The 57,671-nt window shown below is 57.0% G+C and carries 44 protein-coding genes, 1 tRNA gene and 1 riboswitch (2 of these 46 only partly in view); of the genes, 21 read left to right on the top strand and 24 right to left on the bottom strand.

Annotated elements, in window-relative coordinates; all coding sequences use genetic code 11:
* The 11 genes from SB719_RS01020 to udk form a co-directional block, all read right to left on the bottom strand.
* Nucleotides 1-467 carry the beginning of a phage tailspike protein gene (locus SB719_RS01020; protein WP_065648918.1) on the bottom strand. It extends 1,744 nt beyond the left edge of the window, so the window shows 467 of its 2,211 coding nt (coding positions 1-467); it begins with the start codon at nucleotides 465-467; its stop codon lies beyond the left edge, outside the window.
* Between the two features lie 58 nt (nucleotides 468-525).
* Nucleotides 526-1,560 (bottom strand): glycosyltransferase, encoded by a 1,035-nt coding sequence (locus tag SB719_RS01015; RefSeq protein ID WP_313066522.1) that lies wholly within the window; start codon nucleotides 1,558-1,560, stop codon nucleotides 526-528.
* Nucleotides 1,561-1,635: 75 nt separating this feature from the next.
* Nucleotides 1,636-2,388 (bottom strand): glycosyltransferase family 2 protein, encoded by a 753-nt coding sequence (locus tag SB719_RS01010; protein WP_412158766.1) that lies wholly within the window; start codon nucleotides 2,386-2,388, stop codon nucleotides 1,636-1,638.
* A gap of 65 nt (nucleotides 2,389-2,453) precedes the next feature.
* Nucleotides 2,454-3,371, bottom strand: coding sequence for a glycosyltransferase family 2 protein (locus tag SB719_RS01005; protein WP_412158765.1), 918 nt, complete (start codon nucleotides 3,369-3,371; stop codon nucleotides 2,454-2,456).
* A 276-nt stretch (nucleotides 3,372-3,647) separates the two neighbouring features.
* Nucleotides 3,648-5,825: a tyrosine-protein kinase Wzc gene (wzc, locus tag SB719_RS01000; protein WP_292976473.1), complete on the bottom strand. Its 2,178-nt coding sequence runs from the start codon at nucleotides 5,823-5,825 to the stop codon at nucleotides 3,648-3,650.
* Between the two features lie 12 nt (nucleotides 5,826-5,837).
* The gene (locus SB719_RS00995; RefSeq protein ID WP_039385385.1) at nucleotides 5,838-6,272 is read right to left on the bottom strand and encodes a protein-tyrosine-phosphatase; all 435 of its coding nucleotides are present in this window, start codon (nucleotides 6,270-6,272) and stop codon (nucleotides 5,838-5,840) included.
* Nucleotides 6,273-6,281: 9 nt separating this feature from the next.
* Nucleotides 6,282-7,412, bottom strand: a complete 1,131-nt coding sequence (locus tag SB719_RS00990) for a polysaccharide export protein (protein WP_175540437.1) — start codon at nucleotides 7,410-7,412, stop codon at nucleotides 6,282-6,284.
* A 299-nt stretch (nucleotides 7,413-7,711) separates the two neighbouring features.
* Nucleotides 7,712-9,145, bottom strand: coding sequence for an undecaprenyl-phosphate galactose phosphotransferase WbaP (gene wbaP / locus SB719_RS00985; protein ID WP_065648913.1), 1,434 nt, complete (start codon nucleotides 9,143-9,145; stop codon nucleotides 7,712-7,714).
* Nucleotides 9,146-10,519: 1,374 nt separating this feature from the next.
* Nucleotides 10,520-12,319 (bottom strand): outer membrane assembly protein AsmA, encoded by a 1,800-nt coding sequence (gene asmA / locus SB719_RS00980; protein WP_304233161.1) that lies wholly within the window; start codon nucleotides 12,317-12,319, stop codon nucleotides 10,520-10,522.
* 59 nt (nucleotides 12,320-12,378) lie between these two features.
* Entirely contained in the window at nucleotides 12,379-12,960 is a 582-nt protein-coding gene (gene dcd / locus SB719_RS00975) for a dCTP deaminase (RefSeq protein WP_065648909.1), read from the bottom strand.
* A gap of 85 nt (nucleotides 12,961-13,045) precedes the next feature.
* Nucleotides 13,046-13,684 (bottom strand): uridine kinase, encoded by a 639-nt coding sequence (udk, locus tag SB719_RS00970; protein WP_039385396.1) that lies wholly within the window; start codon nucleotides 13,682-13,684, stop codon nucleotides 13,046-13,048.
* A gap of 233 nt (nucleotides 13,685-13,917) precedes the next feature.
* Here udk and SB719_RS00965 point away from each other — a divergent pair, with 233 nt between their 5' ends.
* The 3 genes from SB719_RS00965 (at nucleotide 13,918) to yegD (ending at nucleotide 18,641) form a co-directional block, all read left to right on the top strand.
* Nucleotides 13,918-14,529, top strand: coding sequence for a phosphatase PAP2 family protein (locus SB719_RS00965; protein WP_065648908.1), 612 nt, complete (start codon nucleotides 13,918-13,920; stop codon nucleotides 14,527-14,529).
* Nucleotides 14,530-14,647: 118 nt separating this feature from the next.
* The gene (locus SB719_RS00960; protein ID WP_412158764.1) at nucleotides 14,648-17,212 is read left to right on the top strand and encodes a diguanylate cyclase; all 2,565 of its coding nucleotides are present in this window, start codon (nucleotides 14,648-14,650) and stop codon (nucleotides 17,210-17,212) included.
* Nucleotides 17,213-17,288: 76 nt separating this feature from the next.
* The gene (yegD, locus tag SB719_RS00955) at nucleotides 17,289-18,641 is read left to right on the top strand and encodes a molecular chaperone (protein WP_412158763.1); all 1,353 of its coding nucleotides are present in this window, start codon (nucleotides 17,289-17,291) and stop codon (nucleotides 18,639-18,641) included.
* A gap of 45 nt (nucleotides 18,642-18,686) precedes the next feature.
* On the opposite strand, the gene SB719_RS00950 is transcribed toward yegD, so the two are convergent.
* The gene (locus SB719_RS00950) at nucleotides 18,687-20,021 is read right to left on the bottom strand and encodes a carbohydrate porin (RefSeq protein WP_412158762.1); all 1,335 of its coding nucleotides are present in this window, start codon (nucleotides 20,019-20,021) and stop codon (nucleotides 18,687-18,689) included.
* Between the two features lie 213 nt (nucleotides 20,022-20,234).
* Entirely contained in the window at nucleotides 20,235-21,197 is a 963-nt protein-coding gene (locus SB719_RS00945; protein ID WP_412158761.1) for an aldo/keto reductase, read from the bottom strand.
* A gap of 244 nt (nucleotides 21,198-21,441) precedes the next feature.
* Between SB719_RS00945 and SB719_RS00940 the strand changes: the two genes are divergently transcribed.
* The 8 genes from SB719_RS00940 to yegS all read left to right on the top strand — a co-directional run bounded on the left by SB719_RS00940 (nucleotide 21,442) and on the right by yegS (nucleotide 35,273).
* Nucleotides 21,442-22,647 (top strand): MdtA/MuxA family multidrug efflux RND transporter periplasmic adaptor subunit, encoded by a 1,206-nt coding sequence (locus SB719_RS00940; protein WP_304233181.1) that lies wholly within the window; start codon nucleotides 21,442-21,444, stop codon nucleotides 22,645-22,647.
* Nucleotides 22,647-25,769 carry an MdtB/MuxB family multidrug efflux RND transporter permease subunit gene (locus SB719_RS00935; protein ID WP_412158760.1) on the top strand — a complete coding sequence of 1,041 codons (3,123 nt, stop codon included), beginning with the start codon at nucleotides 22,647-22,649 and terminating at the stop codon, nucleotides 25,767-25,769. The genes SB719_RS00940 and SB719_RS00935 overlap by 1 nt, the downstream gene beginning before the upstream one ends.
* Nucleotides 25,766-28,843: a multidrug efflux RND transporter permease subunit MdtC gene (mdtC, locus tag SB719_RS00930; RefSeq protein WP_412158759.1), complete on the top strand. Its 3,078-nt coding sequence runs from the start codon at nucleotides 25,766-25,768 to the stop codon at nucleotides 28,841-28,843. Before SB719_RS00935 ends, mdtC begins: the two co-directional genes overlap by 4 nt.
* A gap of 298 nt (nucleotides 28,844-29,141) precedes the next feature.
* On the top strand, nucleotides 29,142-30,539 hold the full coding sequence (mdtD, locus tag SB719_RS00925) for a multidrug transporter subunit MdtD (RefSeq protein ID WP_065648900.1): 1,398 nt from the start codon (nucleotides 29,142-29,144) through the stop codon (nucleotides 30,537-30,539).
* A 38-nt stretch (nucleotides 30,540-30,577) separates the two neighbouring features.
* Nucleotides 30,578-31,921, top strand: coding sequence for a two-component system sensor histidine kinase BaeS (baeS, locus tag SB719_RS00920; RefSeq protein ID WP_412158908.1), 1,344 nt, complete (start codon nucleotides 30,578-30,580; stop codon nucleotides 31,919-31,921).
* Between the two features lie 9 nt (nucleotides 31,922-31,930).
* Complete coding sequence (gene baeR, locus SB719_RS00915) at nucleotides 31,931-32,638, top strand: two-component system response regulator BaeR (RefSeq protein ID WP_412158758.1); 708 nt, start codon at nucleotides 31,931-31,933, stop codon at nucleotides 32,636-32,638.
* 136 nt (nucleotides 32,639-32,774) lie between these two features.
* Complete coding sequence (yegQ, locus tag SB719_RS00910; protein ID WP_304233197.1) at nucleotides 32,775-34,145, top strand: tRNA 5-hydroxyuridine modification protein YegQ; 1,371 nt, start codon at nucleotides 32,775-32,777, stop codon at nucleotides 34,143-34,145.
* Nucleotides 34,146-34,373: 228 nt separating this feature from the next.
* A complete protein-coding gene (gene yegS / locus SB719_RS00905; RefSeq protein WP_293004804.1) occupies nucleotides 34,374-35,273 on the top strand; it encodes a lipid kinase YegS in 900 nt (299 codons plus the stop codon).
* A gap of 122 nt (nucleotides 35,274-35,395) precedes the next feature.
* On the opposite strand, the gene SB719_RS00900 is transcribed toward yegS, so the two are convergent.
* Entirely contained in the window at nucleotides 35,396-36,517 is a 1,122-nt protein-coding gene (locus SB719_RS00900; protein ID WP_065648896.1) for a Gfo/Idh/MocA family protein, read from the bottom strand.
* Nucleotides 36,518-36,781: 264 nt separating this feature from the next.
* Between SB719_RS00900 and SB719_RS00895 the strand changes: the two genes are divergently transcribed.
* A tRNA-Asn gene (locus SB719_RS00895) sits at nucleotides 36,782-36,857 on the top strand.
* Nucleotides 36,858-36,921: 64 nt separating this feature from the next.
* Here SB719_RS00895 and thiD read toward each other — a convergent pair.
* Nucleotides 36,922-37,722 carry a bifunctional hydroxymethylpyrimidine kinase/phosphomethylpyrimidine kinase gene (gene thiD / locus SB719_RS00890; protein WP_065650444.1) on the bottom strand — a complete coding sequence of 267 codons (801 nt, stop codon included), beginning with the start codon at nucleotides 37,720-37,722 and terminating at the stop codon, nucleotides 36,922-36,924.
* Nucleotides 37,723-37,791: 69 nt separating this feature from the next.
* Nucleotides 37,792-37,888, bottom strand: a riboswitch (TPP riboswitch).
* A gap of 190 nt (nucleotides 37,889-38,078) precedes the next feature.
* On the opposite strand from thiD, the gene SB719_RS00885 reads away from it, so the two are divergent.
* Nucleotides 38,079-38,282, top strand: coding sequence for a hypothetical protein (locus tag SB719_RS00885; protein ID WP_314686243.1), 204 nt, complete (start codon nucleotides 38,079-38,081; stop codon nucleotides 38,280-38,282).
* 62 nt (nucleotides 38,283-38,344) lie between these two features.
* Here SB719_RS00885 and ahpF read toward each other — a convergent pair whose 3' ends face one another.
* Together ahpF and ahpC are read right to left on the bottom strand one after the other, a co-directional pair.
* Nucleotides 38,345-39,913 carry an alkyl hydroperoxide reductase subunit F gene (gene ahpF / locus SB719_RS00880; protein ID WP_065648895.1) on the bottom strand — a complete coding sequence of 523 codons (1,569 nt, stop codon included), beginning with the start codon at nucleotides 39,911-39,913 and terminating at the stop codon, nucleotides 38,345-38,347.
* A 71-nt stretch (nucleotides 39,914-39,984) separates the two neighbouring features.
* Nucleotides 39,985-40,548, bottom strand: a complete 564-nt coding sequence (ahpC, locus tag SB719_RS00875) for an alkyl hydroperoxide reductase subunit C (protein ID WP_065648894.1) — start codon at nucleotides 40,546-40,548, stop codon at nucleotides 39,985-39,987.
* Nucleotides 40,549-40,809: 261 nt separating this feature from the next.
* Between ahpC and SB719_RS00870 the strand changes: the two genes are divergently transcribed.
* On the top strand, nucleotides 40,810-41,256 hold the full coding sequence (locus SB719_RS00870) for a GNAT family N-acetyltransferase (RefSeq protein WP_065650442.1): 447 nt from the start codon (nucleotides 40,810-40,812) through the stop codon (nucleotides 41,254-41,256).
* 1 nt (nucleotide 41,257) lies between these two features.
* On the opposite strand, the gene apbC is transcribed toward SB719_RS00870, so the two are convergent.
* Nucleotides 41,258-42,370, bottom strand: a complete 1,113-nt coding sequence (gene apbC, locus SB719_RS00865; RefSeq protein WP_065648893.1) for an iron-sulfur cluster carrier protein ApbC — start codon at nucleotides 42,368-42,370, stop codon at nucleotides 41,258-41,260.
* 163 nt (nucleotides 42,371-42,533) lie between these two features.
* On the opposite strand from apbC, the gene metG reads away from it, so the two are divergent.
* From metG to sanA, 6 genes are all read left to right on the top strand, one after another.
* Complete coding sequence (gene metG / locus SB719_RS00860) at nucleotides 42,534-44,567, top strand: methionine--tRNA ligase (RefSeq protein WP_304233204.1); 2,034 nt, start codon at nucleotides 42,534-42,536, stop codon at nucleotides 44,565-44,567.
* 177 nt (nucleotides 44,568-44,744) lie between these two features.
* Nucleotides 44,745-45,131, top strand: a complete 387-nt coding sequence (locus tag SB719_RS00855) for a CidA/LrgA family protein (RefSeq protein ID WP_039385425.1) — start codon at nucleotides 44,745-44,747, stop codon at nucleotides 45,129-45,131.
* A complete protein-coding gene (locus SB719_RS00850) occupies nucleotides 45,124-45,816 on the top strand; it encodes a CidB/LrgB family autolysis modulator (protein WP_065648890.1) in 693 nt (230 codons plus the stop codon). Before SB719_RS00855 ends, SB719_RS00850 begins: the two co-directional genes overlap by 8 nt.
* 124 nt (nucleotides 45,817-45,940) lie before the next feature.
* Nucleotides 45,941-46,837, top strand: a complete 897-nt coding sequence (cdd, locus tag SB719_RS00845; RefSeq protein ID WP_304233209.1) for a cytidine deaminase — start codon at nucleotides 45,941-45,943, stop codon at nucleotides 46,835-46,837.
* A gap of 157 nt (nucleotides 46,838-46,994) precedes the next feature.
* Nucleotides 46,995-48,692 carry an NAD-dependent malic enzyme gene (locus SB719_RS00840; RefSeq protein WP_065648888.1) on the top strand — a complete coding sequence of 566 codons (1,698 nt, stop codon included), beginning with the start codon at nucleotides 46,995-46,997 and terminating at the stop codon, nucleotides 48,690-48,692.
* A gap of 131 nt (nucleotides 48,693-48,823) precedes the next feature.
* Nucleotides 48,824-49,543: an outer membrane permeability protein SanA gene (sanA, locus tag SB719_RS00835; protein WP_065648887.1), complete on the top strand. Its 720-nt coding sequence runs from the start codon at nucleotides 48,824-48,826 to the stop codon at nucleotides 49,541-49,543.
* A gap of 78 nt (nucleotides 49,544-49,621) precedes the next feature.
* Here the strand turns inward: sanA and mglC are convergent, their stop codons facing one another.
* The 6 genes from mglC to folE form a co-directional block, all read right to left on the bottom strand.
* Nucleotides 49,622-50,632 carry a galactose/methyl galactoside ABC transporter permease MglC gene (gene mglC, locus SB719_RS00830; RefSeq protein WP_039385433.1) on the bottom strand — a complete coding sequence of 337 codons (1,011 nt, stop codon included), beginning with the start codon at nucleotides 50,630-50,632 and terminating at the stop codon, nucleotides 49,622-49,624.
* Between the two features lie 18 nt (nucleotides 50,633-50,650).
* Nucleotides 50,651-52,171, bottom strand: a complete 1,521-nt coding sequence (gene mglA, locus SB719_RS00825) for a galactose/methyl galactoside ABC transporter ATP-binding protein MglA (protein ID WP_071668024.1) — start codon at nucleotides 52,169-52,171, stop codon at nucleotides 50,651-50,653.
* Nucleotides 52,172-52,240: 69 nt separating this feature from the next.
* Complete coding sequence (gene mglB, locus SB719_RS00820) at nucleotides 52,241-53,236, bottom strand: galactose/glucose ABC transporter substrate-binding protein MglB (RefSeq protein ID WP_065648885.1); 996 nt, start codon at nucleotides 53,234-53,236, stop codon at nucleotides 52,241-52,243.
* Between the two features lie 306 nt (nucleotides 53,237-53,542).
* Nucleotides 53,543-54,583: an HTH-type transcriptional regulator GalS gene (gene galS, locus SB719_RS00815; protein WP_065648884.1), complete on the bottom strand. Its 1,041-nt coding sequence runs from the start codon at nucleotides 54,581-54,583 to the stop codon at nucleotides 53,543-53,545.
* 141 nt (nucleotides 54,584-54,724) lie between these two features.
* Nucleotides 54,725-55,885 (bottom strand): DUF418 domain-containing protein YeiB, encoded by a 1,161-nt coding sequence (gene yeiB / locus SB719_RS00810; protein WP_293004794.1) that lies wholly within the window; start codon nucleotides 55,883-55,885, stop codon nucleotides 54,725-54,727.
* 47 nt (nucleotides 55,886-55,932) lie between these two features.
* On the bottom strand, nucleotides 55,933-56,598 hold the full coding sequence (gene folE, locus SB719_RS00805; protein WP_039385439.1) for a GTP cyclohydrolase I FolE: 666 nt from the start codon (nucleotides 56,596-56,598) through the stop codon (nucleotides 55,933-55,935).
* Nucleotides 56,599-56,906: 308 nt separating this feature from the next.
* Between folE and ptrR the strand changes: the two genes are divergently transcribed.
* Nucleotides 56,907-57,671, top strand: the 5' portion of a protein-coding gene (gene ptrR, locus SB719_RS00800; protein ID WP_292976394.1) for a putrescine utilization regulator PtrR. The gene runs 162 nt beyond the window's last position; only the first 765 of its 927 coding nucleotides appear in the window; it begins with the start codon at nucleotides 56,907-56,909; the stop codon falls past the right edge of the window.

Genomic DNA, 57,671 nt, shown 5'->3' with positions numbered 1-57,671 from the left:
TGGCTGAAATTATTCTGGCCGGGGCGTGAGACATCGGTAATGGAGAAGAGCGTGTTTCCCTCGCTGTCTTCCACCGCCATGGAGTGCGCCGGATTAGCGATCAGCGCAGCGTTATCATGGATAAATTGCGCAAAGTTACCTTTGTTCAGCGCAATCGGCTGGCTGATTTGCGCCACTTTGCCGCTGGCGTCGCGCAGGTAAACCGGGATCTGATTGCCTTTTTGACTGGCGTCGCTGCCCGCTTTACCGATCCACAGCCTGCCTTCAAAGTTCTGCCAGAACTGCGGCGGCATGGTATAGACATTTTCCGGCGTGAGGATCGGCACATCGCCCTGCGGGACGCTGGCCGGATCGACCGGTTTCAGCGCGGGCTGGCCGCTTTTCGCTGCGTAGCTGGAAAATGCGCTTACGGAAAGCGCGGTCACAATGGAGGAGGCGGCTGCCTGCAACACTTCTCTTCTTTTCATGCGTTCAATCCCGTGGTCAAAGTCAGTGTGTCCCGGCAGGCATCAAAAAGCATGGCGCTTATACCAGCGCCAGCCAGCTCTGTTTGATCTGATTACCGTCAAACTTGAGTGCGGTCTCTTTTGTCTTATCGCTCATGGCAAAGAACAGCGCATCATCGCTGGCAAGCTGTTCCATCCGCGCCAGAAACGTGGCTTTATCATTCATTGGCACCAGGAAACCATCTTCGCCGTGATTGATGATCTCCTGCGGGCCGGTCGGGCAGTCATAGGCCACCACCGGCAGGGACCAGGATTTCGCTTCCAGCAGCACCAGCGGCAACCCTTCATAGCGTGACGTCATCAGCGCCATATCGCTGTCGCGGTAGTAGTCGTTAATGTTGCTGACCTTGCCGACAAAGTTCACGCTGTTGGTAATACCGAGTGCAGCAGCCTGCTCATGCAGCTGCTGGCGCAGCTCGCCATCGCCGGCAATCGCCAGCGTCCACTCCGGATGCTTTTTGCTGAAATCTGCCCAGATATCCAGCAGCAGATCGAACCCTTTCTGGTTATCAAGCCGCCCGACCGCCAGCGCCTGGCGACTGCGCTGACGCCGTTCAAAGCCTTTGTACACTACCGGGTTGGGGATCTGCTGGCTGCGGATATGCCAGCGGCTGAAGACCTGCTGATCTTTATCCGTCAGGACAATGATGCGGTCGTAGTAGCGCAGCAGCAGCCATTTCATGAGTTTGATCGGCTTGCTGAAAGAGTTGATGGCGATATGCTCGCAGGCGTAGGCTTTAAAGGTTTTTTTCTTCAGCATCATCAGGTTCCAGAACGCAAACATCACGCTCAGGCGGCCCATACTGATGAGAAAAACGCAGTCAAAACCTTCCTGGTGAACGCGCGCTACGACACTTTTAATCGGGTTGCTGTGGCCTTCAAAACTGACGATCTCTTTTACACGCGTAAAGGGATAAAAGGTTTCGCCATGGCCCTCAAGGGAGTAAATAGTGATGGCGTGCTCTTCACCAAGGCACTCTGACATGAAGTTACAGATGTTCTCGGTGCCCGCATAGGAGTGGGCATCTTTGATCACCAAAACGACTTTTTTCATTTAACGCTTTCCACCTCAAAAATACAGAACGTAAAACCCATACTGGCTGCATGACTGCACGCAAACATGCGGATTTCAGCGATGCTTCAGGGCGAAAAGAACGCCATTCACCATATACCAGGTGTAATAGTAATAGACTTTTAATGGGTTGTTTTTATAGATAATTCTTAATAATTCCAGATGCCATTTCGCCGCCTTGTTTTTGTTCCGCGACAGCGAATCACCCAGCTCGTAATAGTTCACCAGCGTCTTGCGGATCACCCGCGCCTGTTTGTAGCGGGAAAAGAGCTCGTAGAGGAAAAGAAAGTCTTCATGCCCTTTACGCTGAAAGAAGATCCCCTGCGGTGGACGACGGAAACAGACTGATGAGAAGCAGACGCGATACTGCTTCTTCACAAAGTTATCCTGCTGCAGATACGGTTTGCCCCAGGTGATATCGTGTCCGGCGCTCTGCGTTTTATAGTGGTAATGCGTGATAACAAAGTCATCGCCGGCGGCGATGGCGGCAGCCTGCTCAGCCAGTTTCTCTGGATGCCACTCATCATCGCTGTCGAGAAACGCGATGATCTCTTCACTCGCAGCACGCAGCCCGACGTTGCGCGTTTCTGCTGCGCCCTGATTAACCTCATTGCTGAGAATAGTAATACGCGCATCCTGGCAGTGCTCACGCACCAGGGCCAGAGAGTCGTCGGTGGAGGTGTCATTAACCAGATAGAGATGCCAGTCGCTGTAGGTCTGTTTAACAATCGACTCAACCGCGCGCAGTACGGTTTTACGTGCGTTATACATCGGCATCACAATACCGATGGTGCCAACATGATTTGTCATTTTTATTGCCCGGAGTGTCAGGAACCAAAAAAATTGCTCCCGCGCGGGGAGCAAGTGGATGCGTGTCAGGAGACCGCTTTTCTGCCGCCAAACCGTGATTTCACCTTATCCATCAGGCGATTCATAAAGTAGGCGCGGTTGTCGCGGTTGGTCAGGAAAAAGTAGCGGGCAAAGCTCAGGCTCGCCTGCAGCGATTTACCGTCCATCTTGTAGCGCAGCGGCAGTTTGAATGCCTTATAGGTATGGACGTCACGCGTCGTCAGGTGCGGCTTCATGCTATCCAGCCAGAAGTAGGAGTACTTTACCGACTCCCCTTTGTGCTTAGAGCCAAATTTGGTCACCAGGTGATAGGTCGCCAGCGGTTTGGCAATCATCACAAACTCATAGCCCAGGCGATCGGCGCGGATACAGAAATCGTAGTCCTGATGGCGGATATAGCGCGTATCAAACTGGATTTTCAGCGCATCCTCGCGCTTCAGCACGATGGTACTGGTCTGGATAAAGCCGTAGCAGCCAAACAGATATTCAGCGACGGTCTCATTTTTGCCCGGCGCCTGCATCGGCATCACTTTCAGAAAACGGCCATCCTGATGAATATTGACCTGGCTGAAAATGACATAACGTAACTTCCCCTGCGCTTCCAGACGCGTAATGGTGTCGCGTACCTCTGAAAGTTTATCCGGGTGCCACTCGTCATCCGCATCAAGGAAGCTGATAAAGTCACCTTCAGCCAGTTCAATACCTTTGTTACGGGCGCCGGCGCCGTTGAGTTTGACCTCAGAAAGCTCCAGCTTAATTGTCAGCTCCTGATAGCGTTCATCCCGTACCACCTGCGCCAGCTCTGCCGCGTCAGCCGATTTGTCATCCACAATGATGACTTCAAAATTACGATAGCTTTGCGCTTTAACGCAGTCGAGCGTGGTGATAATCGATTTCGACGCGTTATACGCCGGAATGACGATTGAGAAGCGAATGTCCTGCATTGCCAGCACCTCTTAAACAGCTGTTCCAGATCCAACGGTAGCGCGAGCAGGCCCCGGAAAGAAATCGGTTTTATTCCGAAAAATCATACCGTTATTACTCTTTCTTCTGAGGATGCCGCGTACCATTACGGAAATACCAAAGATTGTGCTGTGTGTATATTTGGGTGCAAAACGCACCGAAAAAATGGCGTCGGCCTGAAAAGGCGTTGCCCGGCTGTGAGCCGCTGTGCTTCACCATAAAAACGGGGCGGATAAACCGCCCCGTGAAGGTGTTATTTAGCTTTTAGCTTCTTTGCCGTATTCGTAGTTGTAGTAGTCGTAACCATAACCGTAGGCGTTTGACGCTTTGCGTACCACGGCGTTGAGGATCACGCCCTTGATCTCAATGCCGTTCTGCGCGAAGCGCTTGTAGCTGACATCCAGTTCTTTCGTGGTGTTGGTTTCAAAGCGTGCAACCATCAGCGACGTTCCTGCCAGCTTACCAATGATAGAGGCATCGGTAACCGCCAGGATTGGTGGGGTATCGATCAGCACCAGGTCATAGTTTTTGCTCGCCCACTCCAGCAGCTCACTCATGCGACGATGCATCAGCAGCTCAGACGGGTTAGGTGGCACCTGACCACGTGGCAGGAAATCAAAGCCGTAGACGCCGCGCTGAATCATCGCCGGAGAGAACTCAGTCTTGCCGGAAAGGACGTTAGAGAGGCCCTGCTTGTTATCCGCACCCAGCAGCTCATGGGTGTAGCCGCGACGCATATCACCATCGATAAACAGCACGCGCTGACCCGCTTTGGCGACCAGAGTTGCCAGGTTGGCACAGACAAAGGTTTTACCAATGCCCGGGCTGGCGCCGGTGATCATCAGGATGTTGTTCTTCGCTTCCATCATCGCAAAGTGCAGGCTGGTACGCAGGCTGCGAATCGCTTCGATAGAGAGGTCAGTCGGGTTACCCAGCGCCAGCAGCGTATTGTGCGGATCGCTTTTCTCTTTGTGACCACGACGCGCCAGTGCTTCAGTATCTTTCTTGCGCTGCCACTCAGAGAGCGGGACGCTGGCGTAGACGTTCATGCCCAGCTCTTCCAGCTGCTCAGGATTGTCAATACCGTGATGGAACAGCGCTTTCAGCAGCACCAGACCGACCGACAGCAGCAGACCCAGAATCAGGCCAGCCAGTACAATCAGGGTTTTCTTCGGTGCAACCGGGCTACCGGCCGTTTCAGCGTTATCGATGATGCGGACATCACCTACGGTGCTTGCCTTGCTGATCCCCAGCTCCTGCTGACGGTTCAGCAGCTGCATGTAGATCTCCTGGCCCGACTGTACGTCACGCGTCAGTCGCAGGATCTCCTGCTGCGTCTGCGGCATAGAGGAGATGCGCTTGTTCAGCTGAGCCTGCTCCGCTTCCAGCGTTTTGCGTTTATCCAGCAGCGCGCGGTAGGTCGGGTGATCTTTGGTGAACAGCTGCGACACTTCTGCTTCACGGAAGGTCAGCTCGTTCAGCTGGCTCTGCACGCTGACAGAGGTATCCAGAGCGGACTTCGCTTCCAGCGACATATCAACAGACGCGTTCTCGCGGCGGAAGGTGTTCAGCTTATCTTCCGCATCATCCAGCTTGGCACGCACCTGAGGCAGCTGATTACGCAGGAACTGCAGGCTCTTTTCCGCCTGTTCAGACTTGCGCTCAACGTTCTGCAGCAGGTAGTTGTTGACGATCTGGTTCAGGACACGGCTCGCCTGCTCCGGATCTTCATCACGGTACTCAAGACCCAGTACGCCGGTGCTTTTGCCTTTATCGGCCACGGTCAGCGCACCCAGTACGGTTTTAATCGCCTGCAGGTCGGTCAGTTTGGTGACGCTGAAGGTCGTGCCTTCATCTGCCTGAATACCGCTGACCAGCATGGTGACTTCGCCATGCTGCTCCAGCTGACCCACGCGGCCTTTGAACAGTTCGTCGCCGTCGCTGCTCACGGTATAGGTATCTGCACCGGTCACTTCCAGCTCAACGGTACGCTTGTCGATGCTGCGCGGGATCTCCAGACGGGAAATAGCGATCTGTCCCGGCTTGTTACCCATCAGGCGCGACAGGCCTTTACCAATGACCGGGAAGTAGTGCTGCTGCACTACGCTGTCCAGACCCAGATCCTGAACGGTTTTGCCGATGACCATACGGGATTCAAGGATCTGAATCTCGGTATCAGAGGCTGGCATGGCTGGCAGAACGTCGGTCAGATCGTTCAGCACCGAAGCGGTGTTTTTCTGCTCAACCTGTACCATGGCGTCTGCGCTATAGATTGGCGTCGCAAACAGTGTGTAGAGCGTTGCCACCAGCATAAAGAAGGCGGTAACGGCAACAATGATCCAGCGGTGATCAACCAGCTGTCCCACAAGATGCGCCAGATCCCATCCATTCGAATCTTCTTTTGGCGCGGTCATGACCTTGTTTTTAATATTCATGGATAATCCCAACTATCGGCTTAATACGTTGACCCATTTCTGGGTTGCGTTGTCCAGTAACCCGTACACAGCGTCGAAGGCCTCGCGGCTCTTTCGGTACGGGTCCGCAATTTCCTGTTGATTAAGCCAGTGCCCCAGCAGCATCGTTTTTCCGCGCGCGGCGGGATCGATGCGGTTGACCTGCTCAATATGGCGCTTCTCCATCACCAGAATCAGGTCGAAGTCACGGCACATTTCTGCCGTTAACTGCTGTGCCTGATGTCCGTCGAGTGAGAGGCCATGCTCAGCGGCAACCTCACTGGCCATCTTATCGGCCGGATACCCTTCCAGGGCACCCAGGCCGGCCGAGGCCACGCGCGTTTGCGGCAGTGCCCGTTTCAGCAGCCGCTCGGCGGTTGGCGAACGGCAGATGTTACCTACACAAACCACTAACACTGACTTAATCATGGTAAAACCTTAGTTCGACCAGTTGCGGAAGCGCAGCGCTGACGAGCTTGCATCGTCGATACCTACGATGGTCGGCAGCAGTCCGGAGATAACGCGGTTCCAGCGGGTAATCGGCGTGGCGGTGACGTAGACGATGTCATACGGTTCCAGCTGGAACTCCGTACCCATCACCATTGACGCCGCATCCTTGGTATTCAACTGATAGATGTTGGCGATTTTCGTGCGGTTAGCGCCGCGAATCGGACGGATAACGAACACGCCGGTTGCATCAGAGGTGGTCTGATCCATGCCCTGTGCGTTGCCCAGCGCTTCTGCCAGCGTCATGCCGCTGCGATCCATCTTCAGGGTAGCCTGCTGACGCACTTCACCCATTACAAAGACTTTGAGATCGTCATTACGCGGTACGTACAGAATATCGCCCGGATAGAGGAGATGGTTCTGGCTCAGGTCGCCATTTTGCATCAGGGCCTGCAGCGAAATACGCTGTTCGCGGCCGTTATGCGTCAGCACGACGTTGCGCCAGTCAGCATCAGCGGCCAGGCCGCCCGCGGCGTTGACTGCATCCAGTACGGTAAGCGGCACGTTGGTAATCGGCTGCTGACCAGATGTGGTCACCGACCCGGTGATATACGCTTTCTGCGAGCGGAAAGCCGCCAGGTTAACATCTACCTGCGGGCTTTCAATGTACTGCGCCAGACGACGCGCAATCTCCGCACGCACTTCCGTTACGGTGCGACCCGCGACGCGTACTTTACCGATGTACGGATAGAAAATTGTGCCGTCAGCCTGCACCCAGTTGCCGGTGTCGCTGGCGCTGCGGTACTGGCCGGCTGGGGTCGTCAGCTCCGGGTGATCCCAGACGGTGACATTCAGCACGTCGCCCACACCGATGCGATATTCGTAGCTCTGAATCTCGTTCTGCAGCTGTGGGTTAGCCTGTGCAACCAGCGGCTTAGGACGCATCTGCTCAACCAGACGAGGTGTCATCGGGAAGACGTTTACGTATTTATCGATGTCAAAGTTGCTATCCTGTTGCTCAATGACATCTTTTCCACTGGTGGTAAGGTGCGAACCTGGTTCAATGGTGCACCCGGAGAGAAAAGTTGCGGATACCAGTAAAGGTATCAATTTAGTTTTCATTATCATCTGGTTATTCGCTATCAGTTAATGATTGATAGAGGCGAAAACGCCGCTGTGTAAGCGTCTTACAAAAATTTAATTTAACGGGTTAAACACTGAAACTGTGGGTCATTATCATTGCTCCCTTGGTTTTTATGTTGTCACCGTGCCCCCGGACGACATCAATTAAAGCGGAATAGTGCCACTCAACAACCTATTCGCTTTAATCAGGCTCGATAATGGCAGTGTTCAGATAACAAGACTCCCAGCACCGGCAGTTATTCAGCGAGAGAGGCACCCTCTCCCGCCTTCGCTGTCTATCAATACGCGCCGTCGCGCTTAAGCACTACGCCGACTGTCTTAAACAGGATCGCAATATCATTCCACAGCGACCAGTTTTTGACATACCACGAGTCGAAATAGACGCGTGTTTCGTAGTCAACGTCGTTACGACCGCTGACCTGCCACAATCCCGTCATGCCTGGCTTGGCCATCAGGTAGTAATCTACATCCCCGGCATAACGGCAGAGTTCATCTTCAATCACCGGACGTGGCCCCACAAGGCTCATGTCGCCACGTACCACGTTCCACAGCTGCGGCAGCTCATCCAGACTGGTTTTACGGATGAAATGGCCAACTTTGGTAATACGCGGATCGTTCTTCAGTTTGAAATCTTTATCCCACTCCGCTCGCGCAACCGGATCGGTGCGCAGCACCTCTTCCAGCACTTCTTTGGAGTTGATCACCATTGAGCGAAACTTCAGGCATTTAAATTTACGTCCGTTCATACCGACACGTTCGTGACCGTAAATCGGCGGTCCGCCATCGCGGCCAACCATAAAACCGAGTACCAGCAGCGCCGGCGACAGCGCCACAATAATGCCGAGTGCACCGACGATGTCGAACGTGCGCTTGAGGAAACGCGAGGTGCGCTTCGCCAGGTTGTTGTTCACGCGCAGGATCATGACTTCGTGGCTGAAGATATAGGCCATGTCCGTTCCGTAGAGCGGTACACCACGCAGCGTCGGAATAACGGATACCGAACGGCAATTGTGCATAGCCAGGTTTTTCAGCCAGAGGTCGCGATACTGACTCTGTTCAGACTCAACCGCAACGATAAACTGCGTTTCGCTGTTGGTTAACTGCCAGAGCTCAGCTTCGTTATGCAGTACCGGTACGCCGGAAATGCTGGCCTGCGGGCAGCTGCCATCAACATCAAAGAAGGCGATAACGTCAAAGCCCATCACCTCTTCACTCTGCAGCGCCTGCCAGGCTTCCTGTGCGTTACGGCTGCTGCCAATGATGATGGTCTGCTTTTTCCACATACCGAAATGGTTCAGTACACGCTTGGAGACGGCACGCGCAACCGGGATCAGGATCAGCGCCAGAATCCAGGTCAGTACCCAGACAAAACGCGACATCTGCCACTGCGATAATGCAGAAATAGACAAATCGATGACCGAGAAAATAAACACGGTACGAAATATCTCTTTCAGCTCAAACCAGAATGGCTTGCGGTAAGTGTAATGGCGCAGACGCACCCAGAACCAGCCCGTACAGATAATTGACAGACAGATGTGAGTAGCAATTTTTAAATTGAGATCTTTTTCAGAGATATCAGCCAGTGGCGAGTCAGATAATGAATTAATCAGGGCGAGTGCAATAAACAACGCCGCGTTAAAACAAATTAAATCCGAGCACGCCAGTAAAAATTTGGTCAGAAGACTTTTATATGTAAATTCGTTATCGCGCATATTTAACTCTTTTATTTTATTTCCCTAATCCCTAACGCTACAGGCCTGTGTAATAAATGAGCGATACTCAGTCGGAGCCTGTTGAGCAAACTGCGGCGAACTCCCCGGTATTTAGGTCAATTCTCTATTGATTTTCGACAGAAAATTGTGATAAATACCAACGGATTAGTCTGAGTTCCATTGCCGCTACACCAGACAGTTCATTTCCTGTTTACGCCAGTTCAGGCACGCTACCGCCCCTGGCTGTCGCTGCCAATACCGCCTGCTCATCCTGTTTTGCGCTTTTTTAACCATTTTCCCAGGATAACTCCTGGCCGGATCGCGCAGGTTCACAATTCACAACTTTAAAATGCATAACCCTGCGCTATTAACCAGATTGGCGCGGACATTTACTGACACGTTGCTATACTAGTTATTACTGGCTTGTTTACAAGTAGGGCCCGTGCCCCCTGTGCTATTTTAGGAAAAAGACTACCAGCCATTAGTAATGACGCCACATCTGCCGCGCAATCAGCGGTGAAAATTCAGAATTATTCGGATATACGATTGATAAAATGTAAGCGGTAATCCTGCTCAATCGGCATAACAATTAATTGTGCGTAGCATCCCTTCTCCTGCATTCTTAATCCATACAGTTTGCTTATTTGGTCTGCTGCGGCCTGAGCATTTCCCTGGCCAGCGTGCAAAACCTTATACCAGCAGGCCCGGCAGCGTTTTTCCGGTTTCCGGCCATTCACTGTCATCAGATAAACCCCATTTTAAGACATTACGCTGACACGAGTATGCGGGCGTGGATCGGCGATCCGCCGATCCGGGAGAGGTTAGTCACGCTAATCATTCAGCAGCGGACACCGGACATTAATCGCCTGTGTTTATTGCCATTCTGGTTGAAAAGCTGCCGCGACCGGACGCGTGTGACGTCTCTGATGCTGGCGCTACCGATCCGCGCCGGGCTGCTGGCCTCGCTCTCGTGGCCAGTGACGCTGATACCGCCCCTGCTGACGGTCTGACCGCGCACGCGACCTGCTGCGCTTACCGGACGGTACTGTCCTGCTCTGCAAAGCAACCACTGAACTGATTGTGCGGCGGGAAGGTGGTGATAACGAGAGCGGTCAAAATAAGAACGGCGCTAAATTCTGGCCGGTGATGCAGGTGGTCGATCTGCTGTATCAGTCGCCGCACGGTGATTCAGCTGGTCTGCGCACATCGATCCGTCAGGCGCGCACGCGTTTTGCCTTTATTATGAATGAGTCTGGATCAGCTTAAGGGATCGTGACGCTGAGCGACGGAGTAAAGGCTAACGTGCCCTCCGGGCGCCCTCCAATGGCGCCCCTGCGGTGTTCTGCAGGGGCGCATTTCTGTCACCGGTCAGCCTCAGGGCTTTTTCGTGGACGGATGGCGATCAAGCCACTGGTTAAGGCGCGACTTTGCCTCGCTCTGCAGCTGCTGACGCACAACATCATCTATCGGCAACGAATACTGCAGCTTATCCCAGCGGCCATACATACGCAGCGGAACAGGCTGCTGATTGAGCACTTTCGCCAGACGCTCATCCCCTTTCCAGCCGCGCAACATCATATTGATGGTGACATCCAGCTGCTGCTGCACAATATCGACCGTTCCGTGCGTCTGTAGCGCCAGCTGGTTGCCGCCACCCTGCAGATCGGTAAACGCAACGTTGCCCTGCTGCAGACTGATACGCCCTGACAGCTGCTGGATGCCCTGATTATCAGGCTGATCGTTCGTTACCTGATTACTGGCGCGCGCAACGGCCCGGCGTACCATCTGTTGCAGATTAAGCTGCGTGAGCTGCAGATTGGTGGCCTCAATATCCGCACTACCCTGCCAGTTCTGCTTCGCCTCTTTTACGCTCAGCCCTGCCCCGCTCACCTTACCCTGCAGTGATAACGTTCCCTCAAGTGCAGCAGGCAGCGCCAGCGCTTTCAGCAGAGGGGCGATGGCGATATTTTCCAGTTCAGGCTGAAACGCAGCCCGGGTAACCGGCTGACGAATATCAATTTGCCCCGGCAGCGAAAAATGTCCGTCACCCAGCCTGCCCTGCAGCCGGGTGAGCGTCATCAGCCCCTGCTGGTTGCTGGCGTCGATCTGCAGGTTACTCAGCGTCAGCCCGCGCCACTGGCTCTGGTCCGCTTTCAGGGCAAGCTGCAGATCGAGCGTATTGAGCGGTGAATCGGCGTTATTGCGGAGGAGAGGTTCCGCAATCACCGGCGGCTGCACCGGCGCAGCCTGCGCGGTCCCGCTATCGCTGCTGACGGGCGCGCTAACGGCAAGGTTATCGATATTCAGCGAGGTTGCATGCAGCGCAAGGCGCAGCTGCTGCGGCATCGCAATACGTCCTTCGGCACTGCCCTGCAGCGTACTGTCGTTCGCGGTAAGCTGCATATCGGCCAGGGAGAACCGCTGTTTATCGGCGTTCCAGATCGCTTTTCCGCTCAGCGCGCCCTTGATCCCCTGCACCGGCAGATTCGCGCCGTCCAGCGCATAATCAAGCTGCGCCAGCGTGCCGCTGAGCTGATGCGGATAACGTGAGACATCCATCTCGCCCTGCAGCGCGACGCTGAGGTTGCGCTGATTACGTGACAGGCGCGTGCTCAGTTCAATGTGATTCTGTTTGCGGCTGTCCTGATCCAGACTCAGATTAAGATTGCGGAAGTTATACTCATCCCCGCCCGGCTGCTGCCAGATAAGCAGGCTGTCGGCCACGCGCAGTTTCGCTATCGCCAGGCTCCAGCTCTGTGAGGCGGCTAATGCCGGTTCGCTGTCGCCGGGACCGACGGGAGCCCCGCCGGGTTTCTGCGGCGCACTCTCCGGCGTGGCGCGAATAATCGCGTTTTTCAGCATCACCTGGCTGACACTGAGCTGATGCGTGAGCAGCGGCCAGAGATCGACATCCAGCCGCATGTTTTCGGCGGTCACCAGCGGCTGGCTGGCACCGGGTGCGGTGAGGCTCATGCGCCCGGAAAGAATGCTGAGCTGAGGCCAGACGTGCCAACGCAAATCGCTGCCTGTGACCAGCTGATAACCACTGCGCTGCTCTACCTGTTTTACCATGTAGGCACGAAAATCGTTGGGATTAACCAGTAGCACCAGTGCGGCCATCCCTGCCACCACTACCACTAACAGGATGGCCAGCGTGGTTATCAATCTTCTCATTGCATCCTCAATGTGATGACCCGCGCCTCGTCAGCCCTGCCCGGGCGCGGGTACAGCGATTAATCTTTATCAATACGGCTGGCGTCAGCACCCTGCTGACCGCGATATTTTGCATCTTCACGCCGGTTATAAGGACGTGCGGCCGGACCCGATAGCGGCTCAAAGCTCAGCGCCCCAATCAGCATACCGGGACGCAGCGCCAGCGGCAGCTTGCCGGAGTTATAAAACTCCAGCACGATACGCCCCTGCCAGCCAGGATCGATGCGGTGCGCCGTAACGTGAACCATTAACCCTAGTCGCGCCAGGGAAGAACGTCCATCCAGCCAGCCAACCAGATCGTCCGGAATGGTCACCGACTCCAGCGTGACCGCCAGCGCCAGCTCACCCGGATGCAGGAAAAACGCTTCACCTTCCGGTAACACAATCTCGTCACTCATTACCCGATCCAGCGCGGCGCTGACCGCGTGCTTGGGTCCGCTCAGGTCGATAAAGGCGGCTGTGTGACCGCTGAACGTACGAAATCCGTTACCCAGCCGTACATCTACCGTGGCGCCGTTAATGCGTTCCACCGGGGGACGCGGCTCAATGGCCAGCTTGCCGCTGTCGAGCCAGGCTTCAATATCGCGATCGCATAATCTCATCGCAGGAACTCCCTAATTAAGTGTAGCGAAAGGCCGTCAGCACGGTGACAGCCCTGACGCATTCGATCCATGCCGAAGCAGCGTATCAAAGATACTGATTAATTTTCGCTTTGAGAATATCGATAGCGATACGGTTTTTACCGCCGCGCGGCACAATAATGTCGGCGTACTGTTTGGAAGGCTCAATAAACTGCAGGAACATCGGACGGACCGTTTTCTGATACTGATTCATGACGGAATCCATGGAGCGACCACGTTCATTCACGTCGCGCTTCATGCGGCGCATCAGACAGATATCCAGTGGCGTGTCGACAAAAATAGAGAAGTTCATCTCCTGACGCAGACGCGCGTCAGTCAGCAGCAGAATGCCCTCAAGGATAATCACCTTTTTGGGCTTCAGATGAATGCTTTCGCTGGTACGGGTATGTTCAACATAGCTGTAAACCGGCAGATCGATATCCTGTCCTGACTTGATCGCACGCAGATGCTGCAGCAGCAGATCGTGATCCATCGCGCTCGGATGGTCATAGTTGGTTTTTACCCTCTCTTCCATGGTGAGGTGGCTTTGATCTTTATAGTAGGCATCTTCGGGGATCACACCGATATGCTCGTCACCGACCTGGTCACGGATTTCACGAAAGAGCGTGCTGGCAATAAGGCTTTTTCCGGATGCAGATGCACCTGCGATGCCAACGATCACGCACTGATGGGACTTGTCAGTCATACTTTTTTAAGACCTGATAACTGGGAGCACGCCTCTGCCGAAGCAGCAACGGGCCAAATGAGAGGGTTTGGTGGCGGCAATTATAGGTATTTCGCTGGTTTGACGCCAGAGTAAATGCGGCATCGCCTTTTTTCAGAAAATCTCCTTTTGGCAGGCAGCCGCTGAACCGATAGACTGTCAGGCTGCCCGCACCCGGTTGGTGCGGGTCGCCCGTTAGCCCTGCAAGGAAAAATATGAGCTGGAGAACACTGACCTATTTTGGCGACAGTATGCTGTTGATCCCCACCGCGGTGATCATCGCCCTGGTGCTGCCGTGGAAAAGCAACAGCCGGCGTACCGTCTGGTACTGGCTGCTGGCGTTTGGTCTCGCCGGTCTGCTGGTCAGCCTGTCTAAAATTATGTTTCTCGGCTTTGGCATTGGCAGCGCACGCTTTAATTTCACCGGCTTTAGCGGGCACAGCGCAATGTCATCCACGCTCTGGCCGGTGATGATGTGGCTGATTTCCGGGCGCTGGTCCACCTTCTGGCGCGCCGTAACCATCGCCATCGGCTACGCCATCCCGCTGATGGTCGGTTTCTCCCGCCTGGTTATTCACGCACACTCCGTCAGCGAAGTGCTGGCAGGCCTGCTGCTTGGCTTTACCCTGAGCAGCGCGTTTCTCATCAGCCAGCGCCGCACCGTACTCAAAGGCTTCAGCGCGCTTCAGGTCGGTGTCGCCTTTCTGGTACCGCTGCTGCTGATGGGGCACGGGCGCGTCGCCACCACGCAGCAGTTCCTTGAGCGCCTGTCGGTAAAGCTCGCCGGACTGGAAAAACCGTTTAAGCGTGCAGACCTTTTTCGCTGACAGCATCGTGACTTAAACCAATTCGGCGTAAAGATCCTGTCTGAATGTGCTAGCATGCTGAGCAGAAATTGACTGGCGTATTTTCCCCATACCGGGTTGCGCGCTGCTGGACTGGTACATGATTGTTAAGATAGTCACCGCGCAGGATACATCGCCAGGCCGCTGGCTGACTGCCGTCAGACTGAGCATACTGGCTTTTCTGCTTACGCTGTTTTGTCTGGAACTGATTGTGGTCAGCGGGCGTATTTCGCCGCTGTGGTATTCAACGGCGCTGATGACCGGCGTTATTTTCCGCGCGCCGCTGAAGCATATTCCGCTGCTGCTGGCTGGCTGTGTCGCGGGCACGACGCTGGCGAATCTGCTCATTATTGGCCCTGCGCTCAGCAATGTTAAATTTGCCATTCTGAACCTGATACAAGCGCTGCTGGCAGGCGGGATGCTGCGTCTGCTGCTGAATCGGCGTGCGCCACTTAATGCCCTGCCCGACTGGATCCGCTTTGCCCTGTGCGCCGGTGTGCTGGCCCCTCTGCTGGGCGGACTGATTGCGCTCTGGCTGCTGCAGGTGGATAAGCAGGCGCTGCTGCCCTTTTTAACGACCTGGGTGATTTCGGAAGTGATCGGCGTGCTGGCTTTTGGTCCGGTGGTACTGCTGTGGCCCGATAAGCCGCTGCGAGAGCTGATCGCCCCGGGCCGTCAGCTGGAGACCCTGCTGACGCTGCTGGTTACCCTGCTCGCCAGCTATCTCTCTCTGCGCTTTCTGCCGTGGCCGTTTACCTTTATCGTGGTGATCCTGTTTTGGTGCGCGGTCCGGCTGCCAAAATTTGAAGCGTTCCTGCTCTGTTTTATTAATGCCAGTTTCATCTCGCTGCTGCTGGCGCTGGACTGGGTCAATCCGGTACAAACCGGCGCGTCACCCGGCCTGGTTTCAGCCTGGCTGCCCTTTCTGCTGGTGCTGCTGCCCAGCCATATCATGGCGCTGGTGATGGACGCATTCCGGCGCGAGAAAAATCATATTACCGAAAGCGAAACGCGCTTCCGCAACGCGATGGAGTACTCTGCTATCGGTATGGCGCTGGTCGGCATCAACGGTAAATGGCAGCAGGTTAACCAGTCCCTTTGCCGTACGCTGGGTTATCGCGCGTATGAACTGACGCAGCTGACCTTTCAGGAGATCACTCATCCGGACGATCTGCACAGCGATCTGCAGCTAATGGAGCGTCTGCTGGCGGGCGATCTGATGTCCTACACCTTTGAAAAACGCTATTTCCGCAAAGATGGCGAGATTGTCTGGTCGCGTCTGACCGTCTCTATGGTGCGTGACGCGCAGCAGCAGCCGCTCTATTTTATCGCGCAGATTGTCGATATCTCCGAACTGCGTCAGAGCGAACAGCGGAACCGCCAGCTAATGGAGCGCATTACGCTGGCCAACGAAGCGGGCGGCATCGGCGTGTGGGAGTGGAACCTGAGAACCGGGGAGATGCTCTGGGACAAGCGCATGTATGAGCTGTTTGCGCTGGAGCCGGAGCAGAAACCCACGTATGACCTCTGGCTGCATCTGGTCGATCCGGCCGAGCGGGAAAGCCTGGCGCTGACTGTGCAGCAGGCCATTGAGCGCCGCTCGGCGTTTCATCTTGAGTATCGTCTCAACCTGCCGCACGGCGTACAGTTTATCCGCTCAGAAGCCAATCGTATTCTGAGTCAGGATGGGCAGATCGAGCGCATGCTCGGTATCTGTCAGGATATCACCTCACTGCGTACGCTTAACGAAGCGCTGTTCCAGGAAAAAGAGCGTATGGCGATCACCCTGGATTCGATTGGCGAAGCGGTGATCAGCACCGATGATGAGATGTGCGTGACCTTCATGAACCCGGTCGCTGAGAGCCTGAGCGGCTGGCCGCAGGAACAGGCGGCGGGCATGCCGCTCAGCGAGCTGCTGAATATTACGCGCGGCGCTGATGGCCCGCGTATTGAGAATCTGCTGCTCTGCACGTTACCGGATGAAAAAGTTTCTCCGACGCTGGATGAAGGGCTGGTGCTGCATACGCTGGCAGGCGCGCAGATTGAGATCCACTACAGCATTACCCCGCTGAAAACCCTGGCGGGCAGCACCATTGGTGCCGTGATGGTCATTCAGGATGTCAGCGAGTCGCGCCAGATCATGAAGCGTCTGAGCTATAGCGCGTCACACGATATGCTGACGCAGCTGCCCAACCGACCCAGTTTTGAGGATCAGCTGAAACGGCTGGTCAATGATGCGGCCGTCACCGGCACGCCGCATGTGCTGGTGTTTATCGACCTGGATAAATTTAAAGCAGTCAACGATACCGCAGGGCATGCGGCGGGTGATGCACTGCTGCGTGAGCTGGCGGTGCTGATGCAGCAGCAGCTGCGCAGCAGTGATATGCTGGCGCGCCTTGGTGGCGATGAGTTTGGCATCCTGCTGCCGCACTGCGAGGTCGACCACATCCGCGATCTGGTACAGAGCATTGTGGATGTTGTGAATGACTATACATTTTACTGGAAAACGCACCCTTACCATGTGGGTGCCAGCGCCGGCATCACACAGATTGATGCGCGCAACTGCCTCAGCAATGTGGTGATGTCGCAGGCCGATGTCGCCTGTTACAGCGCTAAACATGCCGGACGCGGTCAGTATCAGGTTTATCAGGATGCAGAGAGGTAAAGCAGCGCACTGCATATTGCCAGCATGACCAGCCTGCGCTAAAGTCGCCCCCTTTTTTTCTGGCATGGGGCATAAGATGTATATCGGTTTTGACTACGGCACAGCGAACTGCGCTATCGCAGTAAGCGATAACGGCACGCCGCGGATGCTGGCGCTGGAAAATGACCAGCCGCTGCTGCCCTCAATGATTTGCGCCCCCGTACGCGAGGCGATTAGCGAATGGCTGCATCGCCACCATCAGGTGCCCACTCCGGCGAGCGAAAGCACCACCCTGCTGCAGCGTGCACTGCGCTATAACCGCGAAGAAGATATCGAGATAACGCCTGGCAGCGTGCAGTTCGGGCTGACCGCGCTGCAGCAATATATGGTGGAGCCGGAAGATGTCTGGTTCGTCAAATCACCGAAATCCTTTTTAGGTGCCTCTGGCCTGAAGCCGCAGCAAATCGCCTTTTTTGAAGATCTGGTGTGCGCCATGATGGTGCATATCCGCCAGCAGGGTGAGGCGCAGCTCGGGCAGCAGATTGACCAGGCGGTTATCGGTCGCCCGGTGAACTTTCAGGGGCTGGGCGGTGACGATGCTAACCAGCAGGCGCAGGGTATTCTGCTGCGCGCGGCACAGCGGGCCGGCTTTCGTGACGTCGAGTTTCAGTTTGAGCCGGTCGCAGCCGGGCTGGACTTTGAAGCCACGCTGGACAGAGAGACGCGCGTGCTGGTGGTCGATATCGGCGGCGGCACCACCGACTGCTCCATGCTGCTGATGGGGCCAGAGTGGCGCCAGAAAGCTGACCGTCACGCCAGCCTGCTGGGCCATAGCGGCTGTCGCGTCGGCGGTAACGATCTCGACATTATGCTGGCGTTTAAAACGCTGATGCCGCTGCTGGGCCTGGGTGGCAGCACCCGCAAGGGCACGGCGCTCCCCGCCCTGCCGTGGTGGAACGCCGTCGCAATCAACGACGTTCCGGCGCAAAGCGAGTTCTATTCTGCGGCCTGCGGTAAGCTGCTGCAGGATCTGGTGCGGGATGCAGAAGCGGGAAACAGCGTGGCGCATCTGCTCAAAGTATGGCAGCAGAAGCTAAGCTACCGGCTGGTACGCGCGGCTGAAGAGAGCAAAATTGCGCTCTCAGCACAGGCGGAAACGGATGCGTCGCTGGCGTTTATTGCACAGTCACTGCAGGCAGAGATCAGCGCGACGCAGCTGGAAGAGGCGATCAGCCAGCCGCTGGAGCGGATGCTGGAACAGGTACAGCTGGCGCTGGCCACCAGCGAGACCCGCCCGGATGTGATCTATCTCACTGGCGGCAGCGCACGCTCGCCGGTGCTGCGTGCCGCGCTGCAGCAGGCGCTGCCTGACACCCCGATTGCCGGCGGCGATGACTTTGGCTCGGTAACCGCCGGACTGGCGCGCTGGGCAGAGGTGATGTTCCGCTAGTCAGTCGTAAGAGGAGGCGCAGCCTGTGCGCCTCCTCTTAGTCCGTCAGAAGTTGATATTGGCTGAGATGCCGCCGACAAAGGCGTCTTTCACCTCTCCGACCGCGCCCGGTGCCACGACATACTGCAGGTTAGGTCGCAGCTGCAGCCACTTCGCCAGCTGCGCATTGTAATAAATCTCATAGTTGTATTCCGAGCCCGCCTGCAGCGGCAGATAGGCCGGGCTGTCGAAGCGCGTTTCGCCGCTGGCCGCATTCTGCTGGCGCAGGGCGCGGCTGTAAGCGCTGTTAACGTGAATACGCGCGACGCCGGCACCTATCTCATCCTGCGGACGCGCATCGAACGGCCCCTTCCAGGTAAAACTGATGGACTGATAATTATCGGTTTTCGACGTCTTACGATCGTTCATTACCGCCTGCACCGTTATCCCCAGCCCGCGGCTGGCGTCCCCGCCCTGCGCGGTCAGCTGCTGCTGCAGCAGCAGGTAGCCGCCATACGCGTGATCCTGACGCTGATAGCCCCCTTCACGCCAGCTGCCGTAATTATCTCCGTTTACCGAGGAGTAGTAATAGCCAAGGCGATAGTTACCCGGCAGACCCGCTGCGCCCAGGGTCGGTTTCCAGCCCAGCTCGACCGGCACCAGATTGCCTTCTGAATGACGGGTATCCAGACGGAAACCGTCGCCGCGATCGTAGTTGGCACGATTCTGGTTATAGAAGCCGACCTGGAAGAAGAGATCGGGCGTGATGTTCGCTTTGACGCGCCCGCCCCACTGTGAAACCGGCCAGTTGAACCAGCGATCGCCGCGCCAGTTGCCTGCCTGCCCGCTGCCAAATGCAAGGTTCTGAAACTTGCTGTCAAGGCTGTCAAAATCTTCACCTACGGTGACCCGTCCGGCCTTGAGATTGACCCGGTTGTCAAACAGCCCTTTGCTCAGCCAGAACTGCGTCAGACGCCACGTCTGCCCGCGACCATAAACCTCCTGCACGGAGGAGAGCATGCCGGTGCGGCGATCGGCTACCTGATCAGAAATATTGCGCCCGTCGCGATTAGTCACCGTTACCTGGAACTGCGCATCCTGCCAGTCGAGCAGTTTCTGCAGATCGAGATTCGCGCCAAATGCCCACTGATCGCTGTAGCGCATAGAGGTGTGACTGTCAGCCCCGCCACCGAGGTTGGCGGCGCTCTCCATGGTGTAATTAACGTCAAACTTCACGCCCTCATTTTCCAGCTGCGCGCGGCTACCGTTCCAGTCGCCCAGCATCCAGGGTGAATCGTAGCTGAACGCATCTGCCGCGATGGCGCCAGAGCTGAACATAGCCAGCATCAGCGTGCCCGCAACCAGGCGTGGCAGCGGCCGCAAAGCAAAAATTGTTTTCATCGTTGTTATCTTCTGCAAGTTATAAGGGAAAATCGCGCAGAGGATAGTGCCGGGCAGCAGCAGGGTTTTGCAGTTTCGTGTGGATTTCGATCTGTACTGACAGTGGATTATCGCATTTGTGATGAAGATCTAAGATTTAAACATTTAAAACGTGACGGTGACTATTGATTGCTCTGCATCAATGTACGGGGTGCCGCAGCACCCCGGCCGGGATCAGACGCGGCTGGCGCGCGCCAGCTCCTCAATTTCCTGTTTGCTCAGCTCCAGCTGAGTGGCTTTGACCAGTTCATCCAGCTGCGCCAGCGAGGTTGCGCTGACAATCGGTGCGGTGATGCCGGGACGCGCAATCAGCCACGCCAGCGCCACCTGCGTGGCTGAGGCATCGTGTGAAGCGGCGATATCTTCCAGCGCCTCAATAATGCGACTGCCGCGCTCATTAAGATATTTTTCCACTATCGCCTGCCCGCGCGGGCTTTTGCTGGCATCCTGCGGCTTTTTGTACTTCCCGCTGAGAAAGCCGCTTGCCAGTGAGTAGTAGTTGATCACGCCAAGCCCGTTTTTCACTGCCACCTGCTCCAGGCCGTTCTCATACCCTTCGCGATCGTAAAGGTTATATTCCGGCTGCAGCGTTTCATAGCGAGCCAGCCCTTCTTTGCTGCTGACATCCAGCGCTTCCTGCAGGCGCGCTGCGGAGTAGTTTGAAGCACCGATGGCCCGCACTTTGCCCTCTTTGATCAGGGAGTCGAACGCTTTCAGGGTATCCACCAGCGGTGTCTGCTCATCATCGCGATGCGCCTGATAAAGATCGATCACATCCGTCTGCAGCCGGCGCAGCGAATCCTCTACCGCCTGACGAATGTAAGCGGGCTTCAGTCCGGTTTTTTCCGGCGACAGCTCCATGCCGACTTTGGTCGCCAGCACGATCCGATCGCGCTTGCCGCTCTGCTTCAGCCACTTGCCGATAATGGTTTCCGACTCCCCTCCCTGATTGCCCGGGACCCAGCGGGAATAGACATCCGCGGTATCGATAAAAAACAGGCCGTGTTCGACCAGCGCATCCAGCAGTGAAAACGAGGTCTTTTCATCGACCGTCCAGCCAAAAACATTGCCACCAAACGTCAGGCGCGGAACGGTAATACCACTGTCGCCCAGCTGGCGGGTTGCAGGTTGTTTCATTGCGCTCTCCCTGGTTAAACAAGATAGGTTTGTCTTTAAGCGTAGCAAATGAAAAAGTCGCAGCAGGGTCTATTCATGCCAGAATAGTGTCAGCATTGGGGATCCTTTACGCCGCGCTGAGCAGATATTCTTAATTCCTTCAATTTTCGCCTGGCGCAGGCGGCTACACTTATTTTCGTTTGCGCTGCCCGGATGTCGGGCAGGCATATCAGGAAGACGACATGGCTGGAGAGCACGCAGAGTAATGAAGAGTCGAACCAAAACGGGTCTGTTAGTTCTTATTGCGCTGGCGGTAGCGGCCGGCGGTTATTACGCCTGGCATTCGCGCACCACGCCATCACAGACGGCACCGGCTAACGAGAAGCGTGGCGCAGCAAACCGGCCAGCTACGCCGGTACAGGCCGCAGCCGCCGTGCTGCAAAGCGTGCCTTACTACCTGAATGGCCTCGGCACCGTCACCGCTGCAAATACGGTCACGGTGCGCAGTCGCGTTGAGGGTCAGCTGATGGCGCTGCATTTTACCGAGGGTGAACAGGTTGCTGCCGGCACGCTGCTGGCTGAGATCGATCCGCGGCCGTATCAGGTTGCGCTTACGCAGGCGCAGGGCCAGCTCGCCCGCGATCAGGCCACGCTGGCGAACGCCCGTCGCGATCTCAGCCGGTATGAAAAGCTGGCGAAAACATCACTGGTATCACAACAGGATCTCGATACCCAGCGGGCGCTGGTCAGTGAAACGCTGGGCACCCTTAAAGCGGATGAGGGCAACGTCGCGAGCGCGCAGCTTAATCTGACTTACAGCCGCATTACCGCGCCGATTGCCGGACGTGTCGGGTTACGCAAGGTTGACACCGGCAACTATATTAGCGCCGGCGATACTGACGGCCTGGTGGTGATCACCCAGACGCATCCGATTGATGTGGTATTCAGCGTGGCTGAGAACAATATCAGCCAGATCCTGAAAGCGCAGAAAAGCGGTCAGCCGCTGGTGGTGGAGGCCTGGGATCGCAGCAACACCATGCTGCTGACGCAGGGCACGCTGCTGAGCCTGGATAACCAGATCGATACCACTACCGGCACCATTAAGCTAAAGGCACGCTTCAGCAATGAAGATGACACCCTGTTTCCCAACCAGTTTGTTAACGCCCGTCTGAAAGCAGATACGCTGCAGAACGCCGTGACTATTCCGACCGCCGCGCTGCAGATGAGCAATGAGGGTCACTTTGTCTGGGTGGTGAACAGCGAGAACAAGGTAAGTAAGAAACGCGTCACCGCCGGACTGCAGGATAGCCAGAAAGTGGTGATCAGTGCCGGACTGGAGGCGGGCGAGCGCGTCATCACCGACGGCATCGATCGCCTCACTGACGGCGCGACGGTTGACGTTGTGGCACCGCAGAGTACGGCGACAGAGACCACGCGTGCCGCGCAGCCAGCACGGGGAGAGCGTCAATAATGCAGGTGCTGCCTCCTGACGCTGGCGGCGGGCCGTCACGTCAGTTTATTTTACGCCCGGTGGCCACCACGCTGCTGATGATTGCGATTCTGCTGGCTGGCCTGCTTGGCTACCGCTTTCTGCCGGTTTCAGCGCTGCCGGAAGTGGATTACCCCACTATTCAGGTTGTCACGCTCTACCCCGGCGCCAGTCCGGATGTGATCACCTCGTCGATTACCGCCCCGCTGGAGCGTCAGTTCGGGCAGATGTCCGGGCTGAAACAGATGGCGTCACAAAGTTCCGGCGGCGCCTCGGTGATCACGCTGCAGTTTCAGCTGTCGCTGGCGCTGGATGTGGCGGAGCAGGAAGTTCAGGCGGCGATTAACTCCGCCACTAACCTGCTGCCTGACGATCTGCCTAATCCGCCCGCGTACAGTAAGGTGAACCCCGCCGATCCGCCGATCATGACGCTGGCGGTCACCACAACCAGCCTGCCGCTGACGCAGGTGCAGGATATGGTTGAAACGCGCGTGGCGCAGAAAATTGCTCAGGTCTCCGGCGTGGGCCTGGTCACGCTGTCCGGCGGACAGCGTCCGGCGGTCCGGGTAAAAATGAATGCGCAGGCGCTGGCGGCGTTAGGACTGACCAGCGAAGATGTGCGCACCGCTATCCGTAATGCCAACGTTAACTCCGCGAAAGGCAGCCTTGATGGCCCGTCACGATCTGTCACGCTGTCAGCAAACGATCAGATGACATCAGCAGAAGATTACCGCCGCCTGATTATCAGCTACAGCAACGACGCACCGGTGCGGCTGGGGGACGTTGCAACCATAGAATCGGGCGCAGAGAACAGCTGGCTGGGAGCCTGGGCTAACCGCCAGCAGGCGATAGTGCTTAACGTGCAGCGGCAGCCCGGTGCCAATATTATCGACACCGCCGATAACATCCGGGCGCTGCTGCCGTCACTGACCGCGACGCTGCCTAAATCGGTCGACATGAAACTGCTGACCGATCGCACAACGAACATACGCGCTTCGGTATCTGATACGCAGCATGAACTGATGCTGGCCATGGCGCTGGTCGTCATGATCATCTACCTGTTTCTGCGTAATATCCCGGCCACGATTATTCCTGCCGTGGCGGTCCCGCTCTCACTGATTGGTACGTTTGCCGCCATCTATTTTATGGGCTTCTCGGTTAACAACCTCACGCTGATGGCACTGACCATCGCCACCGGCTTTGTGGTGGATGATGCCATTGTGGTGATCGAGAATATTTCACGCTATATCGAGAAAGGTGAGAAACCGCTGACTGCCGCGCTGAAAGGCGCGGGAGAAATCGGCTTTACCATTATTTCGCTCACCTTCTCGCTGATTGCGGTGCTGATCCCGCTGCTGTTTATGGGCGATGTAATTGGCCGGCTGTTTCGTGAATTTGCCGTCACGCTGGCCATTGCCATTCTGATCTCAGCCGTGGTGTCACTGACGCTGACGCCGATGATGTGCGCGCGCATGCTGAGCGCAGCGTCGCTGCGCCGGCAGAACCGCTTCTCCCGCGCCAGCGAGGCGCTGTTTGAGCGGGTCATTGCCGGTTACGGACGTGCACTGACGCGTGTGCTGCGGCATCCGTGGCTGACGCTCAGCGTGGCGCTTGGCACGCTGCTGATGACGGTACTGCTGTGGATCATGATCCCGAAAGGCTTCTTCCCGCAGCAGGATAACGGCATTATTCAGGGCACCCTGCAGGCGCCGCAGTCGGTCTCTTACGCCAGTATGGCGCAGCGCACGCGTGATGTGGCCTCCGTGGTGATGAAGGATCCGGCGGTTGAAAGCCTGACTTCTTTTGTCGGGGTGGACGGCACCAACCCTGCGCTTAACAGTGCCCGGCTGCAAATTAACCTTAAGCCGCTGGATGAGCGCGACGACCGCATTCCGGTGGTGCAGGCGCGGCTGCAGCAGGCGGTGGCGCAGATCCCGGGGGTCTCACTCTGGCTGCAACCGGTGCAGGATCTCACCATTGAGACGCAGAGTAGCCGTACCCCTTATCAGTTTACGCTGCAGTCTGGCTCGCTTGACGCTCTGAGCAGCTGGGTACCCGCCCTGCTCAGCCAGCTGGCTGAGGCCCCCCAGCTGCGCAATGTCAGCAGCGACTGGCAGGATCAGGGGCTGGAGGCGTATGTGCGCGTTGATCGCGACAGCGCCAGCCGGCTCGGAATATCCATGGCTGATGTCGATAATGCGCTGTATAACGCGTTTGGTCAGCGGCTGATCTCAACGATTTACACGCAGGCAAACCAGTATCGTGTGGTGCTGGAGCAGGATAATGCACAGACGCCGGGGCTGGCGAGCCTGGAGGGTGTGCGGCTCAAAAGCAGCGACGGCGGCAGCGTGCCGCTCAGCGCTATCGCCAGCACAGAAGAGCGGCATACCGCTCTCAGCATCAATCACCTCGATCAGTTCCCGTCCGCGACGTTCTCTTTTGACGTAGCCGACGGCTATTCGCTGGAGGAAGCGCTGCAGGCCATTACCGCAGCAGAAGGGGCGCTGGGTATGCCGTCGGATATTGTCACGCAGTTCCAGGGCAGTACGCTGGCGTTTGAAGCGGCGCTGAGCAGCACCGTCTGGCTGATTGTGGCTGCCGTGGTCGCAATGTATATCGTCCTTGGCGTGCTGTATGAGAGCTTTATCCATCCGATCACTATTCTCTCTACCCTGCCCACTGCGGGCGTGGGGGCACTGCTGGCGCTGATGCTGAGCGGCAACGAACTCGATATTATCGCCATTATCGGCATCATCCTGCTGATCGGTATTGTGAAGAAAAACGCCATTATGATGATTGACTTTGCGCTGGCAGCAGAGCGTGAACAGGGCATGGCGCCGCGTGACGCGATCTATCAGGCCTGCCTGCTGCGCTTCCGCCCGATCCTGATGACCACGCTGGCGGCGCTGCTGGGCGCGCTGCCGCTGATGCTCAGTACCGGCGTCGGAGCCGAGCTGCGGCATCCGCTCGGTATCGCCATGGTGGGCGGCCTGATCCTCAGCCAGATCCTGACGCTGTTTACCACGCCGGTCATCTATCTGCTGTTTGACCGGCTGGCGCACGCTACCCGCCGGCGCTTCAGCCGTCCGGAGGCGCAGTCGTGAGGTTTTTTGCCCTCTTCATTCACCGTCCGGTCGCCACCATCCTGCTGACGCTGGCGATTGCGCTGGCGGGGATGCTCGGCTTTCGTCTGCTGCCGGTTGCCCCGCTGCCCCAGCTCGACTTTCCGGTGATTATGGTGTCGGCGTCGCTGCCGGGTGCGTCGCCGGAAACCATGGCCGCCTCGGTGGCCACGCCGCTGGAGCGCTCGCTGGGACGCATCGCCGGCGTGAGCGAGATGACCTCCACGAACTCACTGGGCAGCACGCGCATCATTCTGGTGTTTGATTTTGACCGCGATATTAATGGTGCCGCGCGTGATGTGCAGGCGGCGATTAATGCAGCGCAGAGCCTGCTGCCCTCGGGTATGCCGAGCCGTCCTTCTTATCGAAAAGCGAACCCCTCGGATGCGCCGATCATGATCCTGACGGTGACCTCGGACGACTATAATCCGGGTCAGCTCTATGATTACGCCTCGACGCAGCTGGCGCAAAAACTGTCGCAGATTGAGGGCGTCGGCGACGTCACGGTAGGCGGCAGTTCGCTGCCCGCCGTGCGCGTCGATCTCAATCCGCAGGCGCTGTTTAATCAGGGGGTATCGCTGGATGCGGTGCGCAGCGCCATCAGTAACGCCAACCAGCGACGACCACAGGGCGCAATCGACGATCGCCAGCAGCGCTGGCAGCTGCGTACCAATGATGAACTGCAGAGCGCCAGCGCCTATCAGCCGCTGGTGGTGCACTATAACAACGGTGCGGCGGTCCGGCTCAGCGATGTCGCCAGCGTACAGGATTCGGTGCAGGATGTGCGCAACGCCGGACTGACCAACGGCAAGCCAGCGGTGCTGCTGGTGATCCGGAAGTCGCCGGACGCCAATATCATCGATACCGTGGATCGCATTCGCGCTGAACTGCCGGTGCTGCACGATTTCATCCCGGCGGCGATCGATCTGCAGATTGCGCAGGATCGCTCGCCAACGATTCGCGCCTCGCTGCATGAAGTGGAGCAGTCGCTGGTGATTGCCGTGGTGCTGGTGATTCTGGTGGTGTTTCTGTTCCTGCGCGACGGCCGGGCCACGCTTATTCCTGCCGCAGCGGTGCCGGTCTCACTGATTGGCACCTTTGCTGCTATGTATCTGTGCGGCTTCAGTCTTAACAACCTGTCGCTGATGGCGCTGACTATCGCCACCGGGTTTGTGGTGGATGATGCGATTGTGGTGCTGGAGAATATTGCCCGACACGTGGAGGCTGGCATGAAGCCGCTGCAGGCGGCGCTGACCGGCGTCCGTGAAGTCGGCTTCACCGTGCTGTCGATGAGCCTGTCCCTGATTGCGGTGTTTTTGCCGCTGCTGATGATTGGCGGCATTATCGGACGCTTCTTTTCGGAGTTTGCCATTACGCTGTCGGTGGCGATCCTGATCTCGCTCTTTATCTCCGTCACGCTGACGCCGATGATGTGCGCATATCTGCTGAAGCCGCAACCGGCGCAGCGGGCTGCCCCGGGGCTGTTCAGCCGGCTGCTGCAGCGGACGCAGGACGGCTATGCGCGCTCGCTGCGCCGGGTGCTGCAACACGCTATCTGGGTGCTGCTGCTGCTCGGCGGCACGGTAGCGATGACCGTCTGGCTGTTTATTACCATTCCCAAAACCTTTATGCCGGAGCAGGATACCGGTCGTCTGAGCGGCTTTTTGTCTGCCGATCAGAGCATCTCATTTCAGGCGATGCGCGGTAAGCTGGAAGATTTTATGAATATCATCAAAATGGATCCGGCGGTGGATAATGTCACCGGCTTTATCGGCGGTCTGGGCACCAACAGCGGCCTGATGTTTATCGCGCTGAAACCCCTCACTGAGCGCAGCGAAAGCGCCCAGCAGGTGATCGCCCGTCTGCGTACTAAACTGGCCAAAGAGCCGGGTGCCAGCCTCTATCTGAACGCCGTGCAGGATATTCGCGTCGGCGGGCGGGAGTCGAACGCCAGCTATCAGTACAGCCTGCTGTCGGATAACCTCGCCGACTTGCGTGAATGGGAACCCAAAATTCGCAAAGCCTTCTCTGCCCTGCCGCAGCTCGCTGATGTTAACTCCGATCAGCAGGATAAAGGCAGCGAAATGGCCATCACCTACGATCGCGAAAGCATGGCGCGCCTGGGCATAGACGTTTCAGCCGCCAATGATCTGCTGAACAACGCCTTTGGCCAGCGCCAGATCTCAACCATCTATCAGCCGCTGAATCAGTATAAAGTGGTGATGGAGGTGGATCCGCGCTATACCCAGGATATCAGCGCGCTCGACCAGATGTTTGTGGTCAGCAGCGACGGTAAAGCGATCCCGCTGAGCGGCTTTGCCCGATGGCAGCCCGCTAACGCACCGCTGTCCGTCAACCATGAGGGGCTTTCTGCGGCGACAACCATTTCGTTTAATTTGCCGGAAGGCGTTTCACTGTCGCAGGCCTCTGCGGCGATCGATCGCACCATGACGGCTCTGGGGGTGCCCTCCAGCGTGCGCGGCAGCTTTGCCGGTACCGCGCAGGTGTTTCAGCAGTCGCAGTCCAGCCAGCTGTGGCTGATGCTGGCGGCCATTGCGGCGGTCTATATCGTGCTGGGTATTCTGTATGAGAGCTATGTACACCCGCTGACGATTCTGTCGACGCTGCCGTCGGCCGGAACCGGCGCGCTGCTGGCGCTGAAGCTGTTTGATACGCCGTTCAGCCTGATTGCGCTGATTGGTATTTTGCTGCTGATAGGCATTGTGAAAAAGAACGCCATCATGATGGTCGATTTTGCGCTGGAGGCGGAACGCCGGCAGCAGCTGAGTCCGCGTGAAGCGATTTTTCAGGCGTGTCAGCTGCGTTTTCGTCCGATTCTGATGACCACGCTGGCCGCGCTGTTTGGTGCGCTGCCGCTGGTGCTGACCAGCGGCGACGGGGCCGAGCTGCGGCAACCGCTGGGCATCACCATCGCCGGTGGCCTGGTGGTAAGCCAGCTGCTGACGCTCTACACCACGCCGGTGATCTATCTGCTGATGGATAAATTACGCCGCCGCAGAGCAGTTACGGAGCCGGCAGCCACCCGGATGCCGTAGGGGGCGCATTTATGCGCCCCTGGCAACCGAACGCACATGAATCCAGGGCGCCATTAATGGCGCCCCTACGCGGACGATTTCGGCATTAATGCGCCCCGGGCAATCAACGCGCACGAAACAAGGGCGCCATTAATGGCGCCCCTACGGGAACATGCCAACTGGTTTCCGTAGGGGGCGCATTAATGCGCCCCGGGCAAACAGCGCACACGAAACCAGGGCGCCATTAATGGCGCCCCTGCGGGGGCGCATTAATGCGCCCCGGGGTAAACAAACGCGCCTTTACGCTGGAGGAGAGAAGATGAATACACCTGCCACCACGGTACGCTGGCAGCTCTGGATTGTGGCGTTTGGCTTCTTTATGCAGACGCTGGATACCACCATTGTCAACACTGCGCTGCCCTCTATGGCACAGGATCTCGGCGTCAGCCCGCTGCATATGCATTCCGTCATCGTTTCTTACGTTCTGACGGTTGCGGTGATGCTGCCGCTGAGCGGCTGGCTGGCTGATCGCTTTGGCGTGCGTAACATCTTTTTCAGCGCGATTGTGCTGTTCAGCGTCGGATCGCTGTTTTGTGCGCTGGCTGCCACGCTTAACCAGCTGGTCCTGGCGCGCGTGGTGCAGGGCATCGGCGGCGCAATGATGGTGCCGGTGGGCCGCTTAACGGTCATGAAAATTGTGCCGCGCGAGCAATATATGTCCGCCATGACCTTTGTCACCCTGCCGGGTCAGATTGGCCCGCTGCTCGGTCCGGCACTCGGCGGCGTACTGGTTGAATACGCCAGCTGGCACTGGATTTTTCTCATCAATATCCCGGTCGGGATTATTGGTGCTATCGCCACGCTGATGCTGATGCCTAACTACACCATGCAGACGCGCCGGTTTGACTTTGCCGGCTTTCTGCTGCTGGCGGCTGGCATGGCGGCGCTGACGCTGGCGCTGGATGGCGGCGGCAGCGGCGCACTGCTGCCCGGTCTCCTGATCCTCACCGGTGTACTGTCGCTGCTGTTCTATCTGATGCACGGCCGCCATAATGACAACGCGCTGTTCAGCCTGCGGCTGTTTGATAACCGTCTCTATTCGATTGGTCTGCTCGGCAGCTTTACCGGGCGCATCGGCAGCGGCATGCTGCCGTTTATGACGCCGGTGTTTCTGCAGGTAGGTCTTGGCTTCACGCCGTTTCACGCCGGGCTGATGATGATCCCGATGGTGCTGGGAAATATGGGCATCAAGCGTGTGGTGGTGCGCATCGTGAATCTGTTTGGCTACCGCCGCGTACTGGTCAGCAGCACGCTGGCGCTGGCAGGGGTCGTAGCGCTGTTTGCCGTGGTGGCGCTGGCCGGCTGGATCTGGCTCCTGCCGCTGGTATTGCTGCTGCTCGGCATGGTCAATGCCCTGCGTTTTTCCGCCATGAATACCCTGACGCTGAAAGATCTGCCGGACGATCTCGCCTCCGGTGGGAACAGCTTGCTGTCGATGATCATGCAATTGTCGATGAGTATCGGCGTCACGCTCGCCGGTCTGCTGCTTGGCGCGTTTGGCCACCAGGCCGCTGCCGGCAGCGACATGGCGCAGCAGACCTTTGCCTGGACCTGGCTCTGTATGGTGGTGGTGATCGCCCTGCCGGCGCTGGTGTTCTGGCGGGTACCGGAAGCCCTCAGTAAAAATGTTGATCTCAGAACCAGGAGCAATAAGTGATTGCGCGTTTCCGGCCCGGCATCGGCGCCAAACTCTTTATGGCGATTTTTGGCACCTGCATGCTGGTCATTATTACTATGCACTGGGGAGTACGGCTCAGCTTTGAGCATGGCTTTGTTGATTACATTAAAAAGGGCAACGAACAGCGGCTGACGCTGCTGAGTGATGCGCTGGCGGATCAGTATGAGCAGCACGGCAGCTGGGATTTCCTGCGCCAGAACGATCGGCTTATCTTCACCATTCTGCGCTCGCTGGAGCAGAACCCTGGCAGCCACAATCCGCTGCCGCCGCACGGCTGGCGCACACAGTTCTGGATCATCGATCAGCAATATAAGGTGCTGTCAGGCCCGCGCGCACCAATTCCGCCAAAAGGAACCCGGCGTAACATCACCACCAGCACCGGTAAAATTGTCGGCTGGGTGATTGCCTCGCCGGCGGAAAACCTGACGCGCAGCACCGATATCAATTTTGACCGGCAGCAGCGCCAGACCAACTGGATGATCGTCACGCTCTCTACCCTGCTGGCGGCGCTGGTGACCTGGCTGCTGGCACGCGGCCTGCTGGCGCCGGTCAAACGGCTGGTAGAGGGCACGCATCAGCTGGCAGCGGGTAAATTTGCTACCCGGGTTAAGGTTGATAGCGGTGATGAAATTGGTCAGCTGGCGCGCGACTTTAATCAGCTGGCGCAGTCGCTGGAAAAAAATGAGAGTAATCGCCGCGCGTTCATGGCGGATATCTCCCATGAGCTGCGCACGCCGCTGGCGATCCTGCGTGGCGAGCTGGAGGCGATACAGGATGGCGTGCGGCAGGTCACGCCTGAGGCGATAAGTTCGCTGCAGAGCGAGGTGGTGGTACTGACCAAGCTGGTGGATGACCTGCATCAGCTGTCGCTCTCCGATGCGGGTGCCCTTGCCTACCGCAAACAGCCGCTGGATCTGGTTAACCTGCTGGAAGTGATCGCCGGCAGCTTTGCCGGACGCTATCGCACGCACCATCTGACGCTGCAGCTGCAGCTGCCTGCAGAAGCCAGCAGCTTTGGCGATCCTGACCGGCTGATGCAGTTGTTTACGAACCTGCTGGAAAACAGCCTGCGCTACACCCATCCCGGCGGCGACGTCCGCATTACCATGCGGCAGCAGGAGGATCGGTGGCTGCTCTGTATTGATGACAGCGCACCCGGCGTAGCGGCGGCGCAGCGCACGCAGCTGTTCGAGCGCTTTTTCCGTGCGGAAAATTCCCGCAATCGCGCCAGTGGAGGCTCCGGTCTGGGGCTGGCTATCTGTAAAAATATCGTCGAGGCGCACGGCGGTACGATTTCTGCAGAGCACTCTGATTTAGGTGGCGTACAAATCAGGCTAAACTTGCCCTATGTTCCCCAGTAGAAAGCCCGTATGAGCCCGGAAAATAGCGATCCACTAATTCTTGTTGTTGAAGATGAACCCAAGCTGGCGCAGCTGATGATCGATTATCTGCAGGCGTCGAACTATCGCACGCATCATATTGCCAGTGGCGGCGAAGTGCAGGCCTGGCTGCAGCACACTACGCCCGCGCTGTTGCTGCTCGACCTGATGCTGCCGGGCTGCGACGGTATGACGTTGTGCCGCGAAATACGCCGCAGCTCCGACCTGCCAATTATTATGGTCACCGCCCGCACCGAAGAGATTGACCGCCTGCTGGGGCTGGAGACCGGCGCGGATGACTATATCTGCAAGCCGTTCAGCCCGCGCGAAGTGGTGGCGCGCGTGAAAACCATTCTGCGCCGCGTGCGTAAATCGCCGGAAGAGACGCAGCAGGCGTCGCTGCTGATGATTGACGAAGGTCGCTTTCAGGCCAGCTGGCGTGCCGCTCCGCTGGAGCTGACGCCGGCGGAGTTCCGCCTTCTGAAAACGCTGTCGCTGGAACCCGGCAAAGTGTTTTCCCGCGAGCAGCTGCTGAATCAGCTTTATGATGATTACCGTGTAGTGACCGACCGTACTATTGACAGCCATATCAAAAACCTGCGCCGCAAGCTTGAGGCGCTGGATGCCGATCAGCCGTTTATTCGTGCGGTATATGGTATCGGCTATCGCTGGGAGGCGGATATGTGCCGGCTGGCATAGCCTGTTATTGATCCCGATCAATTTACTTCACTCCGCACCCTGCCTACAATTCCCGCCTCTTTTGCAGAGCCGCACGCTGCGGCTTCTGCTGCGGCCATCCGCGATGGCCAGCTGACCTGACATCAGTGAGTCTTCCATGTTTAAACCTGAACTGCTCTCCCCGGCGGGAACGCTGAAAAATATGCGTTACGCCTTTGCCTACGGCGCTGATGCCGTTTATGCCGGCCAGCCGCGCTACAGTCTGCGCGTACGCAACAACGAATTCACACATGACAATCTGGCGCAGGGGATCGCTGAAGCGCACGCGCTGGGTAAAAAATTCTATGTGGTGGTTAATATCGCGCCGCATAACGCCAAACTGAAAACGTTTATTCGCGACCTCACACCGGTGGTGGCAATGCAGCCGGATGCGCTGATTATGTCCGATCCGGGGCTGATTATGCTGGTGCGCGAGGCGTTTCCGGCCATCTCCATCCACCTTTCCGTGCAGGCCAACGCCGTCAACTGGGCCACGGTGAAATTCTGGCAGCAGATGGGGCTGACGCGCGTCATTCTGTCACGCGAGCTTTCGCTGGAGGAGATTGCGGAGATCCGCACGCAGGTGCCAGAGATGGAACTGGAGATCTTTGTTCACGGCGCGCTCTGCATGGCCTACTCCGGCCGCTGCCTGCTCTCTGGCTATCTCAACAAACGCGATCCAAACCAGGGCACCTGTACCAACGCCTGCCGCTGGTCGTATAAGGTCTCCGAAGGTCAGCAGGATGAGGTCGGCAATATTACCGGCATGCATGAGCCGTCCGGACAGCAGGCTCCCGTGCCCGGCCACAACGCACCAACCGACCGGCTGTTTCTGCTGGAAGAGAAAATGAAGCCCGGCGAGGTAATGAGCGCCTTTGAAGATGAGCACGGCACCTACATCATGAACTCAAAGGATTTGCGTGCGGTGGCGCACGTGGAGCGGCTGAGCGCGATGGGCATCCACTCGCTGAAAATTGAAGGACGCACCAAATCATTCTACTACTGTGCGCGGACCGCGCAGGTCTATCGCCGCGCCATCGATGACGCCGCAGCGGGTAAACCCTTTGATACTTCTTTGCTCGCCACGCTGGAAGGTCTGGCGCATCGGGGTTATACCGAAGGCTTTCTGCGCCGCCACACCCATGACAGCTACCAGAATTATGAGCAGGGTTTTTCCGTTTCTGAGCGCCAGCAGTTTGTGGGCGAGTTTACCGGCGAGCGGCGCGGTGACTGGGCGCAGATTGCGGTGAAAAACAAATTCCTGCAGGGCGATGCGGTGGAGATCATGACGCCGCAGGGCAACCTGACCTGCACGCTGGAGGCAATGCAAAACGATCGCGCTGAAGCGATCGGCGTTGCACCCGGCGACGGCCATCGGGTCTGGATCCCGGTGCCGGCAGAAGTGGATCTCACCTTTGCACTGCTGCTGCGCAATCTCCCTGAAGGCAACACCACCAGCGATCCGCACGGCAAAAATCGCACAAAATGAAAAAAAGGCGGCGAAGTTAGAACAGGATCACAGACGGTCGCAACGCCGCGCTTTAGAATCGCGCCTGCTGCTAATGAGTAACAATATCCAGCATGCACGACCAGGAACCACCTCATTTACCCGCCCGGCTCCCCCGCGCGGGTTTTCTTTTTTCAGCGCCTGCCGATAAAGTTCCCGCCGCAGCTATGCTATAACCACATCCCTGTCTCACGTTTCAAGGAACTGAAGATGCACACTACACCGCTCACGCTGCTGATCCTGAATGGAAAAGGCGCCGGCAATGAGGATCTGCGCGCGGCCGTTAATACGCTGCGCGAAGAGGGCTTTAATCTGGCCGTGCGCGTCACCTGGGAAAAGGGTGATGGCGATCGCTATGTACAGGAAGCGGTTGCTCTGCAGGCGGAAACCGTTATCGCAGGTGGCGGCGACGGCACCATTAATGAGATTGCCACGGCGCTGGCTGCCGTGCCCGACGCCTCGCGTCCGGTGCTCGGTATTCTGCCGCTGGGCACCGCCAACGATTTTGCCACCAGCGTGGGTATTCCGGCTGAAATGGAGCCGGCGCTGCGCCTTGCCGTAGTGGGTAAAGCCACCGCTATCGATCTGGCACGGGTCAATGGCGACCGCTATTTTATCAATATGGCGACCGGCGGCTTTGGTACGCGCATCACCACCGAAACGCCGGAGAAGCTGAAATCCGCGCTGGGAGGCGTCTCTTACTTTATCCACGGTTTGATGCGCGTGGACGCGCTAAAACCTGACAGCTGTGAAATCAGCGGGCCCGGTTTCAGCTGGCAGGGGGACGCGCTGGTTATCGGTATCGGCAATGGTCGCCAGGCGGGTGGCGGACAGCGCCTCTGCCCGGATGCGCTGATCAACGATGGTCAGCTTAACCTCAGCATCGTGACCGCGCAGGAGCTGCTGCCAACGCTGTTCCATTCGCTGACGCGCGATGATGAGAACCCTAATATTGTGTCGGCTCAGCTCGACTCCCTGACCATTCGCTCGCCGCATGAGATGACGTTTAATCTGGACGGTGAACCGCTGAGCGGCAGTGAATTCACCATTGACGTGCTGCCGGGGGCAATCAGCTGTCGCCTGCCGCCACAGTGTGCGCTTCTGGCGTAACAACGGGCGTGCGTAACATCAGGGGCGCATCAATGCGCACCCTGTGACTTGCAGGGTCGCCACACCCGGCGACCTCCTCAAAAGCCGCTCTGCAGTCAGGGCGACTGGCTTAACCCTCCGCATCACACCTTCATCCAGCGCCGCTCAGCCGCCGAAACTGCGATGGCTTCCAGCACCTTTTGTACCTGTAACCCTTCGGCAAAGTCCGGCCACATACGATCGCCCGCCGCGATGCCGTTGATCAGGTCGCGGATCTCCACGGTTTTCTGGTCGTTAAAACCGATACCGTGTCCGGCAGAGACGCAGAAGCTGGCGTAGTCCGGATGCGCCGGCCCGGTGAGCAGCGTTTTAAAGCCCTGCCGCCCGGCAGGCTCATCGTGGAGATAAAGCTCCAGCTCCGCCATGCGCTCCTGGGTATAACGCAGCGTGCCCCGGGTGCCGGTCACTACGTAGGTCAGCCCCATTTTGCTGCCGCAGGCGATGCGTGAGGTCTCAATAACCCCGTGCGCGCCATTTCTGAAGCGCAGCAGCGCGCTGGCCTGATCTTCATTCTCTACCGGCAGCAGACGCGCAGGATCTTTAGGGTCGGGCCGCTGCGTGATAACCGTCATCATGTCACCGCTGACTTCCTCGATGTCGCCCACCAGATAGTGCGCCATATTGACGATGTGCGCTGCCAGATCGCCCAGCGCGCCCAGCCCCGCCAGTTTTTGCTGACAGTGCCAGTCCAGCGGCGTCTGCGGGCTGGCGAGATAATCTTCGTTATGGGTGCCGTAAAAATGCACCACGTCACCAATCTCGCCGCGCGCAATGATTTCCCGCGCCAGCTGGCTGGTCGGGTTTTTCATGTAGTTAAAGCCCACCAGCGTTTTTACACCTGCCCGCTCTGCGGCCTGTACCATCTCCTCTGCATCCGCTACGCTCAGCGACAGCGGTTTTTCCGAGTAGACATGTTTGCCGTGGCGAATCGCCTCCAGCGCCATCTCTTTATGCAGGAAGTTGGGCGCGCAGATATCCACGACATCGATCTGCGGATCGCTGACCAGCTCGCGCCAGTCGCCGGTGGAACGGGCAAAGCCAAACGTGGCGGCCTGCTTTGCCGCCAGGGCCGGGTTTACTTCAGCCAGCATCTCACGCACGATCTCCCCCTTCAGGGCAAATACCGTGGGTGCCTGCGCATAGGCGATAGCGTGACACCGCCCGATATATCCGCTGCCAATCATTCCGATTCTGACTCTGTTCATGCTGCACCCGTGAAAAGTAGAGAAGGTTTCGCGGAATATATGTTTCATATTTCGGCGCCACAATGGCGAAATGAAATATCTGTGATCATTGATGTGGGGCACACGACAAAACCAGCAATTACCGCTGTAAGGTTGCAGTACTTTGGTGATATTCCTCACATTGTGTCAGGCAGTGGCGGTTTATTCAGCAGTCGGTGAAAATTTTGCAAAAGGGCTTTGACACGCAGCAGGCTGCCCGATATTATGCGCCCCGTTCCACACAATTCCTCTGTAGTTCAGTCGGTAGAACGGCGGACTGTTAATCCGTATGTCACTGGTTCGAGTCCAGTCAGAGGAGCCAGATTCTTAAAAAGAGCAGCCTGTAAGGCTGCTTTTTTTATGCCTGCGTACTATCCGCCTGCGTCCTACCACCAGTGATGAAAATGATGCACCGGCCCGATGCCCTTTCCTGCCTCCAGTGAATCGGCCTGCAGCAGCGCCTGCTGCAGCCAGCCTTTTGCCGCTGCCACTGTATCAGCCCAGCTCTCATGCCGTGGTCGCAGCGCCGCCAGCGCTGCCGACAGTGTACAGCCGGTGCCGTGGGTATGACGCGTCGCCACGCGCGGCGCCGTAAAACGGGTGCGGCCGCTGCGGGTGATCAGCCAGTCAGGGCTCTCTGCATCCTCCAGATGGCCGCCTTTCATCAGCACCGCTGCACAGCCGAGATCCAGCAGTCCCTCCCCCTGCTGCAGCATGGCGCGCTCATCCCGGGCAGGTGCCGTTTCCAGCAGCGCCGCCGCTTCCGGCAGATTAGGCGTGATCAGTGAAACCTGCGGCAGCAGCCGCTCACGCATCGCTGCCACCGCCTCGGGTGCCAGCAGCGCATCGCCGCTTTTGGCAATCATGACCGTATCCAGCACCACAAACGGCAGCCGCGCACGCGCCAGTTTTTCCGCTACGACCTCCACAATATCGCTCCCGGCCAGCATGCCGATTTTCGCCGTATCGATACGGATATCGCTCAGGACCGAATCGAGCTGTGCGGCGACAAACGCCGGGGAAAGATAACAGACCGACTGCACGCCGCAGGTATTTTGTGCCACCAGTGCGGTAATGACGCTGGTGCCGTAGGCGCTGAGTGCAGAAAAGGTTTTGAGATCGGCCTGAATCCCCGCGCCGCCGCTGGGATCGGTGCCGGCAATGGTCAGGGCATTTATACGGGGCAAGCCGCGCGGCAAAGCAGAGAAAGGGTGGGTCATCATAGCGCTCCTGTCAGGCGTACAGGAAGGCGAATGCGCGCAGGCATCTGACTTCCCTACGCTGGCATTATCCAGATCAGGTAATACGGGTATTTCTCAGCCTTCACAAAGAAGGGCACCCCGAGTCATGGTGTCTGTTACGACACACCGGCAGCTTAGGGGAAGCGATCGCCGGAAGCAAGCCACAGAGAGCAGAAACATTGATCTGCGCGGTTGCAGAGGCAGACAGACCGCTGGGGTGACCGGTTTATTGATACAGCGCAAGCCGCGATAACGCTGCTGCGTGCTTAATCTGCTGCCGGACCACCCTGCCGGATATCACCATGATGAACCTGCTGCGCCATCTTATTCCGCATGCTCACCGCTGGCATCAGATTACAATCAGCCGCCCCGGCGTTCTGAACCCTGCCGGACGTTACTGCCTGGCCACCTGTATCACCGCACGCTGTCGCGGCTGTGGCGCGCGGCTGCACAAGCTTTACTACCGCGACCTCAGCGATAGCGAAGCACGCCGCTGGCTTGGCTGATTAACGGCAAAAAAAAGCCCCGCAGCAAGGTGCGGGGCGCAGGCCGGATAACAGAATTGAATTTACTGTGCCGGCTGGGTGCGGATCAGATAATCAAAGGCGCTGAGTGACGCTTTAGCGCCCTCGCCGCTGGCGATGATAATCTGCTTATAGGGCACCGTGGTGCAGTCGCCGGCGGCAAACACGCCTTTCAGGCTGGTTTCGCACTTCGCATCGATGATCACTTCACCCATGCGGTTACGCTCTACCGCGCCTTCAAGGAAGCCGGTATTAGGCAGCAGACCAATCTGTACAAAGATGCCGCTCAGCGCCAGCTCGTGCGTGGTCTGCGTGGTGCGATCCAGATACGCCAGGCCGGTGACTTTGCTGCCGTCGCCTTTGACTTCGGTAGTCTGGGCGTTGAGGATCACGTCGACATTTTTCAGGCTGCGCAGTTTATCCTGCAGCACTTTGTCGGCACGCATCTCACCGGCAAATTCCAGCAGCGTAACGTGCTCAACGATACCGGCCAGGTCGATGGCCGCTTCCACGCCGGAGTTACCGCCGCCAATGACCGCGGTGCGCTTGCCTTTAAACAGCGGGCCGTCGCAGTGCGGACAGTAGGTTACCCCTTTGGTACGATACTGATCTTCGCCCGGTACGCCCATGTTGCGCCAGCGCGCGCCGGTGGCGATGATGATGCTGCGTGATTTCAGCACCGCGCCGGAAGCGGTTTCAATAGCGTGCAATCCCCCTTCCTGCGCGGCCGGGATCAGTTTAATCGCGCTCTGCGTGTCAATCACATCCACCGCGTAATCATCGACGTGCGCGCGCAGTGAACCCGCCAGCTTCGCACCTTCTGTTTTGGGTACAGAGATGTAGTTTTCAATATCTACTGTATCCAGTACCTGGCCGCCAAAACGCTCGCCCATCAGACCGGTGCGAATACCTTTACGCGCGGAGTAGATAGCGGCCGCGGCGCCTGCCGGACCACTGCCGATGATCAGGACTTCATAAGCGTCACGCTTGTTCAGCTCCTCTGCCGCACGCTTATCAGCGTTGGTATCTACTTTTCCGACGATTTCAGCCAGGCTCATGCGGCCCTGACCAAACTCTTTGCCGTTAAGGTAGACAGCCGGCACGCCCATGACGTTGCGCTCGGTGATTTCATGCTGGAACACGCCGCCATCGATGGCGGTGTGGCTGATACGCGGGTTAAGCACCGCCATCAGGTTCAGCGCCTGCACCACGTCCGGGCAGTTGTGGCAGGAGAGCGAATAGTACGTTTCAAAGTGCAGATCGGTATCGAGTGAAATAACCTGATCCAGCAGGCTTTGCGCCTCTTTAGAGGGATGTCCACCGGTCTGGAGCAGGGCCAGCACCAGTGACGTAAATTCATGGCCCATTGGCGAACCGGCAAAGCGCGGACCGCTCTGGCTGCCTGGGTTGGTAATCAGAAACGATGGCTTGCGGACCGGACGATCGTTCTCTTCACGGAAGCTGACTTTGTCAGAGAGCGCAGCAATGTCTGCTAACAGCGTACGGATCTCTGCAGATTTAGCGCCCTCATCCAGGGTAGCAATCAACTCAACCGGTTTCGTTAGTTTCTCAAGGTAAGCCTTAAGCTGGGTTTTTAAATTGGTGTCGAGCATAGTGAGTTCCTGTGAAGAAAATCGGGTGCCGCAGCACCCGATAAAAAAGAGACCGAATGGTGTCAGGTAACTTAGATTTTACCAACCAGGTCCAGTGACGGAGCCAGCGTGGCGTCGCCTTCTTTCCATTTAGCCGGGCAGACTTCGCCTGGGTGAGAGGCCACGTACTGGGCGGCTTTCACTTTGCGCAGCAGGTCAGATGCGTCACGGCCAATACCTTCAGCGGTGATTTCGATCGCCTGGATGATGCCTTCCGGGTCAACGATGAAGGTACCGCGATCGGCCAGACCTTCTGCTTCACGCATGATTTCAAAGTTGCGGGTCAGCGCGCCGGTTGGATCGCCGAGCATGGCATACTGGATTTTGCCGATGGTCTCGGAAGAACCGTGCCAGGCTTTGTGGGTAAAGTGCGTGTCAGTAGAAACAGAGTAGATATCTACGCCCAGTTTCTGGAACTCTTCGTAGTGGTCTGCAACGTCACCCAGTTCAGTCGGGCATACGAAGGTGAAGTCAGCCGGGTAGAAGAAGAAAACACTCCATTTACCTTCAACGTCTTTCTCGGTTACGTCGATGAATTCGCCGTTTTTGAACGCTGCGTTTTTGAACGGTTTAATTTTGGTGTTAATGATTGACATAGTGACCTCCGTTAAAAAGATGTGATGCAGGCTACAGTTTTTTCGGGCCAGGTGCTAATACGCAGACGTTATCACTCAGATAAACAAAAGCTATCAATGCAGCGAGACCAGATCCGGTGCGGCTTGCCGCGGCATTCTACACAGAAAAGCGGCGGCGATAACAGGCTTTCTCAGAATGCGGCAAAACTGCTATTTTTTTTACAGGCTGGTGCGTATGACCGCGTGCCATAAGCGATGCTTGCGATTCAGGAGACCCCGCACGTGAATATCCGACCTTTTCAGGAGAGCGACCGTCCGTTTCTGCGCACGCTGTTTCTCGCCGCGCGCCGGCACAGCTGGACATGGCTCAACGGTGATGACTGGCAGCTGGAAGATTTTGATGCGGTGATCCTGGGCGAAACGGTGCTGGTAGCGGAGATAAACGGCGAACGCGCGGGTTTTGCCGGTATTCTGGACAACGATAATTTTCTGCACAGCCTTTACGTTGACCCGGCGCATCAGGCTCAGGGGGTGGGCAGCGCGCTGCTGCAGCAGGTTACGGCACGCTTTACCTCAACCGGCGCGCTGAAATGTCTGGCAGAGAACCGGGCCGCGCTGGCGTTCTACCAGCATCACGGCTGGCAACGTGTCGCCAGCGGTGAAGGCGAACAGGGTACCTATGTGCTGATGCATTATCCGCTGGCGGGACGCGCCAGCGAAACAGCGTAAGCTACACCGCCCGGAAGGCGATGTCGCCCGGGATAATCTCGCCCTGCCAGTAGAGCTGAGCGGCTACGCGCCCCGCCAGCTGGCGATAGAGCGCGGTAAACCCGCTCTCTGGCCGGCGGATCACCGTAGGCGTTCCGTCATCCAGGTCTTCCCGCAGATGAATATGCAGCGGCAGCTGTGCCAGCAGGCGGGTGTGGTAATCCTGCACCAGCCGCTCAGCCCCGCCGGTACCGAAGATTGGCTCGTGATGGCCACATTCACTGCAGATATGCATGCTCATGTTCTCCACCACCCCCAGCACCGGCACCGCCACTTTTTCAAACATCACAATGCCTTTGCGCGCATCCAGCAGCGCAATATCCTGCGGCGTAGTTACCACTACGGCGCCGGTGACCGGTACGCTCTGCGCCAGCGTCAGCTGTATATCCCCGGTGCCGGGCGGCATATCGAGCACCAGATAGTCGAGATCGGGCCACAGCGTCTCGTTGAGCAGCTGCAGCAGCGCCTTGCTCGCCATCGGTCCACGCCACACCATAGCGTTATCGTCCGTGACCAGATAGCCAATGGAGTTGGTGGCAAGCCCGTGCGCCATAATCGGGGCCATGTGCGTGCCGTCAGGCGACGTCGGACGCTCCGCTTCCGTTCCCAGCATGTTCGGGATAGAGGGACCATAGATATCTGCATCCAGCAGGCCCACGCGCGCCCCTTCCGCCGCCAGCGCCAGCGCCATGTTGACCGCCGTGCTCGACTTGCCAACGCCGCCTTTGCCGGAGCTGACCGCAATAATATTTTTCACGCCGTTCACGCCCGGCTGATTTTTTACCCGCTTCAGCGTGGCGATATCGTGACGCAGACGCCAGTCGATAGCGCGTGCCTGCGTCAGACGCAGCAGCTCCGCGCTGACCTGCGCTTTGAGATCCTCAAATGCGCTGTGCCAGACAAACGGCATAACCAGCTCAATATGCAGTTTTTCATCCAGCAGCGCGACGTGCCGCAGCGCTTTCAGCGTGGTGAGATTCTGCTGCAGCGTGGGGTGCGTAAACGCGCTCAGCACGCCGCTGACCGCGGCACGCAACGCTTCAGGTGAATGATAATCCCGGGATTGTGTGCTCATCCCCTCTCCTTATTTCATCATGACGCCAGAATGTAGCGGTATAAGGTCAATCATATCAGAGCCGCGCGGAAAAGAGCGCGACGCGCCTCCTGTGTTTACGCCGGAGGGTGCTTCGGTTACCATCTAACCCCCGATTTTTTATTAACGGAAAGCTACGCAAATCATGACTCAAGTCGCTAAAAAATTACTGGTAACGTGCGCCCTGCCGTACGCAAACGGCTCTATCCATCTTGGTCACATGCTGGAACACATCCAGGCTGATGTATGGGTCCGTTACCAGCGAATGCGTGGCAATCAGGTTTACTTCATCTGCGCAGACGATGCCCACGGCACGCCGATTATGCTGAAAGCGCAGCAGCTGGGCATCACCCCGGAGCAGATGATCGCCGATATGAAGCAGGAGCATGAAACTGACTTCGCCGGTTTTAATATCAGCTATGACAACTATCACTCAACGCATGCCGATGAGAATCGTCAGCTGGCTGAGCTGATCTACACGCGCCTGAATGAAAATGGCTTTATCAAAAAGCGCACCATTTCACAGCTCTACGATCCGGAAAAAGGGATGTTCCTGCCCGATCGTTTTGTGAAGGGCATCTGCCCGAAATGTAAAGCAGCCGATCAGTATGGCGATAACTGCGAAGTGTGCAGCGCCACCTACAGCCCGACGGAGCTGATTGAGCCTAAATCAGTCGTATCAGGCGCAACGCCGGAACTGCGTGACTCCGAGCACTTCTTCTTCGATCTGCCGTCGTTCAGCGAGATGCTGCAGGCGTGGACCCGCTCCGGTGCGCTGCAGGAGCAGGTTGCCAACAAGATGCAGGAGTGGTTTGAGTCGGGACTGCAGCAGTGGGATATCTCCCGCGATGCGCCCTACTTTGGCTTCGAGATCCCGGACGCGCCGGGCAAATATTTCTACGTCTGGCTTGATGCGCCAATCGGGTACATGGGCTCGTTTAAGAACCTGTGCGATAAGCGCGGTGATATCGACTTCAGCGAATTCTGGCAGAAAGATTCCGCGACCGAGCTCTACCACTTTATCGGTAAAGATATCGTCTATTTCCACAGCCTGTTCTGGCCAGCCATGCTGGAAGGCAGCGGTTTCCGCAAGCCGACCAATCTGTTTGTACATGGCTATGTCACGGTAAACGGCGCGAAAATGTCAAAATCGCGCGGCACCTTTATCAAAGCCAGCACCTGGCTGCAGCATCTCGATGCCGACAGCCTGCGCTATTACTACGCGGCCAAGCTCTCTTCGCGCATTGATGACATCGACCTGAATCTGGAAGATTTTGTGCAGCGCGTTAACGCTGACATCGTGAACAAAGTGGTTAACCTTGCCTCGCGCAACGCCGGTTTTATCACCAAACGCTTTAACGGTGAACTGGCTGCTGAACTCGCCGATCCGGCGCTTTATCAGACCTTTGTGGCGGCGTCAGAGAAGATTGGCGAAGCGTGGGCGAACCGTGAATATAACCGCGCCATTCGTGAAATCATGACGCTGGCCGATCTGGCAAACCGCTATGTTGATGAGCAGGCACCGTGGGTGGTGGCGAAACAGGAAGGCCGCGACGCTGACCTGCAGGCGATCTGCTCAATGGGCATCAACCTGTTCCGCGTGCTGATGACCTGGCTGAAGCCGGTACTGCCGTCGCTGAGCGAACGTGCTGAGGCGTTTCTGCAGAGCGAACTGAGCTGGGATGGCATCGCACAGCCGCTGCTGAACCACAGCGTGGCACCGTTCAAAGCGCTCTACGGCCGCATTGAGATGGCAAAAGTGGAAGCGCTGATTGCGGCATCGAAAGAGGATGCGGCGGCAGCCAGTCAACCTGCCGTAAGCGGCCCGCTCGCTGACGCGCCGATTGGCGACACCATCACCATTGATGATTTCGCCAAAGTCGATATGCGCGTGGCGCTGATTGAGCAGGCGGAGCTGGTTGACGGTTCAGACAAGCTGCTGCGCCTGCAGCTCGATCTCGGCGGTGAGAAGCGTCAGATCTTCTCCGGCATTCGTGCGGCTTACCCCGATCCTTCCGTGCTGGTGGGCAAGATGACCATTATCGTGGCCAATCTGGCGCCGCGTAAGATGCGCTTTGGCGTATCGGAAGGTATGGTGCTCTCAGCCGGCCCGGGCGGCAGCGATCTGTTCGTGCTCTCGGTGGACAGTGGCGCACAGCCAGGCATGCCGGTTAAGTAAGCTCTTTTCTTCGTTTACAGCCCTCTTCTTTCCGGAGAGGGCTGATTTTCTGCTTCTGCTCCCTTCGCGATCGCCTCTGTAGCTGATTCTGCAGCGCCAACAGACCTGCCTCTGTGTGACGTCTGGCACGCTAAGCGCGTAATGCGTATGATGTAAAACAGATGACCGGAGCCGGAGATGTCTGACGTGTTAACTGCCTGCTGGCGCTATCTGCGCGCCTTTATGATTATCTATGCCGCGCTCTATGCCGGTATCGCGCTCGCCGCCCTGCTTCCCTTTACTATTCCCGGCAGTATTATCGGTATGCTGCTGCTGTTTTTACTGCTGGGGCTGCAGATCCTGCCGGTTCGCTGGGTAAAACCCGGCTGCCATCTGCTGATCCGCTATATGGCGCTGCTGTTTGTACCGATAAGCGTTGGCGTCATCAGCTATACCGATGTGCTTTCCGCGCAGTTTGGTCCGATTGTGGTCTCCTGCCTCACCAGTACGCTGATGGTGCTGGTGGTGGTGGGTTTTAGCGCTGAACGCCTGCAGCGCCCGAAACAGGAGCAGCCGCATGAGTGATGTCTGGTGGTCCCTGCCGCTGACGCTGGCTGCTTATTTTGTGGCGCGCCGGCTGGCGGCAAAGCTTAAAATCTCGCTGATTAACCCGCTGCTGGTAGCCATGGCCATTATAATTCCGGTGCTGCTGCTGACGCATACCCCCTATACGCGCTATTTTGCCGGCAGCGCACTGCTGAATCAGCTGCTGCAGCCAGCGGTCGTGGCGCTGGCGCTGCCGCTTTATGAGCAGATGCATCAGATCCGTGCACGCTGGAAAACCATCATCAGCGTCTGCTTTATTGGCAGCCTGACCGCCATGGTATCCGGCACTGCGATGGCGCTGTGGCTGGGCGCCACCCCGGAGATCGCTGCGACGCTCTTACCCAAGTCAGTCACCACCCCGATTGCGATGGCGGTCTCTGCCTCGCTGCACGGTATTCCGGCCATCAGCGCTATCTGCGTGCTGATCGCAGGCGTATTTGGTGCCGTCTTCGGGCACATGCTGCTGAACCTGCTGCGCATTCGCAGCAAAGCATCGCGCGGCCTGGCGATTGGCAACGCGTCACACGCGCTGGGCACGGCGCGCGCGGCGGAAATCGACTATCAGGAAGGGGCGTTCAGTTCACTGGCGCTGGTGATCTGCGGCATCATTACCTCGTTACTGGCACCGTTTATCTTTCCGCTGCTGCTGGCGTGGTTTGGCTGAAAGTTTGCGAGAGATCTCGCAAAGTTGAAACAACTCAATCAGCTTACATTGTCATAGCGACATGGATCACATATAACTCAGCAGGCGGCGCCCCGCCGCTGATGAGTTAATGAGGCCTGACACCATGCACCCACGATTCTCTTCCGCTTTCTCCGACCTGCCGACTGCTCTGCAGCAGGCGCTGCAGCCGCTGCTGGACGCGCCCGATTTTCACGGCGTGCTCCGCCCTGATGAGTTGATACAGCTGCAGCAGGTGACCGGACTGGAAGAGGATGAACTGGCGCTGGCGCTCCTGCCGCTCGCCGCCTGCTGTGCGGTTGCGCCGCTCTCCCGCTTTAACGTTGGCGCTATCGCGCGTGGCGTCAGCGGCCACTGGTATTTTGGGGCAAATATGGAGTTTCGCGGCGCCACGATGCAGCAGACGGTGCACGCTGAGCAGAGCGCGATTACCCACGCCTGGCTGCGCGGTGAAACGGCGCTGGCGGCCATCACCGTAAACTACACGCCGTGCGGCCACTGCCGTCAGTTTATGAATGAGCTGAACAGCGGTACGGCAATCCGTATCAGCCTGCCGGGACGCGAAGTGAGCACGCTGGCGCACTACCTGCCCGATGCGTTTGGTCCTGCTGACCTTAATATTGCAGAGCGGCTGATGACGCCGGTTGACCATGCCTTTGCCCCGGCCGGCGATGCGCTGGAGCAGGCGGCCATCAGTGCCGCCAGTCAGAGCCACGCCCCTTACAGCTACAGCTATAGCGGTGTGGCACTGGAGAGCCGCAGCGGCGCAATCTATAGCGGCCGCTATGCGGAAAATGCCGCGTTTAATCCCAGCCTGCCCCCGCTGCAGGCCGCGCTGATCCTGATGAATATGCATCATGAACCGCTGGAGACCATCTGCCGCGCGGCGCTGGCTGAGTCCGCGCAGGGTGCGCTGACGCAGGCGGATGCGACGCGCGCGACGCTTGCCGCGCTTGGCTGCCACGCGCTGACGATTACTTTAGTTTCAAAAACATCCGTTTAGTGATCCTTTTACCGCTTTTGTGACCTGCTGTTAACAAAAGCTGTACATCTGCCGGAATTTTCATAGGATCGGGCGCCAGACCTTTACACTAATCAGATCTGGCGTGAGCTTTTCGTCGCGATACGTCAGCAAACACTGCAACCGGAGCAAACATTGCATGGAACTCGAGTACGAAAGTAAACGTCCGCTCTATATCCCTTATGCGGGTCCGATTCTGCTGGAATTTCCGCTGCTGAATAAAGGCAGCGCTTTCTCACTGGAAGAACGTAACGAATTCAATCTGAATGGTCTGCTGCCGGATGCGGTTGAGACCATTGAAGAGCAGGCGGAACGCGCCTGGCGTCAGTTTCTGGATTTCAAAAACAATAACGACAAGCACGTCTATCTGCGCAATATCCAGGACACCAATGAAACCCTGTTCTACCGCCTGCTGGACAATCATCTGGAAGAGATGATGCCGATTATTTATACCCCAACCGTGGGTGCAGCGTGTGAGCATTTCTCTGAGATCTACCGTCGCGCGCGCGGCGTGTTTATCTCTTACAACAATCGCGATCGCATTGAAGACATGCTGCAGAACGCTACCAAGCAGAATGTGAAGGTCATTGTGGTAACGGATGGCGAGCGTATTCTTGGTCTTGGTGACCTCGGTATCGGCGGCATGGGTATTCCGATTGGTAAGCTGTCGCTCTATACCGCCTGCGGCGGCATTAGTCCGGCCTACACCCTGCCGGTGGTGCTGGATGTCGGCACGAATAACCCGCAGCTGCTCAACGATCCGCTCTATATGGGCTGGCGTCATCCGCGCATTACCGGCGAAGAGTATGAGTCGTTTGTGAATGAATTTATTCAGGCGGTGAAACGTCGCTGGCCAAACGTCCTGCTGCAGTTTGAAGATTTTGCACAGAAGAACGCCATGCCGCTGCTGCAGCGCTATCGCGATGAAATCTGCTGCTTCAACGATGATATTCAGGGCACCGCAGCCGTTACCGTAGGCACACTGATTGCCGCCAGTCGCGCTGCAGGCAGCCGCCTGTGCGAGCAGAAAGTGGTCTTCCTCGGCGCCGGTTCTGCAGGCTGCGGTATTGCTGAACAGATCATTGCGCAGATGAAATCTGAAGGACTGAGCGATGAGGAAGCGCGTTCGCGGGTCATGATGGTTGACCGCTTTGGTCTGCTCACCGACAAGCTGCCAAACCTGCTCGATTTCCAGAGCAAACTGGTGCAAAAAAGTGACAATCTGAAAGCGTGGGACGTCACCAGCGATACGATTTCGCTGCTGGATGTGGTACGCAACGCACAACCCGATATTCTGATCGGCGTATCGGGCCAGCCAGGCCTGTTCACCGAAGAGATCATTCGCGAGATGCACAAGCACTGCAAACGCCCTATCGTGATGCCGCTCTCTAACCCGACGTCACGCGTGGAAGCGACGCCGGCAGACATCATCGCCTGGACCGACGGCGCCGCGCTGGTTGCAACCGGCAGCCCGTTCTCACCGGTAACCTGGAAAGGCAAAACCTATCCGATTGCCCAGTGCAATAACTCCTATATCTTCCCGGGTATCGGCCTGGGCGTGATTGCCGCAGGCGCAACGCGCGTGACCGACTCCATGCTGATGACGGCCAGCCGCGCGCTGGCTGACTGCTCGCCGCTGGTTAACGACGGCGAAGGCCCGGTACTGCCGGAGATCAAAGATATCCAGGGCGTCTCCAAACTGATTGCGATGGAAGTCGGCAAAGCAGCACAGCTGGCTGGCGTTGCCGTGGTGACGTCGGAGGATGTGCTTTCTAAAGCAGTTCACAACAACTTCTGGCTGCCACAGTATCGTCACTATCGCCGTACCTCTATCTGATGTATAGCGTGCCGGATTTCGATCCGGCACTGCCGAAAAAAACATCAGCCAGCCGGGGTGAGCTTGCTTAGCTGCCCCGGCTCAAGTAGCCTTGAAGCACCCTGAATCCTGCCTGTTGAGTTGCCGCGCGCATGCTGAAACGCGTTTTCTTTGCTCTGATCATCATCATCTTAGCGATGGTGGCGACCGCGCTTGGCTTTGATCGCTGGATCAGCTGGAAAACCGCGCCGTTTATCTATGAAGATGTTGCCTCGCTGCCGCATCGTCAGGTTGGCGTGGTACTGGGCACTGCGAAATATTATCGCGCCGGCGTTATCAATCAGTATTACCTCTATCGCATGCAGGGCGCGCTTAACGCCTATAACAGCGGCAAAGTTAACTACCTGCTCCTGAGCGGCGACAACGCTCAGCAGAGCTATAACGAGCCTGCCACTATGCGGCGCGACCTGATTAAAGCCGGCGTTGATCCGTCTGATATCGTGCTGGATTATGCCGGTTTTCGTACGCTCGATTCGATTGTGCGCACGCGTAAGGTGTTTGATACCAACGACTTTATTATCATTACCCAGCGCTTTCACTGCGAACGTGCGCTCTACATTGCGCTGCACCTTGGCATTCAGGCACAGTGCTATGCCGTACCCTCACCGAAAAATATGTTGTCAGTGCGCGCACGCGAAGTCGGTGCCCGGCTGGGCGCGATGGCCGATCTCTATCTGATGAAGCGCGAGCCGCGTTTTCTCGGACCGCTGGTGCCGATTCCGGCAGTGCATACGGTGCCGGAAGATGCGCAGAGCTACCCGGCGGTCACGCCTGAGCAGCTGCTGGAGCTGGAAGAGAAGCTGCGTAAATAGCGTCTGCTGAGGTAAGCGGCAGGCCGCCGGCCATAAAAAAAGGCTGCGTCAGCGCAGCCTTTTTTCGTTATGTCAGTGTTATTTCTTACGCGAATACTTCAGGGAATCCAGCGCCACCGCGAAGATGATGATGCCGCCCTTGATGATGTACTGCCAGTAAGGGTTAACGCCAATGTAGGTCAGGCCGTAGTTGATCACGGTGAAGATAATCACCCCGGTCACCACGCCTGCAACCGTGCCCACGCCGCCGGCGAAGGAGACACCACCCACCACGCAGGCAGCAATCGCATCCAGCTCATACATAAAGCCGAGGTTGTTAGTGGCGCTGCCGATACGGCCCGCTTCCAGCAGACCGCCAAACGCGTAGAACACGCCTGACAGGGCATAGACCAGAATCAGGTTAAACGGTACGTTGACGCCTGAGACCTTTGCCGCTTCCGGGTTACCACCGATTGCGAAAATGTTTTTGCCGAAGCGGGTTTTGTTCCACAGGATCCAGACAAACACGATAGCGATAATGGCGTAGAAGGTAATGAACGAGAGCTTGAAATCACCAAAGCGCAGGAAACCCTGGGTAAAGGTGGAGAAGCCCGCGTCAAAACCCGCAATTGGCGAAGCACCGACAAAATCGTAGTAGAGCGAGTTAATGCCATACACGATGATCATCGTACCCAGCGTGGTAATAAACGGCGTTACCTTGAGGTAAGCGATGATTACGCCGTTAACCAGGCCAATCACGCCGCCAATAATGCACACCACCAGAATCACCAGCGGAATCGGCATGGTTTCCAGATGCGGGAAAACCTTGTTCGCGTTATCCATCGACTGCAGCAGCGTCGCCGCCACTACCGCCGCCAGTCCCACCTGCCGTCCGGCAGAGAGGTCGGTACCCTGAGTCACAATCAGCCCGGCCACGCCCAGCGCGATAATAATACGCACCGACGATTGCGTCAGGATGTTACTCAGGTTCATTAAACTTAAAAACGTCGGATCCTGGAAAATAATAATCGCCAGCAGAACAAACAGGACGACGTAAATACCGCCCTCTTTTAACCAGGTTAGCGCATTCTTTTTAGTGGTCGCTTTCATTTTAAAGCCCTTGCTTCATTAAAGGTGTAATGACGCTAAACGCAGGATTTCATTCTGCGAGGTCGTTTTTGTATCGACAATACCGGCTACCTGACCGTTACTCATGACCAGAATACGATCGGTTATACCCAGCAGCTCTGGCATTTCAGAGGAAATAATAATAATGCCCTTCTCTTTTTTGGCTAATTCTGAAATCAGCTGATAAATTTCAAATTTTGCCCCCACGTCAATACCGCGTGTAGGTTCATCAAGCATTAATATTTCCGGCTGCGTTAACAGCCAGCGACCAATAATCACTTTCTGCTGGTTACCGCCAGAAAGCGATCCGATTTGCGTATGGTGCCCTGGCGTTTTTACCCGCATGGAGTCAATAACCCATTGGGTGTCACTCTTCATGCGTTTATTATCGAGCAGGCCGATACTGGATTTATATTTTTTAATATTGGAGATAAGCGAGTTAAAACCGATATCGAGATAGGCGTAGATCCCCGTAGAACGACGTTCTTCTGTGACCAGCGCAAACCCGTGGTTAATCGCCTCATTCGCACTATGGTTGTTGATCGCTTTGCCATGCAGCCGGATAGTCCCGCCCGATTTTTCACGAATACCAAACAGCGTCTCCACGATATCAGTACGTTTCGCACCGACCAGCCCGGCGATTCCGAGGATCTCCCCTTTATGCAGGTCAAATGAGATATCGCGAATCGAAGGCTGCCGCAGTGAAGTCAGGTTGCGGACTTCAAGAATCACCTCGCCCGGCACGTTGCTCTTATCCGGGAAACGCTGGTTAAGCGAACGGCCTACCATCATGGCGATGATCTTATCCATATCCAGCCCTTCCAGCGACTGGGTGGCGATCCACTGCCCGTCGCGCAGAATGGTGATCTCATCGCACAGCTGAAAGATTTCTTCCATTTTATGGGAAATATAGACAATACCGCAGCCGCGATCTTTCAGTTTACGGATAATAGTAAACAGATGGTTAACTTCTTTCTCCGTCAGCGAAGAGGTCGGTTCATCCATAATGACAATTTTGGCGTCATAAGAGAACGCTTTGGCAATTTCAATCATCTGCATTTGCGAGACAGACAGATTCGCCACTTTATCGCGCGGATCGATATCGATATCGAGTTCATCAAAAATCGCTTTAGTATCGCGATACATTTTGTCCTGATCGACAAACGGCCCTTTACGCGGGTAGCGGCCCAGCCACATATTATCCATCACGCTGCGCTGCAGCACGAGGTTTAATTCCTGATGCACCATTGAGACGCCATTTTCCAGCGCTTCTTTGGAGCTTTTATAGTCAATCTCCTGGCCCTGAAAAAGAATACTCCCCGTATCTTTTTTATAGATGCCAAATAAGCACTTTAATAATGTCGATTTTCCGGCGCCGTTTTCACCCATTAAGGCATGGACGGAGTGCGGCCGCACTTTCAAATTCACATTATCTAAGGCTTTCACCCCTGGAAATGATTTCGAGACATTCGTCATCTCCAGCAGATATTCACGCTGTGTGGTCGGATTCTCACTGGCCATAATTTACCTGGCTAAAAAAAGCGTATGCAGATGCAATAAGGCGCGGCAAATTGCCGCGCCCGGAATGGATTACTTCACAAACTGAGAGAGGTTCTCTTTATCCACGGCAACATACGGCACGCGAACGACTTTGTCTTCCATCTTGAAATTCGTTCCCGCGGTTGGCTCTTTGCCATCTGCCAGGTTCTTCGCAATATCCAGCGTGGCTTTTGCCTGGTTTTCCGCATCGTTCAGCACGGTACCCGCCATGGCGCCCGATTTCACCAGCGCCAGCGCTTCTGGCAGCGCATCGACACCAAACACCGGAATGCTTGATTTGTTGTGTGCTTTCAGTGCTTCAACCGCCCCCATCGCCATCGCATCATTGTTAGCGATGATCACTTCAATTTTGTTGGCATTCGGACCAGACAGCCACGCATCTACTTTATCTTTCGCCTGTGCGGTATCCCACATCGCGGTATCCATCGCCAGCTGCTGCGTTTTGATGCCATCTTTGTTCAGCGTGTCGATAACATATTTGGTACGCGCTTCAGCATCCGGATGGCCTGGCTCGCCTTTCAGCAGTACAAACTGAATCTGTCCATCTTTGTTCAGATCCCATGCCGGCGTCGATTTCCAGTGCTTCTCAATCAGCTCACCCTGCTTGATACCTGACTCTTTGGAATCTGTACCGACATAGTATGCCTTTGGATAGCTGGCCAGCACTTTAGCGTTAGGCTCTTTGTTGAAAAACACAATCGGTACGTCATTGGCTTTGGCTTTATCAATTACCACGGCCGCTGCCGCCGGATCCACCAGGTTAATTGCCAGCGCTTTCACGCCTTTGGCCATCAGCACGTCAATCTGGTCATTCTGTTTGGACTGGTCATTCTGTGAGTCATTCATCAGCAGCTGAATGCCGCCCAGCGCTTTGGACTCTTTCTCAATATCCTTGCGCACCATTGACATGAAGTTGTCGTCATATTTGTAAATGGTCACGCCAATGCGGGTATCGGCGGCGTGCGCAGTTGCACCAAACATCATGCTGGCAACCAGTGCTGTGAGCGTGAAAACCTTCTTATTCATGGTATCTCCGGTTTTAATTATGCAGGGTATTTCCTGCGCCATGCTGCCTGCGGGCGGCGAGCGCAGTCGGTTGAAACGCTATCATTCTGGAGCAGGCGCTGGCATTGGCCGGACCGCTCTCCCTATCCTGACTTCCCTGTACGTAACCGCTTCCTGAAGAGTGTTGTGAATCATTTCAACCGGCTACTGAAACCTGTCCGGAGGGGCGTGACCCGGCGTTTCATGATGTTTCAGTCCGGTAAGACGCTGCCATCATAGTGAGCGGTCTGGTAATTAACTGTGAATGTAATCACATATTGGAAACGGTTACATGGCGCTATCGCCTGGATTAGTGATCGACTCCACAATTTGCCGCTGGGCCACTGAGTGACGCCGCACCAGCGTGGGCATAAAGCAGTGTGACGCCTGAGGATCCAGCTCGCCGGCTGCGCCTTTCAGCGCCAGTTCTGTGGCGAGTTTTGCCATAGAAACAATAGGATAGCGTACAGTTGTCAGCTGGGGATCGGTGTAACGGGAAATGGGAATATCATCAAAGCCAATGACAGAAAAATGCTGTGGCACCTGAATGCCGTTATCTTTCAGCGCCGTCAGGGCGCCAGCTGCCATGCCATCGTTATAGGAAAAAACGGCGGTCAAATGCAGATTACGTCCGAGCAGCTCTACCATAGCGGCTTCACCGCCCTGCATATCGGGTTCAGCATGGGCGATCCACGCTTCCGGTGGCTGAATGCCCTGCTCTGCCAGGGCCTGCAGCCAGCCATCGCGGCGCTGCGTGACATCCTCAATCGGATGGCTGGAACTGAGGTAGCCAATACGCTGATGTCCCTGCTGCAGCAGCATGCGGGTGGCAACCTGCGCACCGGTTACATTATCAAGACAGACACAGCGGTGTTCATAACCGCGGATGACGCGGTTAACCAGCACCATGCCTGGTACCTGATCCATAAACTGCGTGAGTTCAGCGTCTGAAAGCGTTTTCGCATGTACCACCAGCGCATTGCAGCGCTGACGGATCAGCACCTCAATGGCATGCCGCTCTTTATCTTCCTGATGCCAGGAGTTACTGATGAGAACGTGCTTGTGCACGCGCTGTGCCACGGTATCCACCGCTTTCACCAGCGCACCAAAAAAGGGATCGGAAACATCCATAACGACGACACCGATCGTGTCGCTGACCTGGGTGGCAAGCGCCTGGGCGTTGGCATTCGGACGATAGCCCAGCGATTCCACCGCCTGGAGCACGGCGTCGCGGGTATCAGAGGTGACTGCACTGCTGTTGTTGAGCACGCGCGACACGGTGGCAACAGATACTCCGGCCAGTCGGGCGACATCACGAATCGTTATCATGCAGCGGTTCCACAAAGGCTGAAAGGCGCGACGGGCGCGTAATAACGCTATTTTGTCAGGCCACAGGCTTCAGCTACGTGAAACAGCTCACACCAATGAAAACGGTTACATTGCTTTATGTGATCTTTGTGATGCAGGTCATTATCTGACAGGCGGCGATGCGGTGCCTGATGCACACAGGCGCTGCGTCAGCCAGCGCCACAGCCACTCCAGCGGCCCCTGACGAAAATAGCGCAGCCAGAGCGCTGAGAAGAGCAGATTCATTGCCCAGATAACGGGCACCAGCGCCAGCAGCTGCAGGCGGTCAAAGCGCAGGAACAGATCAAAGCGGTAGAACAGTGTGGTACAGATCAGCGTCTGTAACAGGTAGTTGCTCAGCGCCATTCGCCCTACTCCCTGAATCAGCCTGCACAGCCGGCTACGCGCCAGCGCAGGCCAGAAGCCGAGACAGAGCGCCGCATAGCCGAGGCTGATAAAAGGAGCAGCCAGGTCGCGCGGCACCTGCAGATAAAAGCTGGTCCAGCGCTGTGCCCAGTGCACCTGCCACTGCGCAGCGATACCCGGCACCGCGATCAGCCAGCCGGTGGTCAGCAGCAGCAGTGCAGCGCGCCGGTAGTGCTGCAGGCTGAACGCACCGGTCAGCCAGCCGCAGCGCAGCAGCGCGGCACCCATCAGCATCAGTCCCGCCAGCTGCCAGCCATACTGAGATGCCAGCGCCATCAGACCGGATGCAAGCAGATCGAGCCGGTTGCGCACCGCTTCCCAGCCGCCCACCAGCTTCCAGTAACTTTCATACTCCAGCGCGGCGGCACCGGGCTGCCAGCCGCTGCTGCTCTGATTACCGGAGATCGCGCCGAAGATAAGCAGTACCGCACAGCCCACCAGATAGAGCAGTACGCCGGTCTGAAACAGCGCACGCTCAGAGGGCACCTCACGCAGCAGGCGCCAGATAATCAGGCCGATGAGCCCGTAGTCCAGCAGAATGTCTCCTTCCCAGAAGAAGACGCCGTGAATAAACCCGATAAACACCAGCAGCGTCAGCCGGGTGGAGATCCAGCGCTTGCCGCGCGGGATCTGCATGGCCAGTCCGGCGCCAAACAGCAGTGCAAACAGCGTAAGGAATTTCAGCTGTGCCAGCCCATCCAGCACCGCCCAGGTCCAGGCATCCTGCGGCGCAACGCTGCCCTGCCAGGCAGGGTTAAGATAGGCGGCTGACGGCAGGCCAAAGCCGGTGATATTGAGCAGCAAAATGCCCAGCACCGCGCATCCGCGAATAAAATCCAGCGCCTGATAGCGTTGCATTGCTGCCCTCAGCCATTAAAAAAGGCGGCACCGGGGCCGCCTGGGGATCAGATATGACGTACCGCGCGCAGAAATTCCTGACGTGTATTCTGGCTCGATTTAAACAGTCCGCCCAGCGAGGTGGTCGTGGTTGCGCTGGTCGCATCTTTCACGCCGCGCGCTTTCACACAGTAGTGGACGGCATCAATCGATACCGCCACGTTAGTGGTACCAAGCAGCGTCTGCAGCGCCACCAGCACCTGCTGCGTCAGCCGCTCCTGCACCTGCGGGCGCTGGGCGAAAAACTGCACGATACGGTTAATTTTTGACAGGCCGATCACTTTGTCTTTGGGAATGTAGGCCACCGTCGCCTTGCCATCGATGATCACAAAATGGTGTTCACAGGTGCTGGTCAGCGTGATATCGCGCACCGTCACCATCTCATCCACTTTCATTTTGTTTTCAATCACCGTGATCTTCGGGAAGTTGGCGTAGTCGAGGCCTGAAAAAATCTCATCCACATACATTTTTGCGATGCGATGCGGCGTCTCCATCAGGCTGTCATCTTCCAGGTCCAGATTCAGCAGCTGCATGATTTGCGTCATGTGACCGGCAATTTCACGCTTGCGCGTTTCGCTATCCATTTCGCGCACCGGGGCGCGTAACGGCGTTTCCAGACCGCGCGCCAGCAGCGCTTCATGAACCAGGGCGGCTTCCTGACTTAAGGTGCTCATCGTTTTCATTCTCCGGCAGGTGATGCGCCCGCGAGAACATGGCCCGCGGGGGAAATTCTGAGCGCGTATTGTGAAACACAACGCAGGCTTAATCCAGCAATCAATCTGATTGGAAATCAGCGGGTGTATCACCCTGACGCTATAAGGCACGAAAAGGCGGCTGTGACTGTCGCTAACACTACACTTATCAGCAGCACGCCTGGCTAAACTGTAAAAGAGCAGCCATAACGCACTTGCCAGCGGCTGACGGGCGGTTTAGACTCACGAAATATGAATAACATCACACTTGTTGTTTACGGGATGAGAATATGGATTTAGTTCAGCTGCGAATGTTCTGCTGTGTGGCCGATACCGGTTCCCTGGCGCGCGCCGCTGAACAGCTGCATCGCGTGCCTTCTAATCTCACTACGCGCCTGCGCCAGCTGGAAGAGGAGATCGGGGTTGATCTGTTTATCCGCGAGAAGCAGCGCATGCGTTTATCACCGATGGGGCATAATTTTCTCAACTATGCCCGCCGTATTCTGGCACTGAGCGATGAGGCGCTGAATATTGCCCGCGCCGGTGAGCCTGGCGGCAACTTTGCCTTTGGCTCCATGGAGAGCACGGCGGCTACCCGCCTGCCGGCCCTGCTGGCCGCCTATCATCAGCGCTATCCGGCGGTGGCACTCTCTCTGGTGACCGGTACTTCGGGCGATATCATCGATAAAGTGCGCGCCGGCACGCTGGCGGCGGCGCTGGTTGATGGCCCTGCGCCCTATGATGACCTGAACGGCTGTATCGCTTTCAGCGAGGAGATGGTGCTGATATCCAGTCCTGAACACCCGCCGATCCTCAGCGCACGTGATACGCAACAGGATACGCTGTTTGCCTTTGGCAACAGCTGTTCCTATCGCACCCGGCTGGAGAGCTGGTACCGCGACAGTCAGAGCGCACCGCGCAACGTCATGGAGATCCAGTCCTATCACGCTATGGTTGCCTGCGTAGCGGGCGGCGGCGGCGTGGCGATGCTGCCCGCCTCCGTGCTGGCGCAGATGCCGGCGCGCGAGCGGGTACAGGAGCACGCGCTGCCGCCG

This window comes from Pantoea sp. SIMBA_079, from assembly GCF_046940275.1.
GTDB classification, from domain to species: domain Bacteria; phylum Pseudomonadota; class Gammaproteobacteria; order Enterobacterales; family Enterobacteriaceae; genus Pantoea; species Pantoea borealis.
Note: the sequence above shows the minus strand (reverse complement) of the source record. Positions and strands in the feature narration are given on the sequence as shown.

What these genes read in the sequence shown, in the direction of transcription:
- SB719_RS01015 (WP_313066522.1), bottom strand. Translation starts at nt 1,560, where the DNA reads ATGAAAAAAGTCGTTTTGGTGATCAAAGATGCCCACTCCTATGCGGGC.
- SB719_RS01010 (WP_412158766.1), bottom strand. Translation starts at nt 2,388, where the DNA reads ATGACAAATCATGTTGGCACCATCGGTATTGTGATGCCGATGTATAAC.
- SB719_RS01005 (WP_412158765.1), bottom strand. Translation starts at nt 3,371, where the DNA reads ATGCAGGACATTCGCTTCTCAATCGTCATTCCGGCGTATAACGCGTCG.
- wzc (WP_292976473.1), bottom strand. Translation starts at nt 5,825, where the DNA reads ATGAATATTAAAAACAAGGTCATGACCGCGCCAAAAGAAGATTCGAAT.
- SB719_RS00995 (WP_039385385.1), bottom strand. Translation starts at nt 6,272, where the DNA reads ATGATTAAGTCAGTGTTAGTGGTTTGTGTAGGTAACATCTGCCGTTCG.
- SB719_RS00990 (WP_175540437.1), bottom strand. Translation starts at nt 7,412, where the DNA reads ATGAAAACTAAATTGATACCTTTACTGGTATCCGCAACTTTTCTCTCC.
- wbaP (WP_065648913.1), bottom strand. Translation starts at nt 9,145, where the DNA reads ATGCGCGATAACGAATTTACATATAAAAGTCTTCTGACCAAATTTTTA.
- asmA (WP_304233161.1), bottom strand. Translation starts at nt 12,319, where the DNA reads ATGAGAAGATTGATAACCACGCTGGCCATCCTGTTAGTGGTAGTGGTG.
- dcd (WP_065648909.1), bottom strand. Translation starts at nt 12,960, where the DNA reads ATGAGATTATGCGATCGCGATATTGAAGCCTGGCTCGACAGCGGCAAG.
- udk (WP_039385396.1), bottom strand. Translation starts at nt 13,684, where the DNA reads ATGACTGACAAGTCCCATCAGTGCGTGATCGTTGGCATCGCAGGTGCA.
- SB719_RS00965 (WP_065648908.1), top strand. Translation starts at nt 13,918, where the DNA reads ATGAGCTGGAGAACACTGACCTATTTTGGCGACAGTATGCTGTTGATC.
- SB719_RS00960 (WP_412158764.1), top strand. Translation starts at nt 14,648, where the DNA reads ATGATTGTTAAGATAGTCACCGCGCAGGATACATCGCCAGGCCGCTGG.
- yegD (WP_412158763.1), top strand. Translation starts at nt 17,289, where the DNA reads ATGTATATCGGTTTTGACTACGGCACAGCGAACTGCGCTATCGCAGTA.
- SB719_RS00950 (WP_412158762.1), bottom strand. Translation starts at nt 20,021, where the DNA reads ATGAAAACAATTTTTGCTTTGCGGCCGCTGCCACGCCTGGTTGCGGGC.
- SB719_RS00945 (WP_412158761.1), bottom strand. Translation starts at nt 21,197, where the DNA reads ATGAAACAACCTGCAACCCGCCAGCTGGGCGACAGTGGTATTACCGTT.
- SB719_RS00940 (WP_304233181.1), top strand. Translation starts at nt 21,442, where the DNA reads ATGAAGAGTCGAACCAAAACGGGTCTGTTAGTTCTTATTGCGCTGGCG.
- SB719_RS00935 (WP_412158760.1), top strand. Translation starts at nt 22,647, where the DNA reads ATGCAGGTGCTGCCTCCTGACGCTGGCGGCGGGCCGTCACGTCAGTTT.
- mdtD (WP_065648900.1), top strand. Translation starts at nt 29,142, where the DNA reads ATGAATACACCTGCCACCACGGTACGCTGGCAGCTCTGGATTGTGGCG.
- baeS (WP_412158908.1), top strand. Translation starts at nt 30,578, where the DNA reads ATGGCGATTTTTGGCACCTGCATGCTGGTCATTATTACTATGCACTGG.
- baeR (WP_412158758.1), top strand. Translation starts at nt 31,931, where the DNA reads ATGAGCCCGGAAAATAGCGATCCACTAATTCTTGTTGTTGAAGATGAA.
- yegQ (WP_304233197.1), top strand. Translation starts at nt 32,775, where the DNA reads ATGTTTAAACCTGAACTGCTCTCCCCGGCGGGAACGCTGAAAAATATG.
- yegS (WP_293004804.1), top strand. Translation starts at nt 34,374, where the DNA reads ATGCACACTACACCGCTCACGCTGCTGATCCTGAATGGAAAAGGCGCC.
- SB719_RS00900 (WP_065648896.1), bottom strand. Translation starts at nt 36,517, where the DNA reads ATGAACAGAGTCAGAATCGGAATGATTGGCAGCGGATATATCGGGCGG.
- SB719_RS00885 (WP_314686243.1), top strand. Translation starts at nt 38,079, where the DNA reads ATGATGAACCTGCTGCGCCATCTTATTCCGCATGCTCACCGCTGGCAT.
- ahpF (WP_065648895.1), bottom strand. Translation starts at nt 39,913, where the DNA reads ATGCTCGACACCAATTTAAAAACCCAGCTTAAGGCTTACCTTGAGAAA.
- ahpC (WP_065648894.1), bottom strand. Translation starts at nt 40,548, where the DNA reads ATGTCAATCATTAACACCAAAATTAAACCGTTCAAAAACGCAGCGTTC.
- apbC (WP_065648893.1), bottom strand. Translation starts at nt 42,370, where the DNA reads ATGAGCACACAATCCCGGGATTATCATTCACCTGAAGCGTTGCGTGCC.
- metG (WP_304233204.1), top strand. Translation starts at nt 42,534, where the DNA reads ATGACTCAAGTCGCTAAAAAATTACTGGTAACGTGCGCCCTGCCGTAC.
- SB719_RS00855 (WP_039385425.1), top strand. Translation starts at nt 44,745, where the DNA reads ATGTCTGACGTGTTAACTGCCTGCTGGCGCTATCTGCGCGCCTTTATG.
- SB719_RS00850 (WP_065648890.1), top strand. Translation starts at nt 45,124, where the DNA reads ATGAGTGATGTCTGGTGGTCCCTGCCGCTGACGCTGGCTGCTTATTTT.
- cdd (WP_304233209.1), top strand. Translation starts at nt 45,941, where the DNA reads ATGCACCCACGATTCTCTTCCGCTTTCTCCGACCTGCCGACTGCTCTG.
- SB719_RS00840 (WP_065648888.1), top strand. Translation starts at nt 46,995, where the DNA reads ATGGAACTCGAGTACGAAAGTAAACGTCCGCTCTATATCCCTTATGCG.
- sanA (WP_065648887.1), top strand. Translation starts at nt 48,824, where the DNA reads ATGCTGAAACGCGTTTTCTTTGCTCTGATCATCATCATCTTAGCGATG.
- mglC (WP_039385433.1), bottom strand. Translation starts at nt 50,632, where the DNA reads ATGAAAGCGACCACTAAAAAGAATGCGCTAACCTGGTTAAAAGAGGGC.
- mglA (WP_071668024.1), bottom strand. Translation starts at nt 52,171, where the DNA reads ATGGCCAGTGAGAATCCGACCACACAGCGTGAATATCTGCTGGAGATG.
- mglB (WP_065648885.1), bottom strand. Translation starts at nt 53,236, where the DNA reads ATGAATAAGAAGGTTTTCACGCTCACAGCACTGGTTGCCAGCATGATG.
- galS (WP_065648884.1), bottom strand. Translation starts at nt 54,583, where the DNA reads ATGATAACGATTCGTGATGTCGCCCGACTGGCCGGAGTATCTGTTGCC.
- yeiB (WP_293004794.1), bottom strand. Translation starts at nt 55,885, where the DNA reads ATGCAACGCTATCAGGCGCTGGATTTTATTCGCGGATGCGCGGTGCTG.
- folE (WP_039385439.1), bottom strand. Translation starts at nt 56,598, where the DNA reads ATGAGCACCTTAAGTCAGGAAGCCGCCCTGGTTCATGAAGCGCTGCTG.